This window comes from Dyella agri (genome assembly GCF_044904705.1).
Classification (GTDB): domain Bacteria; phylum Pseudomonadota; class Gammaproteobacteria; order Xanthomonadales; family Rhodanobacteraceae; genus Rhodanobacter_A; species Rhodanobacter_A agri.
On sequence record NZ_JADIKL010000006.1, the window covers coordinates 57,672 to 113,444 of the forward strand.

Here is a 55,773-nt window from a genome sequence, read left to right on the forward strand (position 1 = left end):
TTCCGCGCCATCCAGGGCACGGGTTTCAAGTCGCTGAAGGAAGGCCAGCGCGTCACCTTCGTCGTGACCCGCGGCCAGAAGGGCCTGCAGGCTGAGGAAGTGCAGGCGGTCTGATTCCGCCGCGCATTGCCGCATCGAAAGCCCGCCGCAAGGCGGGCTTTTTCTTTTACGGCTCAATGCAGCTGTCTGGCCATGTGCTCGTGGCGCCGGCCAGCCAGCATGCGCTCGCCATCCACGGTAAAGCCCAGGGTCTGGTAAAGCCGTTTCACGCCGGGCTTGGCCTCGTCCACCAGGAGGCCCACGCGCGCATGGCCCGCTGCGAACGCCCCGGCACATGCCGCCTCGATCAACCGCGCAGCGAGTCCACGGCCGCGCTGCGCCGGGGCCACTGCCAGCGCGTCGAGGTAGTACTCGTCGGGCGCGCTCTCAGGCTCGTGCCGCAGCACGCGCGACGGGTCGCGCGCACGCAGCAACGCCAGCGTCGCAGCCGCCAGCGCCGGCTCTCGGCGGCCGTCGTAGGCAAGCATCGCGGCGACCACGACGCCATCCTCGTCCAGCACCCACACGTGTTCATGGCTGTAGCGGTTGTCGCGCGCCACGAACAACTCGCGGAACACCGGCCACGCCACGTGCGCTGCGGAGGCACCGGCCAGCTCCAGCGCCAGCGCATCCAGCGCCTCCACCAACAGCGGTACGGCGGTGTCGGCATCGCCGGGACGGGCGCGGCGCAAGAGTGGTTCCGGCATCCTCAGTCCTGCAGGCCGTGGCTGCGCAGCAACGCCTCCGGTTCGGGCTTGCGGCCGCGGAAGGCGATGAAGCTTTCCAGCGCGGGGCGGCTTGCGCCTACCGCGAGCACCTCGCGGCGGAAGCGCGCACCGCTGGCGGGGTCGATCACGCTGCCCGTTTCCTTTGCCGCATCCTCGAACGCACCAAACGCGTCGGCGCTAAGCAGCTCGGCCCACAGGTAGCTGTAATAACCCGCTGCGTAACCACCCGCGAAGATGTGGCTGAACGCGTGGGGGAAGCGCTGCCACGCCGGCGGATGCAGCACCGCCACCTGCTTGCGCACCTCGTCCAGCACGGCCATCGCACGCGCGCCCTCGGCAGGGTCATAGCCCAGGTGCAGGGTGAAGTCGAACAACGCGAATTCCAGCTGGCGCACCAGGAACAGGCCGGCGTGGAAATGCCGCGCGGCCAGCATGCGCTGGAACAGCTCTTCCGGCAGCTTTTCGCCGGTCTGCCAGTGGCGCGCGAACAGGTCCAGGGCCTCGCGGTTCCAGCCGAAGTTCTCCATGAACTGGCTGGGCAACTCCACCGCATCCCACTCCACGCCGTCGATGCCGCCGATCGAGGGCAGCGCGATCTCAGTCAGCAGGTGATGCAGGCCATGGCCGAACTCGTGGAACAGGGTAAGCACGTCATCGTGGGTGAGCAGCGCGGGGCGGCCCTCGGTAGGCGGCGCGAAATTGCAGGTGAGGAAGGCCACCGGCAGCTGCTTCGCGTCGTCGTCGTCGAAGCGGGCGCGGCACACATCCATCCAGGCACCGCCGCGCTTGCCGTTGCGCGCGTAGAGGTCGACATAGGCGCCGGCGAACACGCGGCCGTCGGCGTCCTTCACGTCGTAATAGCGCACGTCGGGGTGCCACACGTCGACGCCTTCGCGCGGGGCGAGGCTGATGCCGTAGAGCTTGTGCACGATCGCCCACAGCCCGTCGATCACCGCGGGCAGCGCGAAGTAGGGCTTGAGCTGTTCCTCGTCCAGCTCGTAGTTCTGCTGGCGCAGCTTCTCGGACGCGTAGCCCACGTCCCACGGCTCCAGCATGTCCAACCCCAGCTCCGTGCGTGCGAACTCGCGCAGCGTGGCCAGTTCGCGCTGCGCCACCGGCTTTGCGCGCGCGGCGAGGTCGTGCAGGAATTCCATCACCTCGGTAGGCGAACCGGCCATCTTGGTGGCCAGCGACTCCTCGGCCGCATTGGCGAAACCGAGCAGCTTCGCGGCTTCGTGGCGCAAGGCCATGATCCGCTCGATGCGCGCGGAGTTGTCGTACTTGCCCGCGTCCGGCCCCTGGTCGGAGGCGCGAGTCTGGTAGGCCCAGTAAACGCGCTCGCGCAGGCCGCGATTGTCGGCGTAGGTGAGCACCGCCTGCACGCTGGGTTGCTTCAGGGTGACCAGGTAGCCGTCCAGGTCCTGATCCTTGGCGTACTGGCGCAGCACCGCGCGGCCGGACTCGGGGACGCCGTCGAGGTCGCGTTCGTCGGTGACGTGCTCGTGCCAGGCGTCGGTGGCGTCCAGCACCGCGTTGGAGAATTCGGTGGAGAGCTTGCTGAGCTCCACGCCGATCTCGCGGAAACGCGTGCGCGCCGGTTCCTCGAGCGAAACGCCGGAGAGCTTGAAGTCGCGCAGGGCGTGTTCCACCAGCGCGCGCTCGGGCCGGCCCAGCGTGGCGAATGCCGGGGTATCGGACACCGCCCGCACCGCGGCATACAGCGCGCGGTTCTGGCCCTGTTCGATCCCGTAATCGGTGAGCTTCTCCTCGGCCGGGCCGTAGACCTCGCGCAGCGCCGCACTGTCGGCCACCGAATGCAGGTGCGAGACCGGCGCCCAGGCGCGGCTGAGGCGCTGCGCCAACCGTTCCTGGGCCAGCATCACATGCGCGAAATCGCGCGGCGCGCCGGCGGTGGCAAGCGCGTCTATGGCGGCGCGGTCGTCAGCGAGGATGGCATCGATCGCCGGCGCCACGTGCTCGGGGCGGATACGGGAAAACGCCGGCAGCGCGTCGTCGGCCAGCAGCGGATTGTCTTGGTTCATGAAGGCTCCTTGTCGACGCAAAGCGTGGCGAGCGGGCAGGGCGAAATCAAGCGCGGGCTTGTGATGGATTCAGCTGTCATCACGGAGGCGTAGCATCGGTGGCATGCAGCCGACCGACCTGGCCGAACTGATGGGACGCACCACGATGTTCGCCCACCTGGGCGACACGCAACGCGTGGCTCTAGGGCGGCAGATGCGCTGGCTGTGCCTGCCCGGCGGGCAGTACCTGTTCAGGGCCGGCGAGCCGGCCGACGCGCTGTACCTCCTGCGCAGCGGCAGCCTCGGCGTGTTCGACGGCCCCACGACCTTGCTGCACCAGCTCGCCGCCGGCGAATGCGTGGGGGAAATCAGCCTGCTCAGCGGCGGCCGGCACCATCTTGCCGTGCGCGCGCTGCGCGACTCGGAGCTGCTGCGGCTGGATCGCGCCGCGTTCGAGGCGCTGATCGAACACCATCCGCGCGCCATGCTGGATGTGGCCCGGGTGGCGATGCAACGCCTGCTACGCAACGAGCGACGCGACGCCATGCCGGACAAGCCCCGCACCTTCGCGATCCTGCCGGTGGATGCCAGTGTCCCCGTGCGCGCGCTGGCGCTACAGCTGGGCAAGGCGCTGGAGGTGCACGGCAGCTGCATGGTGATCGACGCCGAGCAAGGTGCCGGCCGCGGCAGCGACTGGTTCGCCGAGCGCGAGGCACAAGCGCGCTTCGTGATCTATCTCGACAGCAGCGGCGACGCGCTGTGGCGCCAGCGCTGCCTGCGCCAGGCCGACGTGCTGCTGCTGCCGGCGCGAGCCGCGCAACCGGCGCGGCCATGGCCGGAAGCGGCGCCCGGCCATCCCTCTCTCGCGCGGCACCGCCCACGCCACCTGTTGCTGCTGCATGCCGGCCACCACGTACAACACGGCGCCGCGCAACGGTGGCGCGCCCAGTTCAGCGGGGCACTGCAGCACCACCACGTTCGCGGCGAGGACGACATCGCGCGAGTGGCGCGGCTGGTCAGCGGCCATGGCCGCGGCCTGGTGCTGGCCGGTGGCGGCGCGCGCGGACTGGCCCACCTCGGCGCGCTCAAGGCGCTGCGCGAGGCCGGCCACAGCTTCGACGCGGTGGGCGGTACCAGTATCGGCGCGATCATCGGCGCCGGCGTGGCCAACGGCTGGGACACGCCGACGCTGATGCGCAAATTCCACGCCGCCTTCGTGCGCGGCCGTCCGCTGTCGGACTGGACGCTGCCACTGGTGGCGCTGACCCGCGGCCGCCGCGCCGCCATCCTGCTGCGCGAGACGTTCGGCGCGATCGACATCGAGGATCTGGCCGAGCCGTTCTTCTGCGTCTCCACCAACCTCTCCGGCGTGGGCCGCGTGGTGCACCGGCGCGGCCCGCTGTGGCTGTGGCTGCGCGCGTCCAGCGCGATCCCCGGCGTGCTGCCGCCGGTGCTGCACCATGGCGAGGTCTACGTGGACGGCGCGCTGGTGGACAACCTGCCCACCGACGTGATGGCCGACGATGGCCTCGCCCATCTCACCGCGGTGAGCATCCGCGCGGACATCGAACTGCGCAGCGGCATCGAGGATTTCGCCACGCCGCCATGGTGGCGCCTGCTGCTGCAACAGCGCCGCGGCCCGCGCTGGCCGGGCCTGGTCTCCACCCTCACCCGCGCCGCGATGGTCAACAGCGAGGAGACCAGCGAGCACTGCCGCGCACTGGCGCAGCGGCTGATCACCCCGCCGCTCGACCACATCGGCATGTTGGACTGGAAGGACTGGCAGCGCGCCGTGGAGGCGGGTTACCGCGAGACGATGCGCGTGCTCGAGGCCGAACACGCCTGACGCCCCCTCGCGTCGGGAGAAGGACGTTCGCGACAAGGCTAAAATGGGCGGATGAACTCCTTACGCAGCTACAAGGGCATCGCCCCCGTCCTCGGCGAACGCGTCTACGTCGATCCCGCCGCCAGCGTGATCGGCGACGTGGTGCTGGCCGAGGATGTCTCGATCTGGCCCGGCGCGGTACTGCGCGGCGATGTGAACCACATCCGCGTGGGCGCACGCACAAACATCCAGGACGGCGCGATCGTGCACGTGGCGCACGCCGGTCCCTACGGCCCGGGGTATCCCTGCCTGATCGGCGCCGACGTCACCATCGGCCATGCCGCCGTGGTGCACGCCTGCACCATCGAGGACGGCTGCCTGATCGGCATGCACGCCAGCGTGCTGGACGGTGCGGTGGTGAAGAAATACGGCTTCGTGGGCGCCGGCGCGCTGGTGCCGCCGGGCAAGGTGGTTGGCGAGCGCGAGCTGTGGCTGGGCAATCCGGCGAAGTTCGTGCGCATGCTCAGCGACGCCCAGGTCGAACAGCTGCTGTATTCGGCCGCGCACTACGTGCGACTGAAGGACGACTACCTCGCCGGCTGAGCGTTCTCAGCTCATTGCGCCGTGACTGCGCCCGCCTGCTGTGCGCTGATCGCCGCCGCCTCTTCCGCATGCTTGCGGCCAAGCAGGGTGCGCTGCGCGTCGAGGTAGCCGCCAAGCAGGGCCAGCTTGTAGTCGCTGGCATTGAGCTCCTCGTGCGCCGGGTCGTACTTGTAGTTGCCGGCGTCGTAGGCACGCAGCAGCTGCAGCTCCCGCTGCGCATCGTCGAGATTGCCCGCGGCGATCGTCTGCTCCACGTCCGCGCAGCCCGGCTTGAAAGCGTCGCGCAGGTTGCTCAGCGCAGTGCGGTTGTGCGGGTCGAGCTGCAGCACGCTGAAGTAGAACTCGAATGCGTTGCTGCCCACCGGCGCCAAGCGGCGGCCGTCGTGCATCGCGTCGTCGGCGAGCCCGAGCAGGACGCGGACGCCGCTGTCGTCCGGCGCCGGGCCGGCATCGGCACGGGCGTTCCAGTGCCACCAGCCGCCGCCGAGCAGGGCCAACAGCACCAGGCCACCCAGCCATACCGGGCGACGGGAGAAGAATGAGAGGAGAGCTTGCATGACACCCGCGCCTGACCGGAACCATGGCCACGGCCGTCCGCGAGGACGACCGTGGCCGTGGCGGCAAGCTAACGGTGCATCATGTCAACGAGATGACTTGTTCCGCTGCGACCGGGAACGTCCGCCGGGAGTGGCCGGGCAAGCGAGGACCGATTGCCCGGTCCCTGCTTGCCCGCGTCACGCCCGGGCCAGATCAAGGCAACAGCTGCACGGTCGCTCCGTAGGCGCGAGACGCATATCGCGAAAAACGATCGCGCCACGAGAGGTTGTTCGAACCCAGCCAGCACGCGCTGCCATCCACCCATCCGGTGAGTGCGTTGTCCTTCGAAGAGATCTTGCGGCTGTAGCACTCGCCGAAAGTGTCGTTGTAGCGATACGCCTGGTTGCTGTACGTGTCCGTCACCCCGTTGAATTGGTAGTTCGGAGCCGGCCCCAGGAGGACGGTGTTGTTACCGGTGAACGTATTGTCCAGCGTGGCCGAAGCAGCCAGGGAAAATCCGGGCAACACGGAGACGGATTGCCTGAACCCTTGTTCCTTCACGTCGCTGTATTGCTGGAAGCTTCCGTCGGCTTGCTGGAAAAAGCCCAGGTTGAGCTTGAGCGGATAGCTGAGCCGCTCGCGAAGAACAATCGCCCTGTGACCATCGGTGCGCGTCGTCGTCGAATCCACCGTCGAGGTCTGCACGATATTCTCGCCTTCGCTGTTGGCCGGCAATGAATAGTCCTGCGAATTGGAGAAGGCGACGTTCTGTGCCACTACCGTTTGCACCACGCCATGCGAGGTGGCTACGACGCCGGTGATGGCGAATTTGCGATTCGAGGTGACGGTGATGTTCCCGCCGGTTACGTTGTTGTTTGCATCCGTGGTGAGATTCTCGACCACCTGAGGAGCGGGCGCGGCGGTCAAGGTATTCGAAATGACCGATCCGGTGACCTGCTTCGAGCCATGATCGAGATACAGCAGCAGGTTGCCGGCCACGGCGAAGTGCTGGTTCGCATTGAATACGCTCAGCGAAACGCTGTGCGGCTTGCCGTCATCGAGCACGCCGGCGAACGGCGTGAGATCGACGCGATACGGTACGAACGACAAGGTCTGTACCCCAGGTATGGGCTCCCACAGCCAAGGATTGCCGGTGCCCCCGGTGTAGATCCACGGGTATACCGGCGCGACGCCGGCCGGCTGGCCGTCGATGCTGACTTCGGTTTCGCGAAATGCCGTGTTGTTGCAGCCGAAGAAGCTCAGGTTCCCCTGATCGTTCGGATTGCAGGAGTACCAGATTTCATCGTTGCTCTGGCTTTGCGCATAGACATCCAGGTAGGCGCGTTCGATGTTTCTCGGCAGCGACGCGTAGCTCGCCGTGTACTGGTCGGTGGTCGTGTTCAAGGCATACGTCCCGTTCGCCGGATCCGGATTCATCGACAGCACGACATCCGGACGTGGCTGCCGATGATCGTCGGCGTCATTCCCATGGCCGTTGCCACGATTTTCGTGCGCGTTGCCATGCACCCGCGGATAGAAGTACAGGGACGCCGAACCGCTGAGCTTGCCGTCGTACGGCCCCTCCACGTAGTTGACGAAGTCGGAATGTCCTGCCTGTTGGGCCATGAACACCGCGCTGTAATCGGTCACATCCCGCTCGATATGCCAGGTCGTGGCATTGGGCGGTGCGACGCTGGGTTCCTGCGTGGTGCCGAAATAGAGAATCGCGCCACCCAGCCAGATGGACCCGGTGCGATCGAACTGATTGGTGCCGAGCATGCTGACATCGACGCTGAGCACGACTTTTTCCCAGGGGCCAGGGCATCCGGCTGGCGGCGTGTAGTTGATCGGCGTCGGACCGCTCGGGTTGTCGAACGACGCGTTGGTGTACAGCGGAACGACGCAAGGCGTCGTCGGTGGCCGTGGCACGGTCGGATCAGCCGTGGCCACGTTGTGCGAGCCGATCGTCAGGGATTGCGCAAAAGCACCCGAGAAACCGCCGCACGCCAACATCGCCAAAGCGCACTGCGCCATGGGAAGTTTCAAGCTCCGAACAGAATGCAAACGAGTCGACATGGCTCTATCCCCTTTCATCGCGTCATCGGATCGGCGGCGGTCACGTTGGTCGAGCCGACCGGGTTGGCGGCTACGGCATTGCAGGCAAACCACGTCAGCCCGGCGGCGGCCAGGCAACGACTGAACATCCCCATGCACAGCATGTGATTACCCCTTGCGTACGGACCTGCCCGATGATGCTTCGAATCATCGCGGGCAAGCCCCGTCACCCCCTGCGCCGGACATGCTGGCACCGGGATTTTTAGACGGGGTCAAATCCGGCTGCGTGTTTTCTTGCGGTCACGATCCCTGGCAGTCGACGGCTTTTGCCGCTCAGCCGGCGCGCAAGGACTGGTACACCGGCTCGGTATCGGGCCGCTTGCCATGCCACAGCTCGAACGCCTCGGCTGCCTGCTCCACCAGCATGCCGAGGCCGTCCCACGCATAACGCGCACCCGCCGCCCTGGCCCATGCGACGAAATCGATCGCGGCCGCGCCATAGGCAAGGTCGTAGCAAAGCGCACGCGCGCCCACCAGCGACATCGGCAGTTTCAGTCCACCACCCAACACGCCGGCCGAGGTGGCGTTGACGATCAGGTCGTAGCTGCCAAGCTCGGCGAGGTCGTGCCAGTAGCGGGTATGCACGCGGGCGGGTTCGCCGATGGCATCGGCCAGCGCGTCGGCGGTTTCCGGCGTGCGGTTGACGATGGTGAGCGTCTGCACGCCCGCATCCAGCAGCGACCACGCCACCGCACGCGCCGCGCCCCCCGCACCCAGCAGCAACGCGTCGTGGCCACGCAGGTCCACGCGATGGCGGTCGGTGATATCGCGCACCAGGCCGGCGCCGTCGGTGTTGTGCGCGGCAAGCCGGCCATCGGGCAGGCGCGCGAGCACGTTCGCGGTGCCGGCGCGTGTCGCCGCTTTGCTGCGTTCGTCCGCCAGCGCAAACGCTGCGCCCTTGTGCGGCAGGGTGACGTTGGCACCCGCGCCGCCCGCGGCAAAGAACTGCCGCACTGCCGCGGCGAAGGCCTCCGGCGCGGCATCGATGGTGCCGTACTCCAGCGCGATCCCGAGTTGCCGAGCGAAGGCCTGATGGATACGCGGCGACAGCGAATGCGCGATCGGGTGGCCGAACACGGCGTACTGGGAGGGCTGGCTCATGCGGTGCTCCTGAGGTAGGGGGTCATTGTATGGGGCGCGGCGTGTCTGGACCCTTTCCGTCAATCTGCCCGGAGACGGCAAGGCGGACCGTCGCAGGTTCTGAGATGGCATCCCGGCAAGCTGCATCCATCGTCCAGCGAGGAAGCCGCCATGCGCCCCACCGCCATCGACCAGCGTCGTCACGAGCGCCTGCTCGGCATCGCCCTGTTGTGGCTCGCCAGCGGCGGCGCGTTGCTCGTCACTACTTTGGTGCCAGCGCACACCGCGCTGCTGGGTTGGGCGCCGATGCTCTGGCTGCTGGTGGCGCCGCTGGCACTGCTGCTGGTCCTCGAACCGGGCCTGCCGCGCCAGCTTTTCGCGCAGCGGCGGGCACACCGCAGACATTGATTCCATCTGGCAGTGGAATGCCTGCGGCCGGGATGCCGCAGTTCAGGGAGTGTCGATGCAAGGAACCGCGTCCGTCGCTGGCCGCCGCAGGGATGCGGCGGGCGGCGACCATCTAATGGCCGATGCCCTGCCGCTTGCGTTCCATCCGGCGCAGGAATTCCTGCATCACGCGCAGGTACAGCTCGCCGCCGAGATGCGCGTCTTCGACACCGGCATCGATCGAGGGATTGTCATTGACCTCGATCACCACCGGCTTGTCGCCGACCTGCTTGAGGTCCACGCCGTAGAAGCCGTGGCCCACCGCGCTGGTGGCCTTGAGCGCCAGCTTCACCACCTCGGACGGCGCACGGTCCACCGGCAGCGTCTCGAAACCACCCGACTTCGCGTCGCCCTTGGCGGCGTGGTTGTAGATCTGCCAGTGCCCGCGCGACATGTAGTACTTGCAGGCGTACAGCGGCTCGCGGTTGAGCACGCCGATGCGCCAGTCGAATTCGGTGTAGACGTATTCCTGCGCCAGCAGCAGCGCGCTGTGCTGGAATAGTTCGCCGCTGGCTTTGTCCAGCGCCGCCTCGCTCTCCACCTTGACCACGCCGCGCGAGAACGAGCCGTCGGGAATCTTCAGCACCAGCGGGTAGCCCAGCCGTGCGGCGACTTCCTTCATGCCCCTGCTGTCGTCGCGGTAGAGAATCTCGGTGCGCGGCACGGCCAGCTTGCGCGAGACCATCAAGTCGTTGAGGAAGATCTTGTTCGTGCAGCGCAGGATCGAGGCCGGGTCGTCGATCACCACCATGCCTTCCTTTTCCGCACGATGGGCGAAGCGGTAGGTGTGGTTGTCGCTGGCGGTGGTCTCGCGGATGAACAGGCCGTCGTATTCGGCAAGGCGCTGGTAGTCGTTCTTGCCGATGGTGTCGACCTCGATGCCGAGCTCCTTGCCGGCGGCAACGAACTGCTTCAGCGCCTTCCGGTTCGACGGCGGCATCTGCTCGTTGGGGTCGACCAGCATCGCCAGGTCGTAGCGGTACAGCTTGCGCGCGCGCGGCTTGCGCCACAGCTTGCGCGAGAAGCGATCCAGCTCCTCGGCGAACGCGTCTTCCTGGGCGTCGTCCAGCGTGTGCAGGCCCACCGGCTTGATCGAGCTGACCTGCCACACGCGGTCGCGCTCGAATTCGATGCGCAGCAGCGGGCAAGGGAAGGATTCGAACACCTGCCGCGACAGATCCTGCAACGCGGGGTAGGCGGTCTCGCCGAAGTAGACCAGGATGCCGAAGTCGGTAGTGTCGCGGCCACCGGCGGGCAGGAAGTGGGTGAGCTTCTGGTTGAGGTCGTCGATGTCCACGCCGTACAGCGAACGCCGGCCCAGATCGTTGATCGTACGCACCGAGGGCATCACCTTGTGCCCGCGCGCCTCGGCCAGCAGCGACACGTAGTAGCCGGTGCCCAGGTACTTGTAGCTGCGGCACAGGTTGATCACGTGGGTGCGCTCGTCGTCGCTGCCCGCCGGCTCGCGCAGGTAGTCCATGGCGCTGACCACGTCCACGGACGGGTAGTAGGAGCCCCAGTCAGAGGCTTTCTCGACCACGATGACCAGACGGGCCATGTCACCACTCAGGCTTGCGATTGCGGGAACGCCCCGCGTGCGGGGCGGCGGGGAGCGCGAGCGCGCAGTGTCGCACAGCGCAGCCGCGCCACGGGCCGTGGCACTGAACCTTTTCTGAGTGCCCGCGCCGCGGCGCGATTGCCGCACTGGTGATGGCGCACTACAGTCCGCCCCGGTCGCCGGCCCCGCCGCGCGACCGGCCGCACCCTCCGCCACACGAGGCCGTGATCCATGACGCCAGCCGCCGCCGTGCGCATCCGTTCCGCCGAACTCTCCGACCTCGACGACCTGGTGGCATTGGAGGAGCACAGCTTCGACAGCGACCGGCTGAGCCGCGCGCAATTCCGCCGCCATCTAGACAGCGACAGCGCCAAGGTGCTGGTCGCCAGCACCGGCCCGCACCGCTTCCTCGGCACTGCGGTGCTGTTCTTCCGCAAGCGCAGCGGCGTGGCGCGGCTGTATTCGATCGCCACCCACCACGAGGCGCGCGGTCAGGGCGTGGGCAGTGCCTTGCTCGACGCCGCTGAACGGCTGGCGCGCCGTCGACACTGCCGTGCGCTGCGGCTGGAAGTGCGGGCCGACAACCACGGCGCCGCGCGCCTGTACGAGCGGCTGGGTTACCGCCGCATCGGCCACGCCGCGGGCTACTACGAGGACGGCGCCGACGCCTGGCGCTACGAAAAGCTGCTGGTCATGCAGGATGCATGACATCCCGCACGGCCTTGCCGCGCCCGCGGCAAGGCCGTGTGGTTCAAGCTTGCGGCGCAACCATCACTTGCGGTTGTGGTTCGCCGCTTCCGCCGCCGCCTTGAGTTCGCGGTTGGCCTGATCGAGCAGGTCCTTGGCCTTCGCCGCATGACCATCCATGTCCCATTCGTTGGCCTGCTGCGCGGCGGCGATGCGCTGGTAGGCCTGGTCGGTCAGCCGCTGCGCCGCGGCGATGTTCGGGTGGCGATGGGCACTGACATCGCGGACCGGCTGCCCGGCGAACACGGCGACGGCGACCAGCGACAGCGTGGCGGTCAGGACGACCCCTGCGAGCTTCTTCATGTGCATTTCCCCGGTGGAGTGGATGCCCGAGCGCGCAAGCCGTGGCCGCCCCTCGTGGCGAGGCGAATCTAGCGCGGCCGCGATTCAAGTTCCTGCGCCGCATTTGTCCGCCGGATGGTGCGCGGCGCCCGCGCATCGACGCACAGCGGCGAACGACCGGCTGGGCAACGTCGACGTGGCCCGCGAAGTTGCCCGGACAGTCGACACGGCGGAGCTGTTCCTCTACCCGCGCGAGCGGCAGCTTTTCGCCGACCGCAGCTTCGGCGAACACGATCCAGCGGCCACCGCGCTGCTGATGCAGCGCGTGCTGGCGTTCCTGCAACAGCGCGCCGGCTAACCTCCCAAGGGCGAGCTGATGCGCTGCTGCGTCGCCGCGTCCGGCCGCGCCACCAGCGCGCCGTCGCGTGCGAGGGTCACGCTGTAATGGCCGCCGTCGACCAGCGGCAAGAAAGCGCCGCTGCCGTAGACCGCATCCACCATCGGCAAGGTGCGCGGGTATTGCCGGTGCAGGTCGAGAAGATCAAAGCCGTCGGCGGAGCCGAGGCCGATCACGGTACGCGGCGCGCTCGCCTCCTGGGCAGGGTCGTCGTAGCGGCCGTCGATGCGGTCGAGCCGGTACAGCGGCGACAGACCGGCGAGCTGGGCGGGCAGTTTCCACTTCAGCACCACCGCCTCGACGCGCCAGTCGTCGCCCGCCAGTTGCAGCTCGCGCGTACTGCCATCGGGCCAGATCAAGGTGAGCGCCCAACGCTGCGGCGAAAGGATGTGCGCATCGATGTCGACGACCGGGGACTCCTCGCCCAGCAGGCGGTAGCCGCGCAAGGCCCAGCCGCTGACGCCGAGCAGCACGGCCAGCGCGAAGCACGCCGCACAAAGCAGCGCATGCCCGCTCGCAGCCAGCCGCGCGCCGGCATCGAGGCGGCGACGCAGCGTGAGCAGCTGCAGCAGGCTCAGCAGCAGCAAGACCGCCGCCAGCACCAGCAGCACGGTGGCGGGCAGGCGCAGCAGCTCGATCGGGTTCATGGGGATTTCCGGGGAAAGGCCGATGCATGATAAGCCGCGGCGGCACGCTCGCTATACTGCCGTGCGCGCCTTCGACGGCCACAAGCGTCGAGCGCGCCGCCCGTCTCCTTCACTGGTACCCGACCATGCGCCGTCCGCTGCTGCTGCCGCTCTGCCTCGCCGCCGCCATGCTTGCCGGCTGCGGCAACAAGGGCCCGTTGTACATGCCGAACAATCCGAACCCGCCGGTCTATGTGCCGCCGAAGCCCCAGCCCGCTCCGGCCACTTCACAGACGGCACCGGCGCCCGCTACCAGCAGCGCCATGCCGGCTGCCACCCACTGAGCGCACCGATGCTGCGCTTCTCCAAGATGCACGGCCTCGGCAACGACTTCGTCGTGCTCGATTGCCGGACCACGCCGTTCACACTGGATGTGGCGCGCATCCGCGCGGTGGCCAACCGCCGCACCGGCGTGGGTTTCGACCAGCTGCTGAGCGTGGAACCGGCACGCGATCCCAGCTGCGCGTTCTACTACGGCATCTGGAACACCGATGGCTCGCCCTCGGGCCAGTGCGGCAACGGCGTGCGCTGCGTGGCGGCCTGGCTGCATCGCGCTGGCGCGCTGGCACTGGGCGAGGCTGTGCGGCTGGAGAGCCCGTCCGGTCCGGTGACGGTGCGCCTGCTTACCCCGCATGAAGTCACCGTGGACATGGGCGAACCGGCATTCGCGCCGGCGCGAGTCCCGTTCGCGGCAGAGGCCGAAACGGATCGATACCTGATCGACGTCGACGGCAGCGCGCTGGAGATCGGCGCGGTGTCGATGGGCAATCCGCATGCAGTGGTGATGGCGGACACGCTGGCCGACCGCTTGCCGGAACGGCTGGGTCCAGCGCTCAGCACGCATCCGCGCTTCGCCGAAGGCGCCAACACCGGTTTCGTGCGACGCTTCGACCGTGGCCATCTCGCGTTGCGCGTGCACGAACGCGGCGCAGGCTGGACGCAGGCCTGCGGCACCGGTGCCTGTGCGGCGATGGCAGTCCTGCGCCGGCGCGGCGAGGTGGATGAACAGGTGCAGGTGGATCTGCCGGGCGGTGCCTTGCGCATCGCCTGGCCCGGCCCCGGCCACACGCTGTGGATGACCGGTCCCGCCGCGTTCGTATTCGATGGCACGTGGCTCGCCGATTGATTCGGCAGGCGCGTCCATCGCACACTCGGGGCACTCACGCACCGGCCCGAGGTAAACGCGCATGAACGCCCCCCTGCCCGATGACGCCACCGAGGCCGGCGCCGTCGCGGCCTACCTGAAAGAGCATCCGTCCTTCCTCAGCGACTACCCCGAGCTGGCCGCCTTGCTCACCATGCCGCGCGAACAGGGCGCGGTGGCCTCGCTGGCCGCCTACCAGCTGCAGCAGCTGCGCGAAAAGAATGCCGAGCTGGAACGACGCTTCGCCGAACTCAGCGCGATCGCCGCCGACAACGAACGACTGATGGAGCGCGTGCACGCGCTCACTGTGGCGCTGCTGCGCGCGAACACGCTGGAAGTGACCACGCGTACGGTGATGGCGCGACTCAGCGAGGATTTCCACACCGAGCAGGTGCGCTTGATGCTGTTCGGCAACAACGCGGACCTGCCGCGCTCGGACTGGCTACGCCAGGTGGGCGGCGGCGCCGCGGAACTGCCCGAGCTGGCCGACGTGCTGCAGCGGCACGAACCGGTTTCCGGCCGGCTGTCGCCCGACAAGCTGGCGCGGCTGTTCGGCGACGAGGCGCCGGCGATCCGTTCGGCGGCGCTGATGCCGCTGGGCGAAGCGGGCATCCTCGCGATCGGCAGCCACGATCCGGACCGCTTCCAGCCCGGCATGGGCACGTTGTTCCTCAAGATGATCGCCGCTACCGTCACCGCCGCACTGGCGCGGGCGCACGACCTGGCTTGAGTTAGAGCCTGCTCTGATGACCCCGGCACAACAGGTCGAGACCTGGCTGGTCCGCCTCGCCGGCGAACGGCAGGCCTCGCCGCACACCGTAGACGGCTACCGCCGCGACCTCGCCAAGCTGCTGGGCTGGATGGAAGCGCAGGGCATCGGCGATTTCGCGGCGCTGGAACCGAACCGCATGCGCCAGTTCGTCGCTACCCAGCATCGCGCGGGGCTGGCGCCGAAAAGCCTGCAACGCCTGCTGTCCTCCTGCCGCAGCCTGTTCCGCCAGCTCAGCCGCGAAGGCGCGCTGGCACACGATCCCCTGGCCGGCGTGCGCGGCCCCAAGGTGCACCGCAAGCTGCCGGTGGTGCTGGACGTGGACGAGGCCGCCAGCCTGGTGGAAGCGGGCGGCGACGGCGCACTGGGCGTGCGCGACCGCGCGATGCTGGAGCTGTTCTATTCCTCCGGCCTGCGCCTGTCCGAGCTGGTAGGCCTGCGCTGGGGCGACCTCGACCTCGACGGCGGCGAAGTGCGTGTGCTGGGCAAGGGCCGCAAGACGCGCATCGTGCCAGTAGGCCGCCACGCCGTGGCCGCATTGCGCGCGCTGGGCGAGGCCGCCGACAAGACCCCGGAAGCACCGGTGTTCCGCGGTCGCGGCAGCGCACCGATCAGCCCGCGCACCGTGCAGGCGCGACTGCAGAAGCTCGCGCTCGCGCACGGCTTCGCCAAACACCTGCACCCGCACTTGCTGCGCCATACCTTTGCCAGCCACATGCTGGAATCTTCCGGCGACTTGCGCGCGGTGCAGGAATTGCTCGGCCACGCCGACATCGCCACCACGCAGATCTACACGCATCTGGATTTCCAGCACCTGGCGAAGGTGTACGACGCGGCGCATCCGCGCGCCAGGAAAAAGTAGACACGCTTTCCGCGTTTGACCCTTCTCCCCGACGAGGAGTGCGCGGGAAGACTCCATGGACGACGCCGGCGCTGAGGAGCGGGAAAGGTTGGGGGGCGAGAGGAGGGTGCTCGCGGGGCCTCATTGAGATTCGCTTCGATGAGAGCCGTCGCCAGCTTCGCCCCTCATCTCAATCCTCTCCCCAAAGGGGAGAGGAGGCGAACGTGCCAGCGTGTTCGCTCCGCATTGAAGCTTTGGTGAGCCGGCCCCATGTCGTTCGCTCAACCTTGGAGCTTTTATGGAATCCTTTCACGCCACCACCATCGTCAGCGTGCGCCGCAACGGCAAGGTCGTGATCGGCGGCGACGGCCAGGTCACCTTCGGCAACACCGTGATGAAGGCCAATGCGCGCAAGATCCGCCGGCTGGGCAAGGATCAGAACGTGCTGGCGGGCTTCGCCGGCGCCACCGCCGATGCCTTCACCCTGTTCGAACTGTTCGAGCAGAAACTGGACAAGCACGGCAACAACCTCACCCGCGCCGCGGTGGAGATGGCCAAGGAATGGCGCACCGACCGCCGCCTGGGCCGCCTCGAAGCGATGCTGGCGGTGGCCGACAAGGAAGTTTCGTTGCTGATCTCCGGCAATGGCGACGTGTTGGAACCCGAGCACGGCCTGATCGCAATCGGGTCCGGCGGACCCTACGCACAATCCGCCGCGCTGGCATTGATGGAGAACAGCGAGCTCGACGCACGCACCATCGTGGAGAAGGCGTTGAAGATCGCCGGCGACATCTGCATCTACACCAACCACAACACCTCGGTCGAAGAGCTGTAAGCGCCGCGCGCCGCCTTCGTTCCGCCGTCCTTTGTCCGCGCACCGCGCGCACTCCATCCTTCCGGTGACTTCATGTCCGAACTGACTCCCCGCGAAATCGTCAACGAACTCGACCGCTACATCATCGGCCAGCACGACGCCAAGCGCGCCGTGGCGGTGGCGTTGCGCAGCCGCTGGCGGCGCATGCAGCTGGAGCCGGCGATGCGCAACGAGATCACCCCGAAGAACATCTTGATGATCGGCCCCACCGGCGTCGGCAAGACCGAGATCGCGCGCCGCCTCGCCACGTTGGCCAACGCGCCGTTCGTGAAGGTGGAAGCCACCAAGTTCACCGAAGTGGGCTATGTGGGCAAGGATGTGGAGTCGATCGTTCGCGACCTCGCCGACGTGGCCTACAAGCTGACCCGCGAGCTGGCCATCAAGCGCGTGCGCACGCAGGCCGAGGACCGCGCCGAAGACCGCATCCTCGACGCCTTGCTGCCGCGCCGGCAGACGCCAAGCGACTGGAGCCACGACGCATCGCCCACGCCTGCCGCGGACAGCGACACCCGCCAGAAGCTGCGCAAGCAGCTGCGCGAAGGTGCCCTCGACGAACGCGAGATCGAGCTGGATTTCGCCATGAACGTGGGCGTGGAGATCATGTCGCCGCCAGGCATGGAAGAGATGGGCGCGCAGCTGCGGCAGATGTTCCAGAACCTGGGCGGCGCCAAGACCCAGCATCGCAAGCTGGCGATCAAGCTGGCGCGCCCGCTGCTGGTCGAGGAGGAAGCCGGCAAGCTGCTCAACGACGAGGAGATCCGCGCCCAGGCGGTGGAAGCCGCCGAGCAGAACGGCATCGTCTTCCTCGACGAGATCGACAAGATCGCCCAGCGCTCCGAATGGGGCGGCGCCGGCGTCAGCCGAGAAGGTGTGCAGCGCGACCTGTTGCCGCTGGTGGAAGGTTCCACGGTGTCCACCAAGTACGGCCCGCTGAAGACCGACCACATGCTGTTCATCGCCTCCGGCGCGTTCTCCCTGGCCAAGCCCTCCGACCTGATCCCCGAGCTGCAGGGCCGCTTGCCGATCCGCGTGGAACTCAGCGCCCTGTCGGTGGACGACTTCAAACGCATCCTGCGCGAGCCGCACAACGCGCTGACCAAGCAATACGTGGCCTTGCTCGGCACCGAAGGGGTGAGCCTGGAATTCACCGACTCCGGCATCGACCGCTTGGCTGAGGTGGCCTACCAGGTGAACGAGCGCACCGAGAACATCGGCGCCCGCCGCCTGCACACCGTGATGGAACGGCTGCTGGAGAAGATCTCGTACGACGCTGCAGACAAATCCGGTGAAAAATACCTGATCGACGCCGAACAGGTAGACAAGAACCTCGGAACCCTGGTTCGCAACGAAGATCTCAGCCGCTACATCCTGTAAGGCGCGCAGCGGGGGCGAGACCTGGCATTACCCGGCGCAGCCATGGTTCGAATCGTGCCAAAGACGTCAAGATGCGTGCTTTTGGCGCATCTTGACTGCTTTTTCATCGGTATTTCCGGAAAACATCCTCTAAACAAGCCGGGGAGGCCGCTCTGCTAAAATAGGCACGCTATGGCAAAGATTCTCGAGTTCAAGACCAACGGCCTGCGCGCCCAGCTGCGCGAAGCCCAGCAACAGCAGACGATGGTGCGCCTGTGGCGCGGCGAGCTGGAACACGGCAGCTTCTGCGGCTATGTGGGCGGCGTGGGTCGCGAGTTCGTCCTGCTGTGGGTGATTGGCGACGGCCTCACCGAGGATGGCATCTACGTGATGCGGCACCGCGACATCACCGAGCTTGAATCGCCGGAGCACCACCATGTCTTCATGGCCAAGGCGCTGGCGCTCAAGGGCATCACCCCACAGCTGCCGCGCGGCTTCCCGCTCGATTCGATCCGCGACGCCGTGCAGGCCGCCGGCGCGATGTCGGCGGTGATCGGCGTGCACGTGGACACCGAGGAAGAAGAGGAGGTCTGCTACATCGGCCACCTCGTCCGCGTCGACGACGACGGTTTCTACCTGCAGGAACTCAGCCCCGACGCGGAATGGATGCGCCAGGCCTCGTTCTTCGCCTGGGACGAAGTCTCCACGCTCAGCATCGGCGACGGTTATGCGCAGGCCCTGCTCGCCGTGGCCGGTCCCGCACCGGCGCTGGAGCCAGGCGACGCCGGCATCGGCCACATGCACTGACGCCGCGATACGCGATCCAAACCCGATGATCCCGGACGCCCGCCTTTTCGGCGGGCGTCCGCGTTTCCGGCGTTCACTCGAAATTTCCGCGCACTGCCGTTGAATCGGCGACTTGTCCCTCTCCACGGAACCGCTTCCATGGCCCGGAAGAAAGTCGCGGACATCATTGTCGAAACCCTGCAGGACGCCGGCGTGAAACGCTGCTACGGCATCGCCGGCGACACGCTCAACCACATCACCGACGCGATCCGCCGCAGCAAGATCGACTGGATCCACATGCGCCATGAGGAAGCCGGCGCGATGGCCGCGGGTGGCGATGCGCTGCTCAGCGGCGACCTGGCCGCCTGCGCCGGCGCCTGCGGACCGGGCAGCCTGCACTTCGTCAACGGCTTGTTCGAGGCGCACCGCAACCGCGCGCCGGTGGTACTGATCGCCACCCAGGTCGCGACCAGCGAACTGGGCATGGACTTCCCGCAGGAGGTGGACCTCAAGGCTATCTACGAAACCTGCAGCCACTTCTGCCAGCCGATCCACTCGCCCGCGCAAGCCCGCCGCGTGGTGGCACTGGCGGCGCAGACGGCGCTGAACCGGCGCGGCGTCGCCGTCGTGATCGTCCCAGGCGACGTGGCCGCCATGGAGGTGGACGAAGGCCTGCCGTTCCGCCCGCACCGGCCACAACCGCTGCTGCGCCCGTCCGATGCGGAACTGGGCGCCGTCGCCGCACGGCTCAATGCCGGCAAACGCATCGCGCTGTACTGCGGCTCCGGCTGCGAGGGTGCCGGCAGCGAAGTGCGGGCGCTGGCCGACAAGTTGAAGGCGCCGGTGGTGCACACCTCGCGCGCCAAGGACTTCATCGAACCGGACAACCCGTACGACATGGGCATGACCGGCATCCTAGGCGTGGAATCCGGCTTCCGCGCCATCGATGCCTGCGACACCTTGCTGCTGCTCGGCGCGGATTTCGCCTGGAGCCAGTTCTACCCGCACGAGGCCGAACTGATCCAGGTGGACAGCGACGCCACCCACCTCGGTCGCCGCCATCCGGTGGATCTCGGCGTGGTGGGCGATGTCAGGGCCACGATCGAGGCGCTACTGCCGCGACTCGCACAACGCGAAGAGGATGCCTTTCTGCGCAACTGCCTCAAGCACCGCGAGAAGACCTTGCAACAGCTAGCCGAACAGGAGCGCCCCGGCAAGGACGGCCTGATCCATCCGCAATACCTCACCCACCTGATCGATGTGCACGCCGCCGATGATGCCGCCTTCACCGCCGACGGCGGCAGCCCGATGGTGTGGCTGCTGCGGCACGTCCGCAGCAACGGCAAACGGCGCACGCTGACCAGCCTGGTACACGGCACGATGGCCAACGCGATGCCTTCGGCGCTGGGTATCCAGAAGGCGTTTCCGGATCGGCAGGTGGTCGCGCTGTGCGGCGACGGCGGCCTGGCCATGCTGCTCGGCGACTTGCTCACGGCGATCCAGGAGAAACTGCCGATCAAAGTGGTGGTGTACGACAACGGCTCGCTGGGTTTCGTGGAAATGGAACAGAAGGTGGAGGGCCTGCTCGACAGCTACACCGACCTCTTGAACCCCGACTTCGCCAAGGTGGCCGAGGCGATCGGTTTCCACGCCCGCCGCGTGGAAAAGTCCGGCGAACTGGAGGAGGCCGTGCGCGAGCTGCTGGCCCAGCCCGGCCCGGCATTGCTCGACGTCAAGGTCAATCGCTACGAGCTGGTGATGCCGCCGAAAGTGGAGCCGGGCCAGGTGCTGCACACTGCGCTGTACTCGGCCAAGGCCGTGCTGGCCGGCCGCGGCAAGGATGTGGAAGCGCTGCTGCGCAGCAACTTCGACGACTGATACAGCTGGTCGCGCAGCGTCCACGACCTCTACCGGCCGTTTGCCCCTTTGCCCGCCTCGCTGGTTACTCTTGCCTCTTTGGCACCACCGCCGCGCAAGGGAAACGCATGAGCCGTATCGTCGTCGTCGGCAGCATCAACATGGACCTGGTTACGCTCGCGCCGCGCTTCCCCGGCCCGGGCGAGACCTTGCTTGGCAGCCGCTTCTTCACCACGCCCGGCGGCAAGGGCGCGAACCAGGCGGTGGCCGCCGCGCGCCTGAGCGCTGCGGTGACGATGATCGGCGCGCTGGGCCGCGATGCCTTCGGCGACCAGCTGCATGCGGGGCTGGCGAAAGAAGGCATCGCCCTCGACCACGTCGCCCGGCTCGACGATGTGGGCAGCGGCAGCGCTTCCATCACGGTGGCCGAAGGCGAGAACCAGATCATCGTCGTGCCCGCCGCCAATGCCCGCGTCACCCCGGCTCAGGTCGAGGCGGCGCGCGCCGCTATCGCCCGGGCGGATGCCGTGCTGGTGCAGCTGGAGATACCGCTGGACACGGTGGAAGCCACGTTGCGCCTCGGCCGGCGCGAAAACGTGCCGGTGATCCTCAATCCAGCGCCCGCGGAGAAGCTGCCTACGGAATGGCTGCGACTCGCCAGCTACCTCACCCCCAACCAGCACGAACTGGCCACCGCGCTCGGCGCCGAAGCGCAGACGGATTTCCGCGAACTGATGCGCCGCGCCCCGTGCCCCGTGGTACTCACCCGCGGCGGCGAGGGTGCGTGGTATCGCGACGATGCGCATCCCGAACCGGTGCAGCAAGCCGGCTTCAAGGTCGATGCGATCGACACCACCGGCGCTGGCGACACTTTCAATGGGGCGCTGGCGGTGTTCCTGCACGAAGGCCTGCCTGCAGCGGTGCGCAAAGCCTGCGCCGCTGCAGCGCTGTCAGTGACGAAGTTGGGAGCGCAAGGCGGCATGCCGTCGATGCACGCTGTGGAAGCGGTACTCGCGCGGTAGTCGTGCCGCTCACTTGCCGATACAGAACGAGCCGAAGATTGCACCGAGCAGATCGTCGCTGGTGTAGCTGCCAGTGATCTCGCCCAGCGCGTGCTGGGCCTGGCGCAATTCCTCGGCGGCGAGCTCGCCGGCACGCGTTGCGGCGAGCGCGTGGGCACCGTGGTCGAGATGGTCGCGTACCGCTTCGAGCGCAAGCACGTGGCGACGCCTTGCGCTGAAGCCGCCTTCGCCGCTGCCGGCGCCAGCGAGTTGTTTCAGGTGCTCACGCAAGGCATCGAGGCCGGCACCGGTTTTCACCGAGGCCCACAGCCAGCGGATGCCATCGCGGACTTCCTCGCGTGGCGCGGCGTGGGCAAGGTCGATCTTGTTGATCAGGACGATGCGCTCGGCGCCGGCGGGCAGGGCGCCGAACAAGGCGAGGTCGGCGGCGGCGTGTTCCGTGTCGGTGACCAGCAGCGCCGCGTCGGCGCGTTGCAATTCGCCGTGGGCGCGGCGCACGCCTTCGCGTTCGACTTCGTCGTCCGTGTCGCGCAAGCCTGCAGTGTCGGCGAGTTCCAGTGCGATGCCGTCCAGCGCCACGCTCTCGCGCAGCACATCGCGGGTAGTGCCGGCGATCGCCGTGACGATGGCGCGCTCGCTGCCGGCCAGTGCGTTGAGCAGGCTGGATTTGCCGGCGTTGGGCCGGCCGACGATGGCCACGCGCAAGCCGTCGTTGAGGCGCAGGCCGCGCTGCGCCTCGCGCAGCAGCCCGGCAAGTTCCGCACGCAGGCTTTCAAGTTGCCGTGCAATGGCGGGATCGGCCAGGAAGTCGATTTCCTCCTCGGGAAAATCGATGGCTGCCTCGATGTGCACGCGCAGGGCGATCAGCGCCTGCAGCAGCGTGTCGACGCGTTGCGAGAACACGCCTTCCATCGAGCGCAGCGCGGCGCGCGCACCAGCCTGCGAACGGGCGGCGATCAGGTCGGCCACGGCTTCGGCCTGGGCGAGATCGAGTTTGCCGTTGAGGAACGCCCGTTCGGTGAATTCGCCGGGGCGCGCCAGCCGCGCCCCGAGTTCGCAGACGCGGCGCAGCAAGGCATCGAGCAGCACCGCGCTGCCATGCCCTTGCAGTTCGAGCACGTGCTCGCCGGTGTAAGAAGCAGGCGCAGGGAAGTGCAACAGCAGGCCGTGGTCGATCGCCTCGCCCAGCGCGTCGCGAAACATGGCGAAATGCGCATGGCGCGGCCGCGGCGCACGGCCCAGCAAGGCTTGCGCGATGACCGGCACCAAAGGTCCCGACACCCGCAGCACGCCTACGCCGGCAGCGCCGGGCGCGCTGGCGATGGCAGCGATGGTGTCGGCGGGATGGCTGTGCGGGTTCATGGCATGAGCGTAAACGAAGACGGCCGCGCCGGTACCCGGCGCGGCCGCTTTAGCGAACAGTGCAGCCAGGGGTGGCCGCTCACTCGATCGTCGCGATCAGGATGATCGCTAGAACTAAACCTTGGCCGCTGCTTCCTCGCGGTCCACGTGATGGGTGATCCACCACTGCTGGCCCAGGCCCACCAGGCCGTTCACTGCGTAGTAGAGGCACAGGCCCGCGGGGAAGAACGCGAACATGACGGTGAACAGCAGCGGCATCACCTTCATCATCTTCGCCTGGGCGGGGTCCATGCCCGCCGCAGCCGGGTTCAGCCATTGCGTGCCCAGCATCACCAGTGCGTAGATGCCCGGCAGGATGTAATACGGATCGGGCGCGCTGAGATCGGGCATCCACAGGAACGGCGCGTGACGCAACTCCAGCGAGTACTCCAGCACATAGAACAAGCCGTAGAACACCGGCAGCGTGATCAGCACCGGGAAGCAACCCGCCATCGGGTTGACCTTCTCCTTCTTGTACAGCTCCATCTGCGCCTGCTGCAGCTTCACCTTGTCGTCGCCGTAACGCTCCTTGAGCGCCTGTACGCGCGGCATCAGCTTGCGCATCTTGGCGCTGGAGCGGTACTGCATCGCCGTGAGCTTCCAGGTGACGCCCTTGATCGCGAGCACCAGCAGGATGATCGCGAGGCCCCAGTTCTTCACGAGCGAATGGAAGAACGACAGGACACCGTGCATCGGCACGGCGATCGCCTTGAACATGCCGTAGTCGATGGTGAGATCGAGCCCCGGCGCCACTGCGTCCAGCTGGCCCTGCCGGTTGGGACCGACGTACAGGCGCGCCGTGGCGTCCGCGCTCTGCCCCGGCGCCACGCTGAGCGTGGGGCCGATCGCGCGGATCAGGTAGCGCGGATGTTCGCTGCCCGGGTTCACCGTGTCGGTGGCGTAGTGCGCGATCTCGCCGGCCGGCGGAATCCATGCGGCGAAGAAGTACAGCCTGAGCATCGCCGCCCAGCCGCCCTTGAACGGGGCATCAAGCTTGTCCTTGGGTTCGGCGAAATTCTTGAACGGCAGCTTCTCGAACTTCTCGCCGGTGTACCAGGCCGCGCCCTGGAAGCTGCGCGATTCCGGATTGGAGAGGTTCTGCAGCCAGTTGCCGGTGTGCGGCGGCTCGGCGCGCAGGAGCTGGGTGTAGGCATTGCCTTGCCAGGCGGTGCTGCCGCCGTTGGCGATCTTCTGGTCCAGCGCGATCACGTAGCTTCCGCGGCTGAAGCGGTAGGTCTTGGTGACCGTGAGGCCCTTGGCGTCCTGCCAGGTCAGCGGCACGTCGAGTTCGTTCTGGCCGGCTGCCAGCGTGTACGCGGTCTGCGCGGCCTGGAACACGGCGAGATGGTTGGGCTGGTCCGCCGCCGCCGGATCGCTGCTGCTGACCAAGCCGTTCTGCGCCACGAAGTAATGCGCATCGGTGTCATCGAACAGATCGACCGGCGCGGGGTTCGGATCCTTGCGCGTGCGCGGCGCCACCGGGTAGTCCAGCAGCTGCGCGCGCACCAGGCTGCCGCCGCGGGTGTCGATGGTGAGGCGCAGCACGTCGGTGGTGACCGTGACCAGCGTGGCGGGCGCATTGCCGCCTGCAGCGGCGGCGGTGCTGATGGCCGGTGCGCCGGGCTGGACATTCGGCACGCCGGGCGCGCTGGCCGCGCTCGCGACGCCGCTGGCGGCGGCCGGCGGCGTCATGTAGTCCTTCTCCCAGGCCATGAACAGCAGATAGGCCACGGCAAGCAGGGCGAACAGGAGGAAGTTGCGTGTTTGGTTCATCGGGTCATGGATCCGGACGATGCCACGCGGCACGCGGCCACAGCGGAAAGAGAAAGGTCAACGCACGATTGTGGCGGCGGCATCCATCGGCATCAATGGTTCGGAGCCGCGACCGGTGCAACCGGCGGAATGGCCGCAAGGCGCCGCCACAGTGTCTCGGCGTCGGCCAGCAGCTCGGTGCCGGGCAGGCCGGAGGCTTGCTCGCGCGCCATCACCATCACATCCACCGGCGGCAGTTGGCTGCGGATCCGGCGGAACGATTCGCGCAGCAGGCGCTTGAGGCGGTTGCGTTCCACCGCACGCTTGGATACCCGCTTGGAGATCGCCAGGCCCAATCGCGCGTGCTCCAGCCCGTTGGGCCGGTAGCGCAAATGAAAACAGCGGCCGCCAAGGCGACCGCTGCCGGTTCGCAACGCTGCGAAGTCGCCGGCCAGACACAGCCGCAACTCGCGCGGCAGCCCGGCAGGGTTCATCACGAGCGCGCCGCTTACGGGATCAGGCGCTTGCGGCCCTTGGCGCGGCGGGCGTTGAGGATCTTGCGACCGTCGGCGGTGGCCATGCGGGCACGGAAGCCGTGGGTGCGGGCGCGCTTGAGCTTGCTGGGCTGGAAGGTCCGCTTCATGGCTTTGCTCCGAAGGGAATGTGGATAAAAAGGTTGGAAATTATGAGCGGCAAGGTGGCGCACTGTCAAATCGGCGCCGTTTCCGAGCTGGATCGCCGCTGCGCGGTTTGTGGATATCCGTGTGGACAGTCCGTGGATCGGCAGGCCTGAGCGTGCTGCTAGACTAGTCCGTCCACCCCGCGCGCAAGCGCCCCTGCCTGTGGACGAGAAACATTCATGAGTGAGTTGTGGCGGCGCTGTCTGGAGCGTCTGGAAGGCGAATTGAGCGCCGAGGATCTGCATACCTGGCTGATGCCGCTGCAGGCCCGCGAGGACGGGACGGGGCTGGCCTTGTTCGCCCCCAACCCGTACACGCTGGACACGGTGCGCGACCGTTACCTGCCCACGATCACCACGTTGATCGGCCAACTCGCCGGCCATGCGCTGCCGGTGCGGCTGGAAGTGGGCTCCAGCGCGCCGCGCGCCGCTGCCAAGCCCGCCGCGGCGCCGCGCGCCAGCGCGGTGGCCGAGCCGCCGGCCGCTGTGCCCGCGCCGGCTTTCAGCCACAACCTTGACCCGCACTACACCTTCGAGACCTTCGTCGAGGGCAAGTCCAACCAGCTTGGCAAGGCCGCCGCGATGCAGGTGGCGCAGAACCCGGGCCGGGCCTACAACCCGTTGCTCCTGTATGGCGGCACCGGCCTCGGCAAGACCCACCTGATGCACGCGGCCGGCAACCTGATGCGGCAGAACAATCCCGCCTGCAAGGTGCTGTACCTGCGCTCGGAGCAGTTCGTGGGCGCGATGATCGAGGCGCTGCGCACCAAGAGCATGGACCAGTTCAAGCAGCGCTTCCGCTCGGTGGACGCACTGCTGATCGACGATATCCAGTTCTTCGCCGGCAAGGACACCACCCAGGAAGAGTTTTTCCACACCTTCAACGCGTTGTTCGAATCCAAACAGCAGATCATCCTGACCTGCGACCGCTACCCCAAGGAAGTGGACAAGCTGGAGCCGCGGCTGAAGTCGCGCCTGGGCTGGGGCCTCTCGGTGGCGATCGAGCCGCCGGATTTCGAGACGCGCGCGGCGATCCTGCTGTCCAAGGCGCACGACAAGGGCGTCGCGGTGGACGAGCACGTGGCGATGCTGCTGGCCAAGCGCATCCGCTCCAACGTACGCGACCTCGAGGGCGCGCTGAACACGCTGGCGGCGCGGGCGAACTTCTACGGCAAGCCGATCACCGCCGACTTCGCCGAGGAAACCTTGCGCGACCTGCTGGCTACCCACGCCCAGGCCGTGACGGTGCCGAATATCCAGAAGATCACCGCCGAGTACTTCAACGTGCGCCTGCAGGACCTGCTCTCCAAGCGGCGCGTGCGTTCGCTCGCACGGCCGCGGCAAATCGCGATGGCGCTGTCCAAGGAACTCACCGACCACAGCCTGCCCGAGATCGGCGAAGCATTCGGCGGTCGGGACCACACCACCGTGCTGCATGCCTGCCGCACGATCAAGAAGTTGTGCGAAGCCGACGCACGCATGCGCCAAGACTGGGAGCAGCTGATCCGTACCCTTACCGGTTGAGTTTTTGGCCCGGCATAGGCACAAGTTCTTGATAAGCTGGGTGGGATGCTGTGGATAATGCGTGGATGAAAAACGTGGTGAAGTTATCCACAATTCACCCACTTCGAAGACACCGCTTTCCGCACACCCAGATTTGCGTGCAAGCAATTGATTTAAAACAAGTAAACGGCAAGAAAAACTTATCCACGCCGTCTACAACCACTACCAACTTTCTTTCAAAGACAGAACAGCAGGCATAGGGGACGCGCAGATATGCAATTCAGCATCCAACGAGAAGCTCTGCTCAAGCCATTGCAGCAAGTCGTGGGCGTGGTGGAACGTCGCCAGACCCTGCCGGTGCTTGCCAACCTGCTGGTCAAGGTTGCCGACGGACAGTTGTCGCTCACCGGTACCGACCTGGAAGTCGAGATGATCGCCACAACGGCGGCCGACAAGCTCGCCGATGGCGAAGTCACCATCCCCGCCAGGAAGTTCTTCGACATCGTGCGCGCTCTGCCGGACGGCGCGGGTATCGAACTCAAGCTCAACGGTGACCGCGTAGCCCTCAACGCCGGCCGCAGCCGGTTCACCCTGACCACCTTGCCTGCCAGCGAATTTCCCACCATCGACTCGATCGAGCTGGTGGAAAACGTCAGCCTGCCGGAAGAGGCCTTGCGCGACCTGATGGAGCGCACTGCGTTCGCGATGGCGAACCAGGACGTGCGCTACTACTTGAACGGCATGCTGCTCGATCTGCAGGAGCACAGCCTGCGGTGTGTGGCCACCGACGGGCATCGCCTCGCCATGAAGGAAACCAGCCTCGCCACTTCGGTGAAGGCACGCCGGCAGATCATCATTCCGCGCAAAGGCGTCAACGAGCTGATCGGCTTGCTGGAACCGGGCGAGGGCGAGGTGGAGCTCGAATTCGGCCGTAACCATCTGCGTGTGCGTCGTGGTGGCGTCACCTTCACCTCCAAGCTGATCGATGGCCGTTTCCCCGACTACGAGGCGGTGATTCCGCTTGGCGCCGACAAGACCGCAGTGCTGGATCGCGAAGTGCTTCGTGGCGCCTTGCAGCGTGCGGCGATCCTCTCCAATGAGAAGTACCGCGGCGTGAAGCTCGAGCTGTCGCCCGGCAAGTTGCGCATCGTGGCGCACAACCCCGAGCAGGAAGAGGCCGTGGAGGAAGTCGAGGCCGACACCCACGTCTCCGATCTCGCCGTGGGTTTCAACGTGGGCTACCTGCTGGATGCGCTCTCCGCGCTGCGCGGTGAACAGGCTCGACTGAGCCTTCGCGATGCCCAGTCCAGCTGCCTCGTGCAGGAACACGACGGCGAACAGGCTCGCCACGTGATCATGCCCTTGCGCCTCTGACGCATGCCCAACGGCAAGCGTTACAGCTGCATCGAACAACGCCGGAGTCGTCGCGAGACACTCCGGCGTTGTTGCGTTGGGAAGTGCCGGGCATGAGGCTGGATCGGCTGCGCATCCAGGGATTGCGTTGCCTGCACGAGGTAGACCTCGCGCTTGCACCGGGCATCAATGTCTTTATCGGCGCCAACGGCGCGGGCAAGACCAGCGTACTGGAGGCGGTCTTCCTGCTTTCGCATGCGCGCTCGTTCCGTAGCGGTGCCCGGGAAGCCTTGCTGGCGCGTAGCGCATCCCGCTTGTCCGTATTCGCTGAGCTGCGGCAGGCGAACGATCGCCTGCTTCGCCTAGGCCTGGGTCGTGAGGGCGCGCGGTGGGAGGCACGTATTGAAGGCGAGGGCGCGAGTCTGGGACAGCTGATCGCCGAATGTGCGGTGACCTGTTTCGAACCGGGTTCCCACGCTTTGATAGCGGGGGCTGCCGAGGAGCGTCGTCGATTTCTCGATTGGGGTGTGTTCCACGTGGAACACGGTTTTCTGGACATCTGGCGCCGCTATCAACGCGCGCTGAAACAACGTAACAGTCTGCTACGGGCAGGAATGGAGCAGGGGTCGCCCTTGTACGGCCCTTGGGAGACTGAGCTGTCGGCGCTCGCGGGTTGGATTGATAGCCAACGCCGGAATTACCTGGAACGTCTGCGTCCCAGCTTGCACGCCTGCGTTGCTGCGTTGTTGCCTGAGCTGGGTGCGCCCGAGCTGCGTTATCGCAGGGGGTGGGCCGACGACAGGGATCTGCATGAGCAACTGGAGGCGCAACGCGGTCGCGACTTGGGCCGCGGCCACACAAGCCTCGGGGCGCATCGTGCCGACTGGTCGCTGGCTTTTGAGCATGCGCCTCAGCGGGAACATCTCTCCCGCGGGCAGGAAAAGCTCGCCGCGCTGGGCTGCATGCTGGCGCAGGCACGGTTGTATGCGGACCACCATGGCGATTGGCCCGTCATCTGTCTCGACGACCTGGCCTCTGAGCTGGACGAAGCTCACCAGGCTTCGGTGATCGCGCAACTCACGGAAAGTGGAGCCCAGGTACTGGTGACCGGTACCTGCTTGCCCGAGCCATTGCGGGGGCTGCCGCACCGCATGTTCCACGTGGAACAGGGGCAGCTGACGCCCCTGCTATAATCGAGGATTCACCGCAGCACGGCATCTTGCAACGCTATGCCGCGCCTGCCGCAGGCACAGGAACCGGTAGCCGCATGAACGAACCCACCAACGAATCGCATTACGACTCCAGCAACATCAAGGTGCTGAAAGGCCTGGAAGCGGTCCGCAAGCGCCCCGGCATGTACATCGGTGACACCGATGACGGCACCGGCCTGCATCACATGGTGTTCGAGGTGGTCGACAACGCGATTGACGAGGCGTTGGCGGGCTACTGTGACCATGTCATCGTGACCATCCTCGAGGATGGTTCGGTCAGCGTCAGCGACAATGGCCGCGGTATCCCGGTGGACATCCACCCTGAAGAGGGTCGCTCCACCGCCGAGGTGGTGATGACGGTGCTGCACGCAGGCGGCAAGTTCGACGCGAACTCCTACAAGGTGTCCGGCGGCCTGCACGGCGTGGGCGTATCGGTGGTGAACGCGCTCAGCGAGCACCTGTGGCTGACGATCTATCGCGACGGTCAGGAACACCAGCAGGAATATTCGCTGGGCGAGCCGTTGTACGCGTTGAAGGTCGCAGGCCCGTCGGATCGGCGCGGAACCGTCGTGCGCTTCCTGCCCAGCCCGCAGACCTTCACGCACATCGAGTTCCATTACGACATCCTGGCCAAGCGCCTGCGCGAACTGGCCTTCCTCAATTCCGGCGTCACCATCGAGCTGCGCGATGAGCGTGGGGAAGGGCGCCACGACACCTTCGCCTACGAGGGCGGCATCAAGTCGTTCGTGCAGCATCTCGCCCAGCTGAAAACCGCGCTGCATCCGAACGTGATCAGCCTCAGCGCCCAGCAGGACGGCATCAGCATCGAGTTGGCGATGCAGTGGACCGACTCGTACAACGAGACGATGTTCTGCTTCACCAACAACATCCCGCAGCGCGACGGCGGTACCCATCTCACCGGCTTTCGCGCTGCGCTGACGCGCTCGCTGCAGGGCTATATCGAGAAAGAAAACCTGGCGAAGAACGCCAAGGTCACGCTGTCCGGCGACGACATGCGCGAGGGTTTGATCGCGGTGCTGTCGGTGAAGGTGCCCGACCCGAAGTTCTCCTCGCAGACCAAGGACAAGCTGGTTTCCTCCGAGGTGAAGACCGCGGTGGAGCAGGCCGTCAACGAGAAGCTGGGCGAGTTCCTGCTGGAGCACCCGAACGAGGCCAAGGCCATCGCTTCCAAGGTGGTCGATGCCGCCCGCGCCCGCGAAGCTGCGCGCAAGGCCCGCGAGATGACCCGCCGCAAGGGCGCGCTGGACATCGCCGGCCTGCCGGGCAAGCTGGCCGACTGCCAGGAGAAGGATCCCGCGCTGTGCGAGCTGTTCCTGGTCGAGGGTGACTCGGCAGGCGGTTCGGCCAAGCAGGGCCGCAATCGCAAGACGCAGGCAGTGCTGCCGTTGAAGGGCAAGATCCTCAACGTCGAGAAGGCCCGCTTCGACAAGATGCTGTCCTCCGCCGAAGTCGGCACGCTGATCACCGCGCTTGGCACCGGCATCGGCAAGGAGGATTACAACCCGGACAAGCTGCGCTACCACCACATCATCATCATGACCGATGCGGACGTGGACGGTTCGCACATCCGCACCTTGCTGCTGACCTTCTTCTACCGTCAGATGCCCGAACTGATCGAGCGCGGCCACGTCTACATCGGCCTGCCGCCGCTGTACAAGCTGAAGCAGGGCAAGCAGGAGCTGTACCTGAAGGACGATGCGGCGCTCAACGCGTATCTGATTTCCAGCGCGGTGGACAACGCCGAGCTGGTGGCCGATCCGGCCGCGCCCGCGATCACCGGCGCGGTACTGGAGAAGCTGCTGCGCGACTACCAGACCGCGCTGGACCAGATCGAACGCCTCGGCCACCGTTTCGATACCAGCGTGTTGTCGGCGCTGCTGGAGCACGCGCCAGTCACACCGGAACTGTGGGCCGATCAGGCCGCCATGCAGGCCTGGCTGGACTGCATCACCCACCGGCTCGCGGCCAGCGGCTTGGGCAAGCCGCGCTACCGGCTGTCGCTGCGCCCCGCGCAGGGCGAGCAGCCGGCGGCGATCGAGGTGGTGCGCGACCAGCACGGTCTCAGCCATACCTTGCTGCTGCCGCAGCCGTTCTTCGCCGGGGCCGAGTTCCGCCCGATCCTGCACGTCAGCCAGCAACTCGCCGGCTTGGTCCAGGCCGAGGCGGTGGTTCGCCGCGGCAATGGCTCGCGTGGCGTCACCAGCTTCGCCGACGTGCGCAGCTGGCTGCTGGACGAGGCCAAGAAGGGTCGCACCATCCAGCGCTTCAAGGGTCTCGGCGAAATGAACCCGGAGCAGCTGTGGGAGACCACGGTGAACCCGGAAACCCGCCGCATGCTGCAGGTCGGCATCGAGGATGCGTTTGCCGCCGACCAGATGTTCTCGATGCTGATGGGCGAGGCAGTTGAACCGCGGCGCGATTTCATCGAAGCAAACGCGCTGAAAGTAGCCAATCTCGACATCTGAATTCCCCGCACGGCAGGCCTTCGGTCTGTCGTGCGGTTGCTTGCGGCGATGTCATCTAATGCATTAACTCATTAATACATGACGCAGTGCGGCAGCTTTGCCTGGGCCGGCGATTGGACGATTTGCCGTGACCAGCCGCCCGAAATGACGCCAATTCGACCGCGTATGGGCTACCCTCACGCAACTCATTGATCTCGCAAGTGCTTTTTTGCCGCGTTGCGACTTGTCATTCACACATTGGACAGGGTAGTCTCAACGATCCCCTGCGCACGATGCATTGCGTAAAACCCGAAACGAGGATGGTCATGAAGCACACGCCCCTGTTCACGATGCTGGCCGGCGCCGCGCTGGCGTTCACCATCGCCGCAGCGCCCGTCCATGCAGCTGACTCGTCGAAGAAGCAATCCTCGGAATACCCCAACACCACGCGCGCCGAGCCGAAACTGGATCTGAAGAGCGAAAAGGACCAGAAGGCGCTGCAGGACGCCGGGGAGGCGTTCAACAACGGCGACATGGCCAAGGCCGCGCAGTTGCTGCAGCCGGTCATCGACAAGAGCGACAGCAAATACGCCAAGGCGTATGCGCAGTACTTGATGGGCAACATCACCTTCAAGAACGGCGACACAAAGGGCGCGATCGCACAGTTCAAGAGTTCGCTGGACAACGGCGTATTGCCGAACGACACCTATTTCAACGAGATGTTTACCTTGGCCCAGGTGCTCGCTGCCGACGAGCAGTACCAGGCCTCGCTGGATACCGTCGCCAAGTGGCGCGACCAAGGCAAGAAAGAAACCGCTGACTCCTACGGCGTGCAGGGCCTGGACGACTACAACCTCCAGAAGTATCCGGAGGCGATCGCAGCGATCCAGAAGGCCAAGTCGCTCACCGACAAGCCGCAGAATTCCTGGAACCAGATTCTGATGGCCAGCTACGCCGATTCCGGCCAAGGTGCCGACGCGGCCAAGATGGCCCAATCCGAATACGAGAAGAACCCCACCGACAGCGGCCTGATGCACAACGCCGGCGCCATCCTGCTGCAGCAGCAGGACTATGCCGGTGCGATCAAGGTGCTGGAAGAAGGCCGCACCAACGGCGCCATGAAGGACGAGGCCGACTGGATTCTGCTGGTCAAGGCCTACCTGCTGCAGGCGCAGAACGGCGGCGATACCAAGGCTGGCGGCGCGAAGGCGCTGGCCGTCTTCGACGACGGCACGGCCAAGGGGGTGATCAAGCCCAGCGCCGCCAACTACAAGCTGGCCGGCGATGCCGCGATGATCGGCGAGAATGACGCCAAGGCGATCGGCTACTACCAGAAGGGCGCGGGGCTGGCCAGCGACGGCGAGCTCGACGTGGCCCTCGGCAAGGTCTACTTCCAGGACCAGAAATTCGCCGAAGCGAAGAAGTACCTCACGCAGGGCCTCGGCAAGGGTGTCCAGCACAAGGGACAGGCCTATATGGTGCTGGCCGAGGCGGATCGCGAGATGAAGGACAAGCCCGGCGCGATCACCGCGATGATGGAAGCTGCCAAGGATCCGGATACGGCGGCCAAGGCCAAGGAATGGCTGCGTAAGGCTGGCGTGGGCAAGTGATTTGCTAAGGAATTGTGTGGCAGATGGACGTCCATCCGGCTGCCATGCGAGCGCTATACAAAAGCCAGACGCTGTTGTACCGTTGAAACTTCCCTGCGTAACTCCATCGGCGCGTTCCGTCCATATGCCAGACGGGACTTGCCGGACCGGCGGTGACGCTTTCTCCGTTCCCAGCTCCAGATAGTGACAGATGGCCTCAAGTATCCACGACACTGAGCGCGACACGTTCAGTTGGAAGCGCACCTGGGCGTTGGCATTCGCCATCGGCCTGCATGCCTTCGCGTTTCTCGTGCTGCTCGCGCCGATGGCGCCGCCCAGCCAGAAGCACGAAAAGAAAGAGCAGATCGTGCAGGTGAACTTCATCGAGCCGCCGCCGCCGCCGCCGCCACCGCCGCCGCCGCCGCCGGAACCGCCGAAGCAGCCGCCGCCGAAGATCATCAAGCAGGTGATTCCGCCGCCGACTCCGCCGCCGCCGGCCCCGCCGCCGCCGGTGACCGAGGTGTCGCAGAACGCGACTCCTGCCGCGCCGCCGGCCCCGCCTGCGCCGCCTGCACCGCCGGCAGATATCGCTGCAGGTTCGGATCTGTCTTATGGCAGCCGACCGAATCCCCGGTATCCGCCACAGGCCATCCGCCAGCGCCATGAAGGCACGGTGACCCTGCTGATCCTAGTGGGCGTCGATGGTGTACCGAAGGACATCAAGGTCGACAAGTCCAGCGGATACCACGAGCTTGATCGCGCGGCGATCGAAGCGGCACAGAAGTGGCGCTTCAATCCTGAAATCAAGAACGGCAAGAAGGTGGAAGGCTACGCACGCGTTCCGATCACCTTCAACCTCAACAACCTGTAATCCTCGTTACAGCCTCTACAGTTCACGCTTGACTTCCCAAGGGTAGCGTTATGTTCCTACAGACTCCTGCACCGACCGATGCCGCCCAAGTGGCGGGCAATTCCAACGCCGAAGCCATGAAGCAGATGGGCTTCGCCAACCTCGCCCAGGGCTTCGACTGGCTGGGTTGGGTGGTGTTCGTCACCCTGGTGGTGATGTCCTTCCTGTCCTGGTACTTCATCATCGCCAACACCATCCGCAACAGCATGGTGAAGGGCCGCGCCGATGGCGTCATCAACGGCTTCTGGAACAACCCGTCCACCCAGGACGCGATCCGCGAGCTGGAAAACCAGCCCAAGGGCGAACCGTTCTCGAAGATCGCGCTGGACGCCGCCTCGGCGGTGGCCCACCACCAGCAGGCCAACAAGGGTGGCCTGGCCGAGTCGCTGAGCCGTTCCGAGTTCGTCGACCGCGCGCTGCGCCAGGCCGTGGCCCGTGAGAGCCTGCGCCTCGAAGGCGGCCAGACCCTGCTCGCCACGGTGGGTTCGTCGGCTCCGTTCGTCGGTCTGCTCGGTACCGTGTGGGGCATCTACCACGCCCTGATCGGCATCGCCGCCAGCGGCAACGCTTCGATGACCGCCGTGGCCGGCCCGGTGGGCGAGGCGCTGATCATGACCGCGATCGGTCTGTTCACCGCTATCCCCGCGCTGCTCGCGTTCAACTTCTTCAACCGTTCGAACCGCGTCATCTTCGCTCGTTTCGACGAATTCGCGCACGACCTGCACGACTTCTTCGCGACTGGCTCGCGCGTCGAGTGAGGGTCTGATCCATGGCAATGAGCGTCGGAGGCAATACCGGCGGTCCGGTTTCGGAAATCAACGTCACGCCCCTGGCTGACGTGATGCTGGTGCTGCTGATCATCTTCATGATCACGGCGCCGCTGATGTCCCACCCGGTCACCGTCACGGTGCCGATCGCGAACCCCAAGAGCACCGAAGAGAAGGCGCCGGAAACCCCGCCGCTGGATCTGGCGATCAAGGACGACGGCTCGATGTACTTCCAGGACCACCAGGTCAGCGAGGCGGAATTGAAGTCCCAGCTGGCGGTGGCAGCGCAGAAGACACCGCAGCCCGAGCTGCAGATCCGTGCCGACAAGGCGATCCAGTGGAAGGACGTGTTCAAGGTCATCAGTGATGCGAAGGGCCAGGGCATGGTGCACGTCGGCTTCATGACTACCGAGCCGCCGAAGGAGTAAGCAACCATGGCCTTTTCCACCAAGTCCACGGGCGGCCCGATGGCGGACATCAACATCACGCCGCTGATCGACGTGATGCTGGTGCTGCTGATCATCTTCATGGTGACGGCGCCGATTCCGCTGGAGAAGATCAAGATCGATCTTCCGCAGCCGAATCCGGACCAGACCCCGCCGACGAACCCGCCCGAGCCGATCAATCTCAAGATCGACCAGAGCGGCGCGTTCTACTGGAACGACACGCCGGTCGACGAGCTGGGCCTCAAGGCACAGCTCGCGGTGATCGCCCAGCAGAGCAACCAGCCGGAAATCCAGATCAAGGCAGCCGATGCCACCGCCTACCAGTACGTCGCTACCGTGCTGGCAGACGCGAAGCAGTACAACCTGACCAAGATCGGATTCGCAGACAACGGGCAGTAAGCCCGCTGCTACCGGACAACAGCGTTACCCGCGACAACCCCCGCCCAGTGCGGGGGTTGTCGTTTGTGGGGCCAGAAAGTGTCTGGACGTCCATAAGGCCGGATGCATTCCGGCCGGCAAGCTCAGCGCAGTATCTGCAGATAGTTGCGCACCGTGGTCGCAAGGCCCTCGTACAGTGCCTCGCCAATCAAGGCATGGCCGATCGACACCTCGGCCAGTCCGGGGATCGCAGCCTTGAACGTGCCGAGGTTCGCCTGGCTGAGATCGTGCCCCGCATTCACCGCCAGTCCCGCCTGCTGCGCTTGCCGCGCGGTCGCGGCGCAGTCCGCGAGCACCGTATCGGGTTCGCCATCGGCGAAGGCCTCGGCATAGGGGCCGGTGTAGATCTCGATGCGCTGCACGCCGATCGCCCTCGCCGCCGCGAAATCCTGGCTGCCCGCGTCCACGAACAGGCTGACCCGGCAGCCGATGCTGTTGAGCTCGTCCACCAGCGGCCGCAAGCGATCCAGGTCGCGTGACAGATCGAAGCCGTGATCGGAAGTGATCTGGCCGTCACCGTCAGGCACCAGGGTCACCTGGGTGGGACGCACCTCCCGCGCGAGCGCGATCAGGCCAGGATAGGCACCACGCGGCGCAGCGAACGGATTGCCTTCGATGTTGTATTCCACCCGCCCGCGCAGCATCGCGGCCAGCGCACGCACATCGTCGGGGCGTACGTGGCGCAGGTCCGGCCGCGGATGCACGGTAATGCCGCCGCAGCCGTTCTCGATGCAGGTCTGTGCCGCGTGGCAGATGTCGGGCTCGTGGCCGCCGCGCGAATTGCGCAGCACGGCGATCTTGTTGAGGTTGACACTGAGCAAGGTCATGACGGGCGAATCGTGGCGTAGGGAACGGGAGGAAACGCAACACTGCGCCGATCAGCTCGCGTCGGCAAGCGCGAATCCACGGATGTGGCGCGGCGTGCCGCGCCAGGCCAGCGCGGCAAACGCATCGGCACCGACGCCGAGTCGATGCAGCTGCCATGCGCCTGGATCCTCGCCGTCGAGCCGTTGCAGTGAGAGGCCTGCAGCATCGCTGCGGATCGCCAGCCGGTCCAGTCCGAACGCGAGGCCGCGACCCAGCGCCTTCAGCACGGCTTCGCGCCCGGTCCACAGTTCGAGGAAGGCTGCGTGGCGCGCGTCCTCGTCCAAGGTGGCGAGCCAGGCAGCCTCGTCGGCGGTGAAGAAGCGCTGCGCGATCTCCAGCGCGCTGGCGCGCGTGCGGCGCAGCTCCAGGTCAATGCCGGGCACAAGCCCGCGGGCGACGGCCACCAGTGCCTGCTCGCCGCTGTGCGACCAGTTGAAATCCAGCGTGCCGCCGTGGGCCGGGTCCAGCGCGGGACGGCCGTGTTCGCCGGCCACCAAGCGTACCGCGGCTGGTTCGACATCGAGGTAGGTCGCGAGCAGGGCCAGCAGCGGTTTGCGTCCCGCGCCCTTGGCACGATGCAGGCGCCAGACGTGAATCTCGTCAGCGCGCAGAGGCTCTGCTACTTTCGTGGGCAGGAATCCGTCGAAGGCTTGCATGCGCGCATGCTGACGGACAGGCGCCGTTGCGCACAAGCGGGCGGTTCGCATCCTTGGAGTCACGGGAGAAAGCGCTTGATCGCCGGCTGGCTGCTGCTGCTGGTATCGCTGCTGTATGTGGGGCTGCTGTTCGGGGTGGCCTGGGTGGGTGATCGTCGCCCGCTGTATCCGCGCCAGCCGCGCCTGCGGCCCTATGTGTATGCGCTGGCGCTGGCCACCTATTGCAGTTCGTGGACGTTTTACGGCGCGGTAGGTACGGCCGCGCGCTCCGGGCTGGCTTACCTGCCGATCTATCTGGGACCGATTTTGCTGTTCCTGGCCGGATATGGCCTGATGCAGCGTCTGGTGCGGGTGGCGTCCCGGCGCAACATCATCTCGATTGCCGACTTCATCGGCGCGCGCTTCGGCAAGTCGCACGGGCTGGCGGCGCTCGTGGCGGTGATCGCCGTGGTGGCGGTGGTGCCGTATCTGGCGCTACAGCTGAAAGGCGTGGCGATGTCGTATGCGGTGCTGCAGGGGGCGACATCGACACCCGGACCGATCGGCGATACCGCGCTTTGGTGCGCGCTGTTGCTGGCGGTCTTCGCGATCCTGTTCGGAACGCGCAGCATCGACGCCAGCGAACACCACCATGGCCTGATGCTGGCGATCGCGCTGGAATCGCTGATCAAGCTGCTCGCCTTCGCCGTGCTGGCGCTCTACGCGTACTGGCATGCGCCTGACCTGAAGGGCGTACTGGCGCTGCCGCTGGAGCACGTGCACCAGATCGCGCAGCCCAATTTCATTGCACAGACGGTGTTGGCGTTCTGCGCGATGTTCTGCCTGCCGCGGCAGTTCCAGATCGGCGTCGTGGAATGCGAGGACGCGGATGACCTGGGGTGCGCACGCTGGCTGATACCGGGCTACATGGTGGTGGTCAGCGTTGCCGTGCTTCCGATCGTGGCGGCCGGTAGTTTGCTAACCGCCGTGCGCGACGGTGCGCCCGACGCGTGGGTGCTGAATCTGCCACTGGCCCACGGCAGCCATGGCATGGCGCTGCTGGCCTACCTGGGCGGCTTCTCCGCCAGCACCGGCATGGTGATCGTGGCCGCGGTGGCCTTGTCCACCATGGTCAGCAACGACTTGGCGCTGCCGCTGCTGTTGCGCATACGGCACCTGCGGATGGAACAGCGCAGCGATGTGTCGCGGCTGCTGCTGCGCGTGCGCCGCTGCGCCATCGTCGTGCTGGCGCTGATGGCGTATGCCTACTACCGCCTGGCCGCGGATGTGGAAAACCTGGCGGCAACCGGACTGCTGTCGCTGGCGGCTGTAGCGCAGTTCGCGCCGGCGATCGTGGCCGCGCTGTACTGGCGCGGCGCGAGCCAGCGCGGTGTGGTGGCCGGCCTGCTTGCCGGGTTCGCGATATGGATCTACACCTTGCTGCTGCCGGCGATAAACCACGCCGCGCCATGGTTGCAGCATGGCCCGCTCGGGCTGTCCTGGCTGCGGCCGCAGGCGCTGTTCGGCACCAACGGCTGGGATCCGGTGTTGCACAGCATGTTCTGGTCGCTGCTGGTCAACGTGGCCTGCCTGGTATTCGTCTCGCTGCGCTGGCGACCCAGCCTGGAGGAGCGTCTGCACGCCGCGATGTTCGTCGACCCGCACGCGGCCAGCCGCGTCGGCGCGGGCGATTGGCGCGGCCGCGTGCGGGTGGCCGATCTGCGCACCATCGCCGAACGCATCATCGGCGTGCGCGGCACCCAGCGCGCGTTCGACGACTATGCGCTGCGTCACGGCAAGCCGCTGCAACCGGGCGAGGCAGCCGAGCGTGCTTTGATCCAGCACACTGAACGCCTGCTCGCCGGCGCGGTGGGCACCGCCAGCGCGCGGCGCATCCTGATAGGCGTGCTGTCCGGTTCGGGGCTGGACATCGCCGAGGCGATGGCGCTGATGGACGAGGCCTCGCAGGAACTGCGATTCAACCGCGAACTGCTGTCCTCCACGCTGGAAAACGTCTCGCAAGGCATCAGCGTGGTCGATGCGCAGATGCGCGTGGTGGCTTGGAACCGGCGCTACCTGGAACTGTTCGGCTACCCCGACGGCATGGTCTACGTGGGCGTGCCGGTGGCCGACCTGATCCGCTGGAATGCCGAACACGGCGAATGCGGTCCCGGCGAAGCGCCAGCGCAAGTTGCAAAGCGCCTCGCTCACTTGCGCGCCGGCACGCCGCACGTATTCCAGCGCGTTCGCGCGGACGGCAGCACCATCGAGATGCGCGGCCGCGCGCTGCCGGGCGGCGGCTATGTCACCACCTACACCGACGTCACCGCGTACAAGCGCGCCGAACAGGCGCTGATCGAGGCGAACGAGACGCTGGAGCAGCGCGTGAGCCAGCGCACCGCCGAGCTCAGCGAAGCCTTGGCTGCCACCGCGCAGGCGCAACGCACCGCCGAGGCCGCCAACGTATCCAAGACGCGTTTCCTCGCCGCCGCCAGCCACGACCTGTTGCAGCCACTGAATGCTGCGCGGTTGTTCACCTCCGCGTTGCGCCAGCAGCCGGCGCTGGATGCGGAATCGCGGCAACTGGCCGAGCGCATCGACGCCGCATTTCGCGCCGCCGAGGACTTGCTCGACGCCCTGCTCGACACCTCGCGACTGGACACCGGCAGTTACCAGCCGGAGATCGGCGACTTCGCGCTGGCCGAGCTGTTCGAATCGCTGCAGAGCCAGTTCGCGGTGCTGGCGGAGCAGCGCGGCCTGCACCTGTGCGTGGCGCCCACGCGGCTCGCCGTGCGCAGCGACCCGCAACTGCTGCGCCGCGTGCTGCAGAACTTCCTCTCCAACGCGTTGCGCTACACCGAGCGCGGCAGCGTGCTGCTGGGCGCGCGCCGCGCCGGCGACGAGGTGCGCGTCGAGGTGTGGGACACCGGTCCCGGCATCCCCGCCGAGCAGCGCGCGCGCATCTTCGGCGAGTTCCAGCGACTGGAGCAGCCCTCGCCCTGGGGCGAGAAAGGCCTGGGCCTGGGCTTGTCGATCTGCGACCGCATCGCGGTCATGCTCAACCACCGGCTCGACCTGCATTCGCGCCCAGGCCACGGCAGTTGTTTCACGATAATCGTGCCGCGCGCGGTCGCTGCGCCGCCACCGCGGCAGGCGGTGCGCCGCGGCGGCAGCGACGAACAGCTGCCGCTCACCGTGCTCTGCCTCGACGACGACGCAGCCGTCCTCGACGGCATGCGTGCCCTGCTCGGCCGCTGGGGTGTGGACTGCCGCATTGCGCGCGACGTCCATGCCGCCGCTGCCGAGCTGCGCCGCGGCCCGGTCGACCTGATCCTCGCCGACTACCACCTCGCCGAAGGCGTCGATGGCTTGCACGCGCTGCAGCAGCTGCGGGCCGCCCGCCACCCATTGCCGCCCGCCGCCTTGATCACCGCCGACGGCAGCAGCGAGCTCATGCAGCGCGCCCGCGCGCTCGGTTATCCGCTGCTGCACAAGCCGGTGAAGCCGGCGGCGCTGCGCGCGTTGCTGACGGCGCTGGTGAGGCAGCGGGGAGAAGAGAGTGCCGATGCATGAGTGCAGACAGAGCGTGCACTCAATACACGGTTCGACACCGTAGCGATCAGCGCTTTGGTTTGCGCTTGTCGCCCGCGGCGGCCCTGGGCTTCGGTACGGGCATCAGGGCGGCCGTCTCGAGGATCAGCTGGCGCAGGCGGTCCGAGTCGTCGAGCAGTTCGTCCGCGACGGGATAATCCTTGGCGCCAGGGTAGGGCGGCCGCCGCGGAAGCTCGGGAGCCAGCGTGTCCGTGGCAACCGAAGGTTTGACGAACAGGCTGTTGTCGCAGGCGAAGGCGACCACCTTGCCGTCCACATACAGCGCGTACTCGCCGAACATCTTCTTGTGGCTGAGCCGGTTGCCGAGTGCGATCTGCTCGGCTGCGTAATCGATGAAGTCGGGATCGGTGGCCATGTCGCCTCAGTTGACGTCCGGATTTGGCGTCGCGCAAGGCGTTCGCCGGAATGAGATATCAGGCATCTGGCGGTAGGTTGCCACGCGTCGAAGTGCCGAACAGCAAAGCCCCCGCCGCAACCAGACAAACGACACCAAACGTCTTCGCAAAGACCCAGAAGATCGCAACGCCTGCACCCGCGCCTTCGTAACTGCTGAGCTTCCAGACAAACAGCCAGTAAAAAGCGGATATGACGGCGCCCGCAGCAAATACCAGGCTAACCAACGCCGGAGCTTTTCTGCCCATCGCGGTGCCGATGCGTAAGGCAAAATACAAGGCGATGATCGCAAAGATCAAAATGATGGAAAGTCCCACATCCCCACCTTGTGCCCAATGCCTGGCAGACCCCGGACCGGGGCATATGCACGCCATGCTCCACTGCAGTCGCGATTGCGTCAAGCGGTGAAATAAATAGAGCAATCAATAGCTTGGATAGCTTCGCGCGGACGGACTCGCTTACCCGTCGCACAGGACGACGTTGTTCTGTCCTATCAACCCGAGAACGCGGATATGCATGTCGCGCCAGGGGCAGGCCATACGCGCATGAGGGCAGCACACATGGCCAACGCCATGGCCGAGGACCTCACCTTCACTCCCCGTCCTCATCCTCCGGCAACGGCTGCATCGCACCGGGTTCGATGGCGAGCTGGCTGGCCGCCAGCGCTACCTGGGTACGGTTGTTGACGCCGAGCTTGCGCATGATGGCGGTCATGTGCGCCTTCACGGTGGCTTCGGAGACGCCGAGTTCCCAGGCGATCTGCTTGTTGAGCAGACCTTCGGCGATCATGGTGAGTACGCGGAACTGCTGCGGGGTGAGCGCGGCGACGCGGGCGGCGATATCGGCCTCGTCGGGCTTGAGTTCGGTGCGGCCGCCGACGAGTTGCGGCGGCAACCACACGTCGCCGTCGAGCACGGCGCGGATGGCGTGGACGATCTCCTCGCCGGCGGTGGACTTGGGGATATAGGCGGCGGCGCCATGGGCGAGCGCGCGGCGCGCGACCTGGGCCTCCTCGTGGCCGGACACCACGATGATCGGCAGGCCGGGGTACTGGCCGCGGATGTGCGCCAGTGCGGAGTAGCCCCGCGCACCGGGCATGTGCAAGTCGAGCAACAACAGGTCGGCGTCGGGGTATTGCTCGATCAGCGTGTACAGGCCATGCACGCTGTCGGCGCTGCGCACCTGCGCCTGCGGCAACGCGGCTAGCACCGCGCGCTGCAAGGCATCGCGGAACAGCGGATGGTCATCGGCGATCAGGATGTCGGGCATGGCGGCTTGGTGTAGGAGCGCACCCGGTGCGCGGTGATTCAGGCGCTGACCGGGGCAAAAGCTTCCGCGCGCAAGGTGCGCTCCTACCGTGCTTATTTGATCAGGCGCTCCTCGACGAGATTCTTCACCACGCTCGGATCGGCCAGCGTGGAGATGTCGCCGAGCTGGTCGGGCTGGTTCTCGCCGATCTTGCGCAGGATGCGGCGCATGATCTTGCCCGAGCGGGTCTTCGGCAGGCCGGGCGCCCACTGGATGTAGTCGGGCGTGGCGATCGGGCCGATCTCTTTGCGCACCCACGCCACCAGTTCCTTCTTCAGTTCGTCGCTGCCGGTTTCGCCTGCCACCAGGGTGACGTAGGCGTAGATGCCCTGGCCCTTGATGTCGTGCGGGCAACCCACCACGGCGGCCTCGGCCACCTTGGGGTGTGCCACCAGCGCGCTTTCCACCTCGGCCGTGCCGATGCGGTGGCCGCTGACGTTGATCACATCGTCGACGCGGCCGGTGATCCAGTAATAGCCGTCCTCGTCGCGGCGCGCGCCGTCGCCGGTGAAGTAGTTGCCGGGGTAGGCGCTGAAGTAGGTCTCGATGAAACGCTGGTGGTCGCCGTACACCGTGCGCATCTGGCCCGGCCAGGAGTCGGTGAGCAGCAGGTTGCCCTCGGCCACGCCTTCCTGCACCTCGCCGTTGGCGTCGACGATGGCGGGCTTGATGCCGAAGAACGGCTTGGTGGCGGAGCCGGGCTTGGTGGCGATCGCGCCGGGCAGCGGGGTGATCAGGATGCCGCCGGTCTCGGTCTGCCACCAGGTGTCCACGATCGGCCGCTGGCTGTCACCCACCACGCGGTGGTACCACTCCCAGGCTTCGGGATTGATCGGTTCGCCCACCGTGCCGAGCACGCGCAACGAAGCGCGCGAGCACTTCTTCACCGGCGCCTCGCCCTCGCGCATCAGCGCGCGGATCGCGGTGGGCGCGGTGTAGAACAGCGTCACCTTGTGCTTGTCCACCACCTGCCAGAAGCGGCTGAAATCGGGGTAGTTGGGCACGCCATCGAACATCACCGTGGTGGCGCCGTTGGCCAGTGGGCCGTACACCACGTAGCTGTGGCCGGTGACCCAGCCCACGTCGGCGGTACACCAGTAGATGTCGTCTTCGCGCAGGTCGAACACGCACTCGTGGGTATAGCTGGTGTAGACGAGGTAGCCGCCGCTGGTGTGCAGCACACCCTTCGGCTTGCCGGTGGAACCGGAGGTGTAGAGGATGAACAGCGGGTGCTCGGCTTCCATCGGCTCGGCCGGGCAGTCGGCGCTCTGGCCGTCCATCAGGTTGTGCCAGTAGCGGTCGCGCGGCGACTGCATCGGCACGGCGCTGCCGGTCCGGCGCACCACCACCACGGTTTCCACGCTGTTGGTGCCGGGGCGCTTGAGCGCTTCGTCCACGTTGGTCTTGAGCGGGATCTTCTTGCCGCCGCGCACGCCTTCGTCGGCGGTCACCACCAGCTTGCAGGCGGAGTCGGCGATGCGTCCGGCCAGCGAGTCGGGCGAGAAGCCGCCGAACACCACGGAGTGGATCGCGCCGATGCGCGCGCAGGCCAGCATCGCTACCGCGGCCTCGGGGATCATCGGCAGGTAGATCGCCACCCGGTCGCCCTTGGCCACGCCGAGGTGCTTCAGCGTGTTGGCGAACTTGCACACCTCGGCGTGCAGTTCGCGGTAGGTGAGCTTGCGCGATTCGTTCGGGTCGTCGCCCTCGAAGATGATCGCCACCTTGTCGCCGCGTTCGGCGAGGTGGCGGTCGAGGCAGTTCGCGGCCACGTTGAGGGTGCCGTCCTCGTACCAGCGGATATGCAGGTTCTTCGGGTCGTAGGAGACATCCTTGATCTTCGTGGGTTTCTTCGACCAGACCAGCCGTTCGCCCACGTTGGCCCAGAAGCCTTCGGGGTCCTTCACCGATTCGGCGTACAGCCGTTCGTAATCGTCCTTGTGGATGCGCGCCTTGGCGGCGAACGCGGGGTCGACCGGGTGGATCGTGGACATGCGGATCTCCTGCTGGCGAACGGTGGGGCTTGGCGGTGTGCGGCGCCAGGTGCGAGCGGCTTGCACGGGCTTTCGAGTGTAGCCGTGTCGCCACTGTGGCGAGGAGTCCCGCGCATCGACTTTGGTCGAGGTACGACCATCGGCGAATAGTCATGCGCGTACAGGCGTGAGCATGCTCGCCCCACTGCCATCCTGGGGAAGCCTTCATGAGCCCGACACTTATCCGTCGTTGCCGCCGGCCGTTGGCGCTGGGCGTCGCCTGCGCGCTGGCGTTGCCATGGGCGGTGCAGGCCCAGACCAGCGCATCGTCGAGCGCGAGCGCCGCCGCCAGCGCACGCGAGCAGCAGTTGGAACAACGGGTGGACCAGCTCGAGCAGGAGCTGACCCAACTCAAGGCGATGATCCAGGCGCAGAAGCAGCAGGCAGCCAGCCAGCCGGCGGCGGCTGCGCCGGCGCAGAGCGCCGCCGTCGCGCCGGCTGCCGAGTCCAAACCGGTATTCACCACGGCGCCTGGCCTGTCGGTGGCGTTGCATGGCTTCATCAGCGCCTCGGCTTTCAGCCAGAGCAAGAGTTTCGCCTATGGCAACGGCGCCAATGCCGAGTACCCGGTGGCCGGCTCCACCGGTTCGCTCAGTGGCGTGGACGTGCGCAACACGCGCTTCTGGCTGGACTTCAGCGGCGCCAAGCTGACCGGTGACTGGACTGGCGGCGGCCGCATCGAGATGGACTTCTTCGGCGGTTTCAACGGCACCGGCGCCTACAGTCAGCAGCAGCCCACGCCGCGCCTGCGCCAGGCCTACATGGACCTGATCAATCCCGACACCGGCAGCACGATACGCATCGGTCAGCAGTGGGAGCTGCTGTTCCCGCTCGACAACGTGACCGCCTCGCTGTCGCACATCGCGTTTCCGCTGGGCTTCGGTACCGGCATGATCGGCTGGCGCTTCCCTGGCGTCGTGTGGATGCAGGATCTCAACCACGGCAGCGAAGGCACGAAGTGGCGCCTGGATCTGGGTGCCTTCGAGGGTTCGTGGAACGGGCCGGACGGCGCGGTCAACAACACCAACTACCTGACTGCCGGCAACGCCGGCTTCCGCCCACAGCTGGAAGCCCGCCTGCACGCACAGGGCAAGGACTGGCTGGCCTACGCGGTGGCGCACTACAGCGAGGTGAACCTGAAGGGTGTGAACGGCGCTGCGTCGACACCGGTGAAGTCCAGCGTGAAGAGCGTGGGCTACGAAGTGGGCGGCCAGTGGAAGCCCGGTCCCTGGGTGTTCAGGGCCAATGCCTACACCGGCAAGGGTCTCGGCGAAGTGTTCGGCGACCTGTCGCAGTTCGGCGACATCAAGGATACCGGCGGCTACCTGCAGGCCGGCTACAACTTCACGCCGAACTGGAGCCTCACCGCGCTCTACGCGACCAGCAAGCTCAACCGGAACGACGTGGTGCGCTGGATGGGCAACGGTTCCACCGGCTTGTTGCGCGGCCGCCAGGCCGGACTGGGCGTGGATTACGCGGCCGGCAGCTACGAGCTCGGCCTCGAATGGCTGTACGGCTGGCTGGACAGCACGACCAACGGCACCAACACCAAGACCACCAGTGGCAATCAGCTCAGCGTGAGCGCGCTGTACCACTTCTGAGCGACGGCGGCATCTGAGGATGCCGCCCGCGTTCCGTTTCACGACAGCGGGGATACCCGCGACGACACGAGCCGGTGCGCGGTGCGTGGATGGCCCACCGCGCGCGCTGGACACGGCTCAGGCATCGCCATCCGACCACCTGGGGATAACCACGATGAGTGACGCGAGCACGCAAGCGAAGTTTTCCAATCCTGCGCCGCTGGGCCTGGCCGGCTTCGCGCTGACCACCTGGCTGCTCAGCATGATCAACGCCGGTTGGTTCGCCGGCGAAGCGATGGGCATGGTGCTGGCCTGTGCCCTGGCCTACGGCGGCACCGCCCAGGCCATCGCCGGCGTGATGGAGCTGCCACGCGGCAATACCTTCGGCGCCACCGCCTTCCTCAGCTACGGTGCGTTCTGGTGGTCGTTCGCGCTGTTCGTACTGTTCCTGCACGACAAGGTGCCGGCGGCCTTCGTCGGCTGGTACCTGTGCCTGTGGGGCGTGTTCACCTTCTACATGTGGCTGGGTACGTTCCGTGCGCCGCGTGCGCTGCAGCTGATCTTCCTGGCGCTGTGGATCACCTTCTTCCTGCTTGCCGCAGGCGAATGGACCGGCATGCCGGGCCTGCACCAGGCCGGCGGCTACATGGGCCTGCTCACCGCGGTGCTGGCGTTCTATCTGTCCGCCGCCGAGATCATCAACGACAGCCAGCAGCGCACCGTGCTGCCGGTGGGCGCATCGCGCGCCATGTGACGGCGGGCATATCGCGGTTGCGGTTGCGGCAGTGGTGTCGCCCGTGCTGAGACACGGCGGGCGCACACTGCATCGATGGAATATCCAGACGCACCGCCTACGGCCATCAAGGGCCGCGGCGCCGCCTCCAACCCGGAGGGGCGCTTCGAAACCCTCCGCCATCAGGCCGAAGACGATGGCTGGCGGAACGCGCTGCTGGACGAAGCCGCGCCGCGCCCGCGCACCGAGGTCACCGAGGAGCGCGCCCGCAGCGTCATCACCCGCAACGACTCGCCCGACATCGGTTTCGATCAGGCGCTGAACCCGTTTCGCGGTTGCGAGCACGGCTGTGTCTATTGCTTCGCGCGACCCAGTCACAGCTATCTCAACCTCTCGCCCGGGCTCGACTTCGAAACGAAGATCCGCGCCAAGGGCAACCTCGCCGAAGTGCTGCGTGCCGAGCTGGCCAAACCCGGCTACGTGCCGAAGCCGATCAACATCGGCAGCAATACCGATCCGTACCAGCCGATCGAGAAGAAGTGGCGGCTCACCCGCGCCGCGCTGGAAGTGCTGGCCGAGTGCCGCCATCCGTGCACCATTGTGACCAAGAACGCGCTGGTGGAGCGCGACCTCGACATGCTCGCGACTATGGCGCGCGACCGCCTGGTGCAGGTGTTCGTCTCGGTGAACTCGCTCGACAACCACCTCGCGGCGAAACTGGAGCCGCGCGCCAGTGCGCCGCACCGGCGACTGAAGGCCATCGCCACGTTGGCCGAGGCCGGAGTACCGGTGGGCGTACTGGTCGCGCCGATCATTCCCGCGCTCAACGACAAAGACATGGAGGCCGTGCTCGCGCGCGCCCACGAAGCCGGTGCCCGCTGTGCCGGCTATACCGTGCTGCGCCTGCCATGGGAGTTGAAGCAGCTGTTCCGCGAATGGCTGGCGCTGCACGCGCCGCAGCGCGCCGAACACGTGATGAGCCTGGTGCGCCAGATGAACGCCGGCCGCGACTACGACAGCGATTTCCGCACCCGCATGCGCGGGCAGGGCGTGTTCGCCGAACTGCTGCGCAAGCGCTTCGAGATCGCCTGCCGAAAACATGGTTTCGGCCGCGCCCGCGAACTCCAGCTGGACACCTCGCGCTTCCTGCCGCCGCGCAAGCCGTCGCCGCAGGGGGAGCTGTTCTGACCGCGCCGGTTCAGATCCTTTCCACGCCGCGATAAAAACGCTTGTGCGCCAGCGCCAGCATGGCCTCGTCCTCGTGGGTGTCGCCGTAGGCGTAGCACGTGCGATAGGCGCTGAGTTCGTGGCGTTCGCGCACGCGGCGGGCTTTTTCCTCGCCGACGCATTGCGCGCCGCGGTAATGGCCGGTGAGACGCTCGCCCCGGGTTTCCAGGATCGAGCAGATCAGCTCGAGGCCGTGCTGCCGGCACCATGGCACGAGGTAGGCGTCCAGGCCGCCGGAGACCAGCACGACCTTGTCGCCCTGGTTCCGATGCCAGACCATGCGCTGCATGGCTTCGGGCCGCAGCACGCCGGGCAGGAATTCGGCGGCGAAACGTTCGCCGGCGGCGCGCACGTGGCCAACCGGCATGCCGCGGAAACCGAAGTCCGTGACCGACTGGCGGATACGCGTGCCGGAAACGAAGCCCAGCTTGTAGCCCGCCAGCATGGGTACGAACAGCGGCGCACCCAGCATGCGCCGCCACGGCGTTACCGCGAAGCGCATGAAGTCGCCGAAGGTCTCGCGCGTGGTGAGGGTGCCGTCGAAGTCGAACAGGGCGAGGTTCATAGGCACCCGTCTTCCGTGACAGTGGAAAGCCCCCCTCCCTTCGGAAGAGGGGCTGGGCGGCTTACTTGGTTGCCGACAGGTACTTCGCGAACCATGCCAGCGAGCGCTGCTCCAAGTCGCGGTTGTGTTCCGGGTTCTCGAAGTGGTGGCCTTCGTTCGGGTACACCACCAGTTCGGCGGGCACGCCAAGCGTCTTCAGCGCGTGCCAGAACTCGAACGACTGCGGCGCGGGGCATTCCTCGTCGCGGTCGCCGACGATGATGAGGGTCGGGGTCTTGGCCTGCTTGATGAAGCTGAGCGCGGAACTCTTGGCGTAGGCCGCTGGATCGTCGTACAGGCTGGCGCCGAAGTAGGGGATCATCCACTGGTCGATCTGGTTTTCGCCGTAGTAGCTCTGCCAGTCGGAGATGCCGGCGCCGGCGACCACGGCGCGGAAGCGCTGCGTCTGGGTGGGCGCGAACATGCTCATGAAGCCGCCATAGCTCCAGCCGGTGAGGCCGAGGCGGCGGTCGTCCACCGGCGCCATTTTTTCCACTGCGTCGACGCCGGCGAGCACGTCGCGCAGATCGCCGTAGCCGAAGTCCTTGCGGTTGGCCTGCACAAAGTCCTCGCCCTGGCCGAAGCTGCCGCGCGGGTTGGGCATGAACAGGAAATAGCCTTCGATGGAATACATGGCGCCCAGGCCGGGCCAGCTGGCGAGCACGCCCCAGGCCGGGCCGCCGTGCACGCTGACGATCATCGGGTAGGTCTTGTGCGGGTCGTAGTTGGCCGGGTAGAGCAGCCAGCCCTGCACGTCACGGCCTTCGCTCTTCCACTCCACCGACTGGGCCTTGCCCCACGCGGGCTTCAGCCCGGCGTTGAGCGAGGTGACGGCGGGCGGCGGCGTACCGTCCAGCTTGCCGGCGTGCACTTCCGGCGCGTGCTCGTAGGAGCTTTGCTCGAAGGCCACACGCTGGTGGTCGGCGGACAATGACACCGAGAGCACGGCACCGCCGGCACCGATCATCGCCGGCACGGTGAAGAACGGCGCTTGCGCGGTGGCCTGTTCGCCATGGATGTCGTAGCGGGCCAGCTGCACCTTGCCCTTGGCGTTCTGGCTCACCGTCAGCGCGTCCTTGCCTGCCCAGGCGAACCATTCCGGTGTCACTTTGATGCCGGGGGTGAGGTTGGCCGGTTGGCCACCGGCGGGCGACACGGTATAGAGATCGCCGCCAGTGGAACCCTGGTCGCTCATCAGGCCGCCGATGAAGGCGATACGCGAACCGTCCGGGGACCAGCGCGGCAGCGCCATCTGCAGGCCATGCAGCGAACCGCTCACGGTGGACGGGTCGACGACCGTGCGCGGTGCGGCGCCTTCCTTCGCGTCCTGCACGTAGAGCTTGGCTACCCACCAGTTGTTGTCGCCCGGCGGCGGCGCGGCGGTGTAGGCGATGTGGGAACCATCCGGCGACCAGCCGAATTCATAGGCATACAGCGAGGCCGGGGTAAGCGTGTGCAGCATGCCGCTGGCCACGTCGAGGCTGGCCACGCGCTGGATCTCTTCCGGTTCCTCGCCGATCACGCCCACCTGCGGCTTGCCTGCGGCAGTCGCACTGGCATGGCGGGTGGCGCCGGGCACGTAGAGGAAGCCCAGCGACCGGCCGTTGGCCGTCCACGCCAGCGCGCGCGCATAGCCTGCGAGCTTGGCCACTTCGCGCGGCGCGGCCTTGCCGGCGACGTCGGCGAGATAGACGTCCGTATGCATCGCCTCGGTATTGGTGAGGTCGTGGCTGCAGTTGGCGATGAAGGCAAGCCGATGCGAATCCGGCGACCAGGCGAGGTCGCCCTTGCTGCATTCGGCGAGCTTCGCGCCCACGTCCAGCGCTTGCGCGTGCCGTCCGTCGGCATCGGCCAGTTCGATCACCGGCTGCTTGCCTTCCTGCACCCACGCGAGGCGCGTGCCATCGGGCGACAACGCCACGTCGCCGATACGCAGGACCTTGCCGAGCTTGGGCAGCGGGATGGCAGCGTGCGGAGCGGCGTGCGTATCCGGGGCCGCCTGTACGAGCAGGGGCGAGACAAGCAGCGCCAGTGAAACGATCAGGTGCGAAGACTTCGGCATGGTGCAGGCCCGTGTGCGGGGGAAACCGACACGCTACAACCGCAGGCGGCGGCGCGCCATGTGCGGATTGTCAGGGCTTGGCGACCGCCTGCGTGGCCTGGCGCGCGGCGAGCTTGGCCCGGATGGCGGGGATCGCCGCCAACGCGGCTTTCTCGCCAGCGAGAATGGCCAGGTTCTTTTGCTCGAAGTCGGCGGGGCCGATACCGCTGAGGTCGGGCCGGATCACCACGTCGGCACGGGCGATTTCCTGCGCGGCCAGCTGTCGGCCCATGATGGTGATCGACTTGCCCACGATGTCCAGCATGCCTTGCGGGTTGCCGCCGTCGGGCATGGCGGAGATATCCACCGCGATCACGAAATCCGCGCCGAGCTGGCGCGCGGCGTCCACCGGAATCGGGCTGACCACGCCGCCGTCGACGTAGTGCTTGCCGCGGATCGCCACCGGCTCGAACACACCAGGGACGCTGGAGGAGGCACGCACCGCCTCGCCGGTGTTGCCGCGCACGAACACCGTGCGCTGGCCGGTTTCCAGTTCGGTGGCTACCGCGGCGAACGGCATCTTCAATCGTTCCATCGGCTGGTGGTTCACCAGCTGATTCACGTAGTCCTGCAGCGCCTTGCCCTGCACCAGCCCGCCGGAGAACAGCCGCACATCGCGGATCTTCGTCTCGTCGAGGCCGAAGGCGACCTGCTGCATCTGGAACGCATCCATGCCGCTGGCGTACAGCGCGCCGACCACGCTGCCGGCACTGGTCCCGGCGACCACGTCGGGATGGATCCCGCTGGCCTCCAGCATCTTGATCACACCGATGTGCGCGAAACCCTTCGCCGCGCCGCCACCCAGCGCGATGCCGATCTTCAGCTTCGGCGGCGGCGGCGGTGGTGCAGGTGGTGGCGGAACGGGCTTGGCCGCATGGGTGCAGGCGCCGAGCACGAGCGCGGCGAGCAGAGGCAGGAGCAGGCGGCGGAAGCGCATGGGGGAGGGCAGAGAAGGAAAGTGGGGGCGGCCGGTTCGCCGGTCGCCTCCCCCGGGGTGCGGGGGAGGCGGAAACCTCAACCCTGCGCGCCGTCCGCTTGCAGGTGGTAGTGCGTGGCCTGCTCGATCTCCTGCTTCGAGCCCAGGAATACCGGCACGCGCTGGTGCAGGCTGGTGGGCTGCACGCCCATGATGGGCTCGCGGCCGGTGGTGGCTGCGCCGCCGGCCTGCTCCACGATGAAGGCCATCGGGTTGGCTTCGTACATCAGGCGCAGCTTGCCGGTGCCGCCCTTGGCGGTGATCTTGGCGTCCAGCGGGTAATAGAACACGCCGCCGCGGGTGAGGATGCGGTGCACGTCCGCCACCATCGAGGCCACCCAGCGCATGTTGAAGTCCTTGCCGCGCGGGCCATCCTTGCCGGCCAGCAGTTCGCCGATGTAGCGCTGCATCGGTGCTTCCCAATGGCGCTGGTTGGACATGTTGATCGCGAACTCGGCGGTGGCCTCCGGGATGCGGATGTCGCGCCGGCTCAGCACGAAGCTGCCCACCTCGCGGTCCAGCGTGAACTCGTGCGTGCCGTGGCCGAAGGTGAGCACCAGCACGGTGGACGGGCCGTACACCACGTAGCCGGCCGCCAGCTGGGTGATGCCAGGCTGCAGGAAATGCTCGGCCTTCGCCTCGGCCACGTCGTCCGGGCAGCGCAGCACCGAGAAGATCGTGCCGACCGAGACGTTCACGTCGATGTTGGAGCTGCCGTCCAGCGGATCGAACAACAGCAGGTGCTGACCCTTGGGGTACATGTCCGGGATCGGCTGCGGATCTTCCATTTCCTCGGACGCGCAGGCGGCGAGGTGGCCGCCCCAGGCGTTCGCCTCCAGCAGGATCTCGTTGGAGATCACGTCCAGCTTCTTCTGCGCCTCGCCCTGCACGTTGTCGGTGCCGGCATTGCCCAGCACGCCGCCCAGCGCGCCCTTGTTCACCGCCACCGCAATGCGCTTGCAGGCACGCGCCACCACTTCGATCAGCAGGGAGAGTTCGGCGTTGATGTGGCCGGCGCGGCGTTCCTCGATCAGGAACTGGATCAGCGAGACGGGCTTCATGACGGGTCCGTGGCGGGAAAGAGTCGCCATTCTCCCGGCTCCGCCTGAACCGCGCCAGCCCGGCCTGGCCGGAGCCACGGCAAGCCGTCAGCCAGGCGTCTTGAACCATGAGACGTGGCGCAACGTATGATGAGCGGCTTCGGGACAGGGAGTCGCGTCATGGATTACGGGGATCCGTCGGTTGCGACGGCGGCGCTGGTGCAGGCCGGCAAGCAGAAGGATCTGGGCAAGAAGAAAGCCACCGCCGCGGCATTGCTGGTGGTGGCTTGCGTGGTATTCGTTGGCGCGACCCTGCTCGATCCGAAACATACGCATTGGGGCATCGGCCTGGTGGCGGCGGCGGCCGAGGCCGCGATGGTCGGCGGCCTGGCGGACTGGTTCGCGGTGGTGGCATTGTTCCGCGCCCCATTGGGCCAGCGCTGGATCCCGCACACCGCGATCATCCCCAGGAACAAGGACAAGATCGGCAGCAGCCTGGCCGACTTCATCTGCGACCATTTCCTGGGCAAGGCGCAGATCCTGGACAAGATCCGCCAGTTCGATCCGGCCGAACGCCTGGCTCGCGGACTGGCCGACCCCGTTTCGGCGCGCAAGGTGGCCGATTTCGTCGTCAGGCTCTCGCCGCGGTTCGTCGACATGCTCGACAGCGACGAATTGCAGGTATTCGTGCGCGACGCCACGCGCGAAAAGCTGGCCGGCCTGGACGTGTCGAACCTGTTGGCACAGTTGCTCTCCGTGCTGACGAAGGATGGTCGTCACCACGAAGCCGTCGACAGCCTGCTGCACGACGTGGCCGAATACGTCGATCGCGACGAAGTGCGGGCCATGTTGGCGGCCAAGGTTGCCGAAGAGCTCTGGGCGGCGGCGCGCTGGCTGCATGTGGACAAGCCGATCGCCGAGGCGCTGGCGAACAAGATGGCGCAAGGCACGCGACAGCTGCTGCGTGAAATGGCGCAGAACCGCGAACATGAGCTGAGGGAACGTTTCGAGCGGCAGATTCCCGAGTACATCGGGCGACTGCAATCGGACCCGGTCCTGCGCGGCAAGGTCCACGCCTTCCGCGACCAGGTGTTGGCCAACCAGGAACTGTCCCATTACGTGCGGGACCTGTGGCACGCCGCCATGGCCTGGTTGCGCGACGATCTTGCCAGCCCGTCCTCGGCGATCCACCGGCACGTGCTGGGTGCCGCGATGGGCCTGGGTGCCCAACTGCAGGCGAGCGAAGAGATGAAAAACTGGTTCAACGGCTGGGTGATGGACACCATCGACCCGCTCGCCGACGAGTACCGGGAAAAGATCCGCCAGTTCATTGTCGACCGGGTCAAGGCCTGGAGCGCCGAGGAGCTGACCGAGCAACTGGAGCTCAGCCTGGGCCGCGACCTCCAGTACATCCGCTATAACGGAACCTTGGTAGGCGCGTTGATCGGTGCGCTGCTCTACGGCCTGATGCTGGCCATCCGTGCATTGGCGGGCTGAGCAGCACTTACCACACCACTTCCAAGCAGGGGGATTCGTCGTATGGGTGCGGTCATTGGCGCCATATTCGTCATCATGCTCGTCCTTGGCCTGATCGGCCTGATTGGCGAGAAACTCAACACCAAGGAGTGGCGCCCCTTCCTCGGCATCTTCCTCATCGCCGGGATGATCGCCGTCATGGGCGGCGTGCTGAGCCTGGCCATCGCCGACATCGGGCCGGTCTTCTTTGCCATCGCCAAATGGGTTGCGATCGTCGGCGCGGTCCTGCTGTGCCTGCGCATCATCGCCAAGATCGCGACGAACTTCTTCAGTCCCTGACGCCCTGTCGCTGCCATCCTGCTGACATCACGATGGCAGCAGGGGCCGCGCATCATGCACCTCCAACACGGAGGGAACGGCATGCGCGACACGGTTTATTTCCTCGTCTTCGACGGCTACGCCGACTGGCAAGCCGCACTGGCCCTGTGCGAGATCCGCCGTCCTGGCGACTGGCGGGTGCAGGCGGTGGGTTTCTCGACGGCGCCAGTGGTGTCGATGGGCGGGCTCACGGTTCAGCCCGAACTGAGCCTGGCCCAGCTCGACCTGGCGCGTGCGGCGCTGCTGATTCTGCCTGGCGGCCACCTGTGGACGCGTGGCGAGGGCCTGGCGGCGGTGGCCGCGGCACGCCGCGTGCATGCAGCCGGCGCACCGGTGGCCGGCATCGACAGTGGCGTGCTGGCACTGGCCCGCGCCGGCCTGCTCGACCACTGCCGGCACACCGGCAACCATGCTGGCCATATCGACACCCACGTGCCTGACTACCGCGGCGCCGAGCAATACGACGGCTCGGTGCTCGCGGTCAGCGACGGCGGCACGCTTACCGCTAATCAGCTCGGCAGCGTGGAATTCGCGCGCGAAGTGATCCGCACCCTGGATCTGTACAACGCCAGCGACCGCGAGCAT

The 55,773-nt window shown here is 66.7% G+C and carries 54 protein-coding genes (2 of these 54 running past the window's edge); 31 read left to right on the forward strand and 23 right to left on the reverse strand.

Annotated features, from left to right (window positions below; genetic code table 11):
• Positions 1–114, forward strand: the 3' portion of a protein-coding gene (locus tag ISP14_RS11950) for a cold-shock protein (RefSeq protein ID WP_404540029.1). Its footprint begins 96 nt before the window's first position; only the last 114 of its 210 coding nucleotides appear in the window; its start codon lies beyond the left edge, outside the window; it ends in the stop codon at positions 112–114.
• A 59-nt stretch (positions 115–173) separates the two neighbouring features.
• Here the strand turns inward: ISP14_RS11950 and ISP14_RS11955 are convergent, their stop codons facing one another.
• Positions 174–746, reverse strand: a complete 573-nt coding sequence (locus ISP14_RS11955; protein WP_404540032.1) for a GNAT family N-acetyltransferase — start codon at positions 744–746, stop codon at positions 174–176.
• A gap of 2 nt (positions 747–748) precedes the next feature.
• Positions 749–2,809 (reverse strand): M3 family metallopeptidase, encoded by a 2,061-nt coding sequence (locus tag ISP14_RS11960; protein ID WP_404540035.1) that lies wholly within the window; start codon positions 2,807–2,809, stop codon positions 749–751.
• Positions 2,810–2,912: 103 nt separating this feature from the next.
• On the opposite strand from ISP14_RS11960, the gene ISP14_RS11965 reads away from it, so the two are divergent.
• Both ISP14_RS11965 and ISP14_RS11970 read left to right on the forward strand, forming a co-directional pair.
• Positions 2,913–4,634, forward strand: a complete 1,722-nt coding sequence (locus ISP14_RS11965; protein ID WP_404540038.1) for a patatin-like phospholipase family protein — start codon at positions 2,913–2,915, stop codon at positions 4,632–4,634.
• Between the two features lie 51 nt (positions 4,635–4,685).
• Entirely contained in the window at positions 4,686–5,216 is a 531-nt protein-coding gene (locus tag ISP14_RS11970; protein ID WP_404540040.1) for a gamma carbonic anhydrase family protein, read from the forward strand.
• An 11-nt stretch (positions 5,217–5,227) separates the two neighbouring features.
• Here ISP14_RS11970 and ISP14_RS11975 read toward each other — a convergent pair whose 3' ends face one another.
• The 4 genes from ISP14_RS11975 to aroE form a co-directional block, all read right to left on the reverse strand.
• On the reverse strand, positions 5,228–5,773 hold the full coding sequence (locus ISP14_RS11975; protein ID WP_404540043.1) for an energy transducer TonB: 546 nt from the start codon (positions 5,771–5,773) through the stop codon (positions 5,228–5,230).
• A gap of 193 nt (positions 5,774–5,966) precedes the next feature.
• Entirely contained in the window at positions 5,967–7,829 is a 1,863-nt protein-coding gene (locus ISP14_RS11980; protein ID WP_404540045.1) for a peptide-N4-asparagine amidase, read from the reverse strand.
• 14 nt (positions 7,830–7,843) lie between these two features.
• Positions 7,844–7,972 carry a hypothetical protein gene (locus ISP14_RS11985; protein ID WP_404540048.1) on the reverse strand — a complete coding sequence of 43 codons (129 nt, stop codon included), beginning with the start codon at positions 7,970–7,972 and terminating at the stop codon, positions 7,844–7,846.
• Positions 7,973–8,141: 169 nt separating this feature from the next.
• Positions 8,142–8,969: a shikimate dehydrogenase gene (gene aroE, locus ISP14_RS11990; protein WP_404540051.1), complete on the reverse strand. Its 828-nt coding sequence runs from the start codon at positions 8,967–8,969 to the stop codon at positions 8,142–8,144.
• Between the two features lie 150 nt (positions 8,970–9,119).
• On the opposite strand from aroE, the gene ISP14_RS11995 reads away from it, so the two are divergent.
• Positions 9,120–9,356 (forward strand): hypothetical protein, encoded by a 237-nt coding sequence (locus ISP14_RS11995; protein WP_404540054.1) that lies wholly within the window; start codon positions 9,120–9,122, stop codon positions 9,354–9,356.
• Between the two features lie 112 nt (positions 9,357–9,468).
• Here ISP14_RS11995 and ISP14_RS12000 read toward each other — a convergent pair whose 3' ends face one another.
• Entirely contained in the window at positions 9,469–10,953 is a 1,485-nt protein-coding gene (locus ISP14_RS12000) for a RimK family protein (RefSeq protein ID WP_404540057.1), read from the reverse strand.
• A 231-nt stretch (positions 10,954–11,184) separates the two neighbouring features.
• Here ISP14_RS12000 and ISP14_RS12005 point away from each other — a divergent pair, with 231 nt between their 5' ends.
• Entirely contained in the window at positions 11,185–11,661 is a 477-nt protein-coding gene (locus ISP14_RS12005) for a GNAT family N-acetyltransferase (RefSeq protein ID WP_404540060.1), read from the forward strand.
• 63 nt (positions 11,662–11,724) lie between these two features.
• Here ISP14_RS12005 and ISP14_RS12010 read toward each other — a convergent pair whose 3' ends face one another.
• Complete coding sequence (locus tag ISP14_RS12010; RefSeq protein WP_404540062.1) at positions 11,725–12,003, reverse strand: hypothetical protein; 279 nt, start codon at positions 12,001–12,003, stop codon at positions 11,725–11,727.
• Positions 12,004–12,178: 175 nt separating this feature from the next.
• Between ISP14_RS12010 and ISP14_RS12015 the strand changes: the two genes are divergently transcribed.
• A complete protein-coding gene (locus ISP14_RS12015) occupies positions 12,179–12,340 on the forward strand; it encodes a hypothetical protein (RefSeq protein ID WP_404540065.1) in 162 nt (53 codons plus the stop codon).
• On the opposite strand, the gene ISP14_RS12020 is transcribed toward ISP14_RS12015, so the two are convergent.
• Positions 12,337–13,026, reverse strand: a complete 690-nt coding sequence (locus ISP14_RS12020; protein ID WP_404540067.1) for a hypothetical protein — start codon at positions 13,024–13,026, stop codon at positions 12,337–12,339. The two genes, ISP14_RS12015 and ISP14_RS12020, sit on opposite strands and share 4 nt — an antisense overlap.
• A 125-nt stretch (positions 13,027–13,151) precedes the next feature.
• Between ISP14_RS12020 and lptM the strand changes: the two genes are divergently transcribed.
• The 9 genes from lptM to rbsK all read left to right on the forward strand — a co-directional run bounded on the left by lptM (position 13,152) and on the right by rbsK (position 21,711).
• On the forward strand, positions 13,152–13,349 hold the full coding sequence (gene lptM, locus ISP14_RS12025; protein ID WP_404540070.1) for an LPS translocon maturation chaperone LptM: 198 nt from the start codon (positions 13,152–13,154) through the stop codon (positions 13,347–13,349).
• Between the two features lie 8 nt (positions 13,350–13,357).
• Positions 13,358–14,191 (forward strand): diaminopimelate epimerase, encoded by an 834-nt coding sequence (dapF, locus tag ISP14_RS12030; RefSeq protein ID WP_404540073.1) that lies wholly within the window; start codon positions 13,358–13,360, stop codon positions 14,189–14,191.
• Between the two features lie 61 nt (positions 14,192–14,252).
• Entirely contained in the window at positions 14,253–14,939 is a 687-nt protein-coding gene (locus ISP14_RS12035) for a DUF484 family protein (RefSeq protein WP_404540075.1), read from the forward strand.
• A 16-nt stretch (positions 14,940–14,955) separates the two neighbouring features.
• On the forward strand, positions 14,956–15,840 hold the full coding sequence (locus ISP14_RS12040) for a tyrosine recombinase XerC (protein WP_404540078.1): 885 nt from the start codon (positions 14,956–14,958) through the stop codon (positions 15,838–15,840).
• A gap of 277 nt (positions 15,841–16,117) precedes the next feature.
• Positions 16,118–16,654 carry an ATP-dependent protease subunit HslV gene (gene hslV, locus ISP14_RS12045; protein ID WP_404540081.1) on the forward strand — a complete coding sequence of 179 codons (537 nt, stop codon included), beginning with the start codon at positions 16,118–16,120 and terminating at the stop codon, positions 16,652–16,654.
• Between the two features lie 72 nt (positions 16,655–16,726).
• Positions 16,727–18,067, forward strand: coding sequence for an ATP-dependent protease ATPase subunit HslU (hslU, locus tag ISP14_RS12050; RefSeq protein WP_404540086.1), 1,341 nt, complete (start codon positions 16,727–16,729; stop codon positions 18,065–18,067).
• A gap of 171 nt (positions 18,068–18,238) precedes the next feature.
• Complete coding sequence (locus ISP14_RS12055; RefSeq protein ID WP_404540090.1) at positions 18,239–18,853, forward strand: hypothetical protein; 615 nt, start codon at positions 18,239–18,241, stop codon at positions 18,851–18,853.
• Between the two features lie 138 nt (positions 18,854–18,991).
• On the forward strand, positions 18,992–20,710 hold the full coding sequence (locus ISP14_RS12060) for a thiamine pyrophosphate-dependent enzyme (RefSeq protein WP_404540092.1): 1,719 nt from the start codon (positions 18,992–18,994) through the stop codon (positions 20,708–20,710).
• 107 nt (positions 20,711–20,817) lie between these two features.
• Positions 20,818–21,711, forward strand: a complete 894-nt coding sequence (gene rbsK / locus ISP14_RS12065; protein ID WP_404540094.1) for a ribokinase — start codon at positions 20,818–20,820, stop codon at positions 21,709–21,711.
• A 9-nt stretch (positions 21,712–21,720) separates the two neighbouring features.
• Here the strand turns inward: rbsK and mnmE are convergent, their stop codons facing one another.
• The 4 genes from mnmE to rpmH form a co-directional block, all read right to left on the reverse strand.
• Positions 21,721–23,073 (reverse strand): tRNA uridine-5-carboxymethylaminomethyl(34) synthesis GTPase MnmE, encoded by a 1,353-nt coding sequence (gene mnmE / locus ISP14_RS12070; protein WP_404540097.1) that lies wholly within the window; start codon positions 23,071–23,073, stop codon positions 21,721–21,723.
• 114 nt (positions 23,074–23,187) lie between these two features.
• Positions 23,188–24,885 (reverse strand): membrane protein insertase YidC, encoded by a 1,698-nt coding sequence (gene yidC / locus ISP14_RS12075; protein ID WP_404540100.1) that lies wholly within the window; start codon positions 24,883–24,885, stop codon positions 23,188–23,190.
• A gap of 92 nt (positions 24,886–24,977) precedes the next feature.
• Positions 24,978–25,358 (reverse strand): ribonuclease P protein component, encoded by a 381-nt coding sequence (gene rnpA, locus ISP14_RS12080; RefSeq protein ID WP_404540102.1) that lies wholly within the window; start codon positions 25,356–25,358, stop codon positions 24,978–24,980.
• A gap of 14 nt (positions 25,359–25,372) precedes the next feature.
• Positions 25,373–25,507, reverse strand: coding sequence for a 50S ribosomal protein L34 (gene rpmH / locus ISP14_RS12085; protein WP_008211413.1), 135 nt, complete (start codon positions 25,505–25,507; stop codon positions 25,373–25,375).
• Positions 25,508–25,723: 216 nt separating this feature from the next.
• Here rpmH and dnaA point away from each other — a divergent pair, with 216 nt between their 5' ends.
• From dnaA to ISP14_RS12130, 9 genes are all read left to right on the forward strand, one after another.
• The gene (gene dnaA, locus ISP14_RS12090; RefSeq protein ID WP_404540107.1) at positions 25,724–27,067 is read left to right on the forward strand and encodes a chromosomal replication initiator protein DnaA; all 1,344 of its coding nucleotides are present in this window, start codon (positions 25,724–25,726) and stop codon (positions 27,065–27,067) included.
• Positions 27,068–27,319: 252 nt separating this feature from the next.
• The gene (gene dnaN / locus ISP14_RS12095) at positions 27,320–28,420 is read left to right on the forward strand and encodes a DNA polymerase III subunit beta (protein WP_404540110.1); all 1,101 of its coding nucleotides are present in this window, start codon (positions 27,320–27,322) and stop codon (positions 28,418–28,420) included.
• A gap of 92 nt (positions 28,421–28,512) precedes the next feature.
• Positions 28,513–29,592: a DNA replication/repair protein RecF gene (gene recF, locus ISP14_RS12100; protein ID WP_404540113.1), complete on the forward strand. Its 1,080-nt coding sequence runs from the start codon at positions 28,513–28,515 to the stop codon at positions 29,590–29,592.
• Positions 29,593–29,666: 74 nt separating this feature from the next.
• Positions 29,667–32,096, forward strand: coding sequence for a DNA topoisomerase (ATP-hydrolyzing) subunit B (gene gyrB, locus ISP14_RS12105; RefSeq protein WP_404540117.1), 2,430 nt, complete (start codon positions 29,667–29,669; stop codon positions 32,094–32,096).
• A 305-nt stretch (positions 32,097–32,401) separates the two neighbouring features.
• A complete protein-coding gene (locus tag ISP14_RS12110) occupies positions 32,402–33,685 on the forward strand; it encodes a tetratricopeptide repeat protein (protein WP_404540120.1) in 1,284 nt (427 codons plus the stop codon).
• 190 nt (positions 33,686–33,875) lie between these two features.
• Positions 33,876–34,535 (forward strand): energy transducer TonB, encoded by a 660-nt coding sequence (locus ISP14_RS12115; protein WP_404540123.1) that lies wholly within the window; start codon positions 33,876–33,878, stop codon positions 34,533–34,535.
• Positions 34,536–34,585: 50 nt separating this feature from the next.
• A complete protein-coding gene (locus tag ISP14_RS12120) occupies positions 34,586–35,332 on the forward strand; it encodes a MotA/TolQ/ExbB proton channel family protein (protein WP_404540126.1) in 747 nt (248 codons plus the stop codon).
• 11 nt (positions 35,333–35,343) lie between these two features.
• Positions 35,344–35,769: an ExbD/TolR family protein gene (locus ISP14_RS12125; RefSeq protein WP_404540129.1), complete on the forward strand. Its 426-nt coding sequence runs from the start codon at positions 35,344–35,346 to the stop codon at positions 35,767–35,769.
• 6 nt (positions 35,770–35,775) lie between these two features.
• A complete protein-coding gene (locus ISP14_RS12130) occupies positions 35,776–36,186 on the forward strand; it encodes an ExbD/TolR family protein (RefSeq protein ID WP_404540131.1) in 411 nt (136 codons plus the stop codon).
• A 122-nt stretch (positions 36,187–36,308) separates the two neighbouring features.
• On the opposite strand, the gene ISP14_RS12135 is transcribed toward ISP14_RS12130, so the two are convergent.
• The gene (locus tag ISP14_RS12135) at positions 36,309–37,052 is read right to left on the reverse strand and encodes a pyridoxine 5'-phosphate synthase (RefSeq protein WP_404540133.1); all 744 of its coding nucleotides are present in this window, start codon (positions 37,050–37,052) and stop codon (positions 36,309–36,311) included.
• A gap of 51 nt (positions 37,053–37,103) precedes the next feature.
• The gene (locus ISP14_RS12140; RefSeq protein WP_404540136.1) at positions 37,104–37,748 is read right to left on the reverse strand and encodes a 4'-phosphopantetheinyl transferase family protein; all 645 of its coding nucleotides are present in this window, start codon (positions 37,746–37,748) and stop codon (positions 37,104–37,106) included.
• A gap of 75 nt (positions 37,749–37,823) precedes the next feature.
• On the opposite strand from ISP14_RS12140, the gene ISP14_RS12145 reads away from it, so the two are divergent.
• Complete coding sequence (locus ISP14_RS12145) at positions 37,824–41,300, forward strand: PAS domain-containing hybrid sensor histidine kinase/response regulator (protein ID WP_404540139.1); 3,477 nt, start codon at positions 37,824–37,826, stop codon at positions 41,298–41,300.
• Between the two features lie 46 nt (positions 41,301–41,346).
• On the opposite strand, the gene ISP14_RS12150 is transcribed toward ISP14_RS12145, so the two are convergent.
• From ISP14_RS12150 to acs, 4 genes are all read right to left on the reverse strand, one after another.
• Entirely contained in the window at positions 41,347–41,694 is a 348-nt protein-coding gene (locus tag ISP14_RS12150; RefSeq protein WP_404540142.1) for a TfoX/Sxy family protein, read from the reverse strand.
• Between the two features lie 58 nt (positions 41,695–41,752).
• Entirely contained in the window at positions 41,753–42,049 is a 297-nt protein-coding gene (locus tag ISP14_RS12155; protein ID WP_404540145.1) for a hypothetical protein, read from the reverse strand.
• Between the two features lie 274 nt (positions 42,050–42,323).
• Positions 42,324–43,001, reverse strand: coding sequence for a response regulator (locus ISP14_RS12160; protein ID WP_404540147.1), 678 nt, complete (start codon positions 42,999–43,001; stop codon positions 42,324–42,326).
• Between the two features lie 92 nt (positions 43,002–43,093).
• Entirely contained in the window at positions 43,094–45,034 is a 1,941-nt protein-coding gene (gene acs / locus ISP14_RS12165) for an acetate--CoA ligase (RefSeq protein WP_404540150.1), read from the reverse strand.
• Positions 45,035–45,240: 206 nt separating this feature from the next.
• Between acs and ISP14_RS12170 the strand changes: the two genes are divergently transcribed.
• The 3 genes from ISP14_RS12170 (at position 45,241) to ISP14_RS12180 (ending at position 48,574) form a co-directional block, all read left to right on the forward strand.
• Positions 45,241–46,674 carry a hypothetical protein gene (locus ISP14_RS12170; RefSeq protein ID WP_404540153.1) on the forward strand — a complete coding sequence of 478 codons (1,434 nt, stop codon included), beginning with the start codon at positions 45,241–45,243 and terminating at the stop codon, positions 46,672–46,674.
• 154 nt (positions 46,675–46,828) lie between these two features.
• Positions 46,829–47,407: an acetate uptake transporter gene (locus tag ISP14_RS12175; protein ID WP_404540157.1), complete on the forward strand. Its 579-nt coding sequence runs from the start codon at positions 46,829–46,831 to the stop codon at positions 47,405–47,407.
• Positions 47,408–47,482: 75 nt separating this feature from the next.
• Positions 47,483–48,574 carry a PA0069 family radical SAM protein gene (locus ISP14_RS12180; protein WP_404540161.1) on the forward strand — a complete coding sequence of 364 codons (1,092 nt, stop codon included), beginning with the start codon at positions 47,483–47,485 and terminating at the stop codon, positions 48,572–48,574.
• Between the two features lie 10 nt (positions 48,575–48,584).
• On the opposite strand, the gene ISP14_RS12185 is transcribed toward ISP14_RS12180, so the two are convergent.
• The 4 genes from ISP14_RS12185 to ISP14_RS12200 form a co-directional block, all read right to left on the reverse strand.
• Positions 48,585–49,178, reverse strand: a complete 594-nt coding sequence (locus ISP14_RS12185; RefSeq protein ID WP_404540163.1) for an HAD family hydrolase — start codon at positions 49,176–49,178, stop codon at positions 48,585–48,587.
• A gap of 61 nt (positions 49,179–49,239) precedes the next feature.
• A complete protein-coding gene (locus ISP14_RS12190) occupies positions 49,240–51,279 on the reverse strand; it encodes a S9 family peptidase (protein ID WP_404540167.1) in 2,040 nt (679 codons plus the stop codon).
• Between the two features lie 70 nt (positions 51,280–51,349).
• Positions 51,350–52,255, reverse strand: a complete 906-nt coding sequence (locus ISP14_RS12195) for a patatin-like phospholipase family protein (RefSeq protein ID WP_404540170.1) — start codon at positions 52,253–52,255, stop codon at positions 51,350–51,352.
• A gap of 77 nt (positions 52,256–52,332) precedes the next feature.
• Positions 52,333–53,355, reverse strand: a complete 1,023-nt coding sequence (locus tag ISP14_RS12200) for a class 1 fructose-bisphosphatase (RefSeq protein ID WP_404540172.1) — start codon at positions 53,353–53,355, stop codon at positions 52,333–52,335.
• 159 nt (positions 53,356–53,514) lie between these two features.
• On the opposite strand from ISP14_RS12200, the gene ISP14_RS12205 reads away from it, so the two are divergent.
• The 3 genes from ISP14_RS12205 to ISP14_RS12215 form a co-directional block, all read left to right on the forward strand.
• The gene (locus ISP14_RS12205) at positions 53,515–54,831 is read left to right on the forward strand and encodes a DUF445 domain-containing protein (RefSeq protein WP_404540175.1); all 1,317 of its coding nucleotides are present in this window, start codon (positions 53,515–53,517) and stop codon (positions 54,829–54,831) included.
• Positions 54,832–54,873: 42 nt separating this feature from the next.
• Positions 54,874–55,149, forward strand: a complete 276-nt coding sequence (locus ISP14_RS12210; protein ID WP_404540178.1) for a hypothetical protein — start codon at positions 54,874–54,876, stop codon at positions 55,147–55,149.
• A gap of 81 nt (positions 55,150–55,230) precedes the next feature.
• Positions 55,231–55,773, forward strand: the 5' portion of a protein-coding gene (locus ISP14_RS12215; RefSeq protein WP_404540181.1) for a DJ-1/PfpI family protein. Its footprint extends 69 nt past the window's final position; only the first 543 of its 612 coding nucleotides appear in the window; it begins with the start codon at positions 55,231–55,233; the stop codon falls past the right edge of the window.

What these genes read in the sequence shown, in the direction of transcription:
- ISP14_RS11970 (WP_404540040.1), top strand. Translation starts at nt 4,686, where the DNA reads ATGAACTCCTTACGCAGCTACAAGGGCATCGCCCCCGTCCTCGGCGAA.
- ISP14_RS12120 (WP_404540126.1), top strand. Translation starts at nt 34,586, where the DNA reads ATGTTCCTACAGACTCCTGCACCGACCGATGCCGCCCAAGTGGCGGGC.
- yidC (WP_404540100.1), bottom strand. Translation starts at nt 24,885, where the DNA reads ATGAACCAAACACGCAACTTCCTCCTGTTCGCCCTGCTTGCCGTGGCC.
- ISP14_RS11975 (WP_404540043.1), bottom strand. Translation starts at nt 5,773, where the DNA reads ATGCAAGCTCTCCTCTCATTCTTCTCCCGTCGCCCGGTATGGCTGGGT.
- lptM (WP_404540070.1), top strand. Translation starts at nt 13,152, where the DNA reads ATGCGCCGTCCGCTGCTGCTGCCGCTCTGCCTCGCCGCCGCCATGCTT.
- dnaN (WP_404540110.1), top strand. Translation starts at nt 27,320, where the DNA reads ATGCAATTCAGCATCCAACGAGAAGCTCTGCTCAAGCCATTGCAGCAA.
- ISP14_RS12130 (WP_404540131.1), top strand. Translation starts at nt 35,776, where the DNA reads ATGGCCTTTTCCACCAAGTCCACGGGCGGCCCGATGGCGGACATCAAC.
- ISP14_RS12035 (WP_404540075.1), top strand. Translation starts at nt 14,253, where the DNA reads ATGAACGCCCCCCTGCCCGATGACGCCACCGAGGCCGGCGCCGTCGCG.
- ISP14_RS12040 (WP_404540078.1), top strand. Translation starts at nt 14,956, where the DNA reads ATGACCCCGGCACAACAGGTCGAGACCTGGCTGGTCCGCCTCGCCGGC.
- ISP14_RS11985 (WP_404540048.1), bottom strand. Translation starts at nt 7,972, where the DNA reads ATGCTGTGCATGGGGATGTTCAGTCGTTGCCTGGCCGCCGCCGGGCTG.
- ISP14_RS12115 (WP_404540123.1), top strand. Translation starts at nt 33,876, where the DNA reads ATGGCCTCAAGTATCCACGACACTGAGCGCGACACGTTCAGTTGGAAG.
- ISP14_RS12010 (WP_404540062.1), bottom strand. Translation starts at nt 12,003, where the DNA reads ATGAAGAAGCTCGCAGGGGTCGTCCTGACCGCCACGCTGTCGCTGGTC.
- rpmH (WP_008211413.1), bottom strand. Translation starts at nt 25,507, where the DNA reads ATGAAGCGGACCTTCCAGCCCAGCAAGCTCAAGCGCGCCCGCACCCAC.
- ISP14_RS12020 (WP_404540067.1), bottom strand. Translation starts at nt 13,026, where the DNA reads ATGAACCCGATCGAGCTGCTGCGCCTGCCCGCCACCGTGCTGCTGGTG.
- ISP14_RS12195 (WP_404540170.1), bottom strand. Translation starts at nt 52,255, where the DNA reads ATGCGCTTCCGCCGCCTGCTCCTGCCTCTGCTCGCCGCGCTCGTGCTC.
- hslU (WP_404540086.1), top strand. Translation starts at nt 16,727, where the DNA reads ATGTCCGAACTGACTCCCCGCGAAATCGTCAACGAACTCGACCGCTAC.
- ISP14_RS12125 (WP_404540129.1), top strand. Translation starts at nt 35,344, where the DNA reads ATGGCAATGAGCGTCGGAGGCAATACCGGCGGTCCGGTTTCGGAAATC.
- mnmE (WP_404540097.1), bottom strand. Translation starts at nt 23,073, where the DNA reads ATGAACCCGCACAGCCATCCCGCCGACACCATCGCTGCCATCGCCAGC.
- ISP14_RS12110 (WP_404540120.1), top strand. Translation starts at nt 32,402, where the DNA reads ATGAAGCACACGCCCCTGTTCACGATGCTGGCCGGCGCCGCGCTGGCG.
- ISP14_RS12140 (WP_404540136.1), bottom strand. Translation starts at nt 37,748, where the DNA reads ATGCAAGCCTTCGACGGATTCCTGCCCACGAAAGTAGCAGAGCCTCTG.
- gyrB (WP_404540117.1), top strand. Translation starts at nt 29,667, where the DNA reads ATGAACGAACCCACCAACGAATCGCATTACGACTCCAGCAACATCAAG.
- recF (WP_404540113.1), top strand. Translation starts at nt 28,513, where the DNA reads ATGAGGCTGGATCGGCTGCGCATCCAGGGATTGCGTTGCCTGCACGAG.
- dapF (WP_404540073.1), top strand. Translation starts at nt 13,358, where the DNA reads ATGCTGCGCTTCTCCAAGATGCACGGCCTCGGCAACGACTTCGTCGTG.
- hslV (WP_404540081.1), top strand. Translation starts at nt 16,118, where the DNA reads ATGGAATCCTTTCACGCCACCACCATCGTCAGCGTGCGCCGCAACGGC.
- ISP14_RS12150 (WP_404540142.1), bottom strand. Translation starts at nt 41,694, where the DNA reads ATGGCCACCGATCCCGACTTCATCGATTACGCAGCCGAGCAGATCGCA.
- ISP14_RS12000 (WP_404540057.1), bottom strand. Translation starts at nt 10,953, where the DNA reads ATGGCCCGTCTGGTCATCGTGGTCGAGAAAGCCTCTGACTGGGGCTCC.
- ISP14_RS12205 (WP_404540175.1), top strand. Translation starts at nt 53,515, where the DNA reads ATGGATTACGGGGATCCGTCGGTTGCGACGGCGGCGCTGGTGCAGGCC.
- ISP14_RS12190 (WP_404540167.1), bottom strand. Translation starts at nt 51,279, where the DNA reads ATGCCGAAGTCTTCGCACCTGATCGTTTCACTGGCGCTGCTTGTCTCG.
- rnpA (WP_404540102.1), bottom strand. Translation starts at nt 25,358, where the DNA reads ATGAACCCTGCCGGGCTGCCGCGCGAGTTGCGGCTGTGTCTGGCCGGC.
- ISP14_RS12175 (WP_404540157.1), top strand. Translation starts at nt 46,829, where the DNA reads ATGAGTGACGCGAGCACGCAAGCGAAGTTTTCCAATCCTGCGCCGCTG.
- ISP14_RS12180 (WP_404540161.1), top strand. Translation starts at nt 47,483, where the DNA reads ATGGAATATCCAGACGCACCGCCTACGGCCATCAAGGGCCGCGGCGCC.
- ISP14_RS12135 (WP_404540133.1), bottom strand. Translation starts at nt 37,052, where the DNA reads ATGACCTTGCTCAGTGTCAACCTCAACAAGATCGCCGTGCTGCGCAAT.
- ISP14_RS12060 (WP_404540092.1), top strand. Translation starts at nt 18,992, where the DNA reads ATGGCCCGGAAGAAAGTCGCGGACATCATTGTCGAAACCCTGCAGGAC.
- ISP14_RS12185 (WP_404540163.1), bottom strand. Translation starts at nt 49,178, where the DNA reads ATGAACCTCGCCCTGTTCGACTTCGACGGCACCCTCACCACGCGCGAG.
- rbsK (WP_404540094.1), top strand. Translation starts at nt 20,818, where the DNA reads ATGAGCCGTATCGTCGTCGTCGGCAGCATCAACATGGACCTGGTTACG.
- ISP14_RS12200 (WP_404540172.1), bottom strand. Translation starts at nt 53,355, where the DNA reads ATGAAGCCCGTCTCGCTGATCCAGTTCCTGATCGAGGAACGCCGCGCC.
- ISP14_RS12170 (WP_404540153.1), top strand. Translation starts at nt 45,241, where the DNA reads ATGAGCCCGACACTTATCCGTCGTTGCCGCCGGCCGTTGGCGCTGGGC.
- acs (WP_404540150.1), bottom strand. Translation starts at nt 45,034, where the DNA reads ATGTCCACGATCCACCCGGTCGACCCCGCGTTCGCCGCCAAGGCGCGC.
- ISP14_RS11965 (WP_404540038.1), top strand. Translation starts at nt 2,913, where the DNA reads ATGCAGCCGACCGACCTGGCCGAACTGATGGGACGCACCACGATGTTC.
- ISP14_RS12160 (WP_404540147.1), bottom strand. Translation starts at nt 43,001, where the DNA reads ATGCCCGACATCCTGATCGCCGATGACCATCCGCTGTTCCGCGATGCC.
- ISP14_RS11955 (WP_404540032.1), bottom strand. Translation starts at nt 746, where the DNA reads ATGCCGGAACCACTCTTGCGCCGCGCCCGTCCCGGCGATGCCGACACC.
- aroE (WP_404540051.1), bottom strand. Translation starts at nt 8,969, where the DNA reads ATGAGCCAGCCCTCCCAGTACGCCGTGTTCGGCCACCCGATCGCGCAT.
- ISP14_RS12055 (WP_404540090.1), top strand. Translation starts at nt 18,239, where the DNA reads ATGGCAAAGATTCTCGAGTTCAAGACCAACGGCCTGCGCGCCCAGCTG.
- ISP14_RS11980 (WP_404540045.1), bottom strand. Translation starts at nt 7,829, where the DNA reads ATGTCGACTCGTTTGCATTCTGTTCGGAGCTTGAAACTTCCCATGGCG.
- ISP14_RS12005 (WP_404540060.1), top strand. Translation starts at nt 11,185, where the DNA reads ATGACGCCAGCCGCCGCCGTGCGCATCCGTTCCGCCGAACTCTCCGAC.
- ISP14_RS11995 (WP_404540054.1), top strand. Translation starts at nt 9,120, where the DNA reads ATGCGCCCCACCGCCATCGACCAGCGTCGTCACGAGCGCCTGCTCGGC.
- dnaA (WP_404540107.1), top strand. Translation starts at nt 25,724, where the DNA reads ATGAGTGAGTTGTGGCGGCGCTGTCTGGAGCGTCTGGAAGGCGAATTG.
- ISP14_RS12210 (WP_404540178.1), top strand. Translation starts at nt 54,874, where the DNA reads ATGGGTGCGGTCATTGGCGCCATATTCGTCATCATGCTCGTCCTTGGC.
- ISP14_RS11960 (WP_404540035.1), bottom strand. Translation starts at nt 2,809, where the DNA reads ATGAACCAAGACAATCCGCTGCTGGCCGACGACGCGCTGCCGGCGTTT.